This is a genomic window from Rhodomicrobium sp. Az07 (assembly GCF_018619475.1).
In the GTDB taxonomy this organism is placed as follows: Bacteria; Pseudomonadota; Alphaproteobacteria; order Rhizobiales; family Rhodomicrobiaceae; genus Rhodomicrobium.
In genome coordinates, this window is record NZ_JAHFZG010000001.1 from 287,412 (window position 1) to 344,244 (window position 56,833).

Genomic DNA, 56,833 nt, shown 5'->3' on the forward strand with positions numbered 1-56,833 from the left:
TCCGCTGTACGGCGCGGTGACGATGGAGGAAGGCGGCGACCTCGATGCCGTCCGTCGCGGCGGTGTGGCCGTGGATCGCACCATTCTGGACCAACTGGGCCTCAAGCTCGGCGAGGAAATCACACTCGGCAAGGCATCGTTCCCGGTCGTCGCCGTGCTCGGACAGGAGCCGGACCGTTTCGCGGCGGGGCCCGCCTTCGGCGCGCGCATCCTGATGTCGGCCGACGCGCTGAAAAAGACAGGGATCGCCGAACCGGGCGCGCTCGTGCGCTGGGCCTATCGCATCAAGGTCGATGGCGGCGCGCCACCGACGTTCAAGGCCGCTCTGTCCACGACATTTCCCGAGGCGGGCTTTCTCGTGCGCGACACGTCTGACCCGACGCCCGGCATCCGCAACACGCTCGACCGGCTCGCCGAGTTCCTGACGCTCGTCGGGCTGACGGCGATGCTGACCGGCGGCATCGGCGTGGCGAACGCGGTGTCGGCCTTCGTCGAGCGGCGGCGGCGAACCATCGCCACATTCAAGGCGCTCGGCGCACCGCAGCGCACGATCTTTCAGGTGTTCTTCATCGAGATGGCGCTGTTCGCCGCGCTTGGCATCCTGATCGGCTTCGGGATCGCACTCGCGGTGCCGTGGCTCGTCGCGGGGCTGGCGAGCGGCCTTCTGCCGGTGAGCCTTGAGCCGGGGTTCCAGCCGGGGGCGCTGGCGCTCGCGGCGCTGTTCGGCGCGCTGACGGCGCTGCCCTTCATCCTTTGGCCGCTCGGCCGCGCGCAACAGGTGCGGGCCGCCGAATTGTTCCGCAATGGCAGCGAAGATGCGGGCTGGCTTCCGCCGCGCGCCTATCGCTATGCCTCGCTCGGCGCGGTGGCGCTGCTTGTCGCATCGGCCATCGCGCTTTCGCAGAACCAGAAGATCGCCGCCGTTACGGCCGCCGCCCTGTTCGCGGTCTTCGTGCTGTTCTGGGCGATCGGCGCGGGCATCCGCCGGTTTGCCGCGCGGCTTCCGAGACCGAAGCGCCCTGAAGTGGCGCTTGCGCTCGCGAACATCGCCGGACCGGCGAGCCTCGCGCGCACCATCGCGCTGTCGCTCGGCGCGGGTCTGACGCTGCTGACGACGGTGTCGCTCGTCGACGCCTCATTGACGAACGAACTCAAGACGCGGCTGCCGGAGAGCGCCCCGAGCTATTTCTTTATCGGCATACCGAAGCCGAGCCTCTATGCGTTCGCGGACATGCTCGAAGAGAAGGCGCCCGAGGCGCGCATCGTCACCGCCCCCATGCTGCGCGGACGGCTCGTCGCGCTCAAGGGCGTGCCGGTGGAACAGATCAAGGCTCCGTCGTCGGCGGAATGGGTGCTGAACGGCGACCGCGGCATCACCTATTCGGATGTCGTACCGTCCGGCTCGCAGATCACGGAGGGCGAGTGGTGGCCCGCCGACCATTCGGGAGAGGCGCTCGTCTCCTTCGAGGCGGAAATAGGCAAGGCGCTCGGCCTCACGCTCGGCGACACGGTGACGGTCAATGTCCTCGGCCGCAACATGCAGGCGAAGATCGCCAACTTCCGCACGGTGAAGTGGGGTTCGATCGACATCAACTTCGTGATGATCTTCTCGCCGAACGCACTCAAGGCCGCGCCGTTCACCTGGCTGGCGACGCTTTCCTGGCCCGAAGGTCAGCCCCCTGACGTGAAGGCGGAAGCCGAGGTCATGAAGGCCGTCGCGGGCGCCTATCCCGCCGTCTCCGCCGTGCGCGTGCGCGATGCGCTTGCCGCGTTCAATGGCGTATTCGAGAAGATCATGACGGCGGTGCGCGCGGCAGGAAGCGTCACGCTGATTATGGGCGCGCTGGTTGTCGCGGGCGCACTGCTCACGGCGCAGCGGCGGCGGATCTACGAAGCGGTTGTGCTGCGCACGCTGGGCGCGAGCAAGCGACGCGTCATAACGGCGCACCTCCTTGAATACCTCATCCTCGCCGTGTGCCTTTCGGCCGTCGCCGCCGCGCTTGGGCTTTTGGCAGCGTGGGTTATCGTGAAATATGTCATGGGATTAACTTTTGTTGTCTCGCTATCGGCGCTATTGCAGCCATCGATAATTGAAACCATATTCGTCATTGCGCTGGGTGCGTTGGGGACGTTCAAGGTTCTTTCAGCGAAACCCGCGCAATATCTGCGTTCCGAGTGAACGTCTGGATGGCGACGACAGGGCAGGCCGCCTGACGAAGAGGCCGTGTTCCAGGCCGTCCGGGGTTAAACCTGGAAGACCTTCTGCGCAGACCTTTTGAGAAAAATGTCAGGGACCAAAGAGGACAATGGCAGACTACGACACGTCTCGAGCATATAACGTTAATGCTCGTGCGCGCACGGACGCCTTCGCGATTGACGAAGGTCTGCGCGCGTACATGATCCGCGTTTTCAACTACATGGGTATCGGTCTGGTCGTGACGGGCATCATGGCCTACACGATCTACAGCCTGTCCGTGGTGACCAACGATGCCGGCCAGATCACCGCTCTGACGCCGCTCGGTCAGGTCATTTTCAAGAGCTGGGTGAAGTGGCTGGTGATGTTCGCGCCGCTGCTCGTGGTGTTTGCTTTCGCGGCATCGATCAACAGGATGAGTTCCACAACCGCGCAGGGCGTATTCTGGCTGTTCGCGGCGTTGATGGGCCTGTCTCTTTCGAGCATCTTCATCGCCTACACCGGTAACTCGATCGCGCGCATCTTCTTCATTACCGCCGCGACCTTCGGAGCCGTGAGCTTCTGGGGCTACACGACGAAGAGGGATCTCACAAAGTTCGGCTCGTTCCTCATCATGGGCGTGATCGGACTCGTGATCGCGAGCGTGGTGAACGTGTTCCTCGGCTCGTCGGGGATGCAGTTCGCGATCTCCGTGCTTGCCGTGCTGATCTTCACGGGCCTTACGGCTTATGACACGCAGCAGCTCAAGGACAACTACTACGCCCAGGCGCAGGGTGGAGAAGAGACGCTGGGCCGTGCCGCCATTCTTGGCGCGTTGAGCCTCTATCTCAACTTCATCAACATCTTCGTCGCGCTGTTGTCGCTCTTCGGCGACCGTCGCGAATAGCGTTTCTCCGCAAGTGCAGCCAAAGGCCCCGCAAGGGGCCTTTTTTTTGCCCGCGATCACCGGATCAGCTTTTAACGAGGCGAAGCTTGCGGTCGAGAACACGGAGCACCTTGGCAAGGTCGTGGCCGCGCTTCAGAATGAGCCCTGTCGTCGCAACGACGCTGTAAGCGCCCTGCCGCTTGGTGAGCCGGGGGTTTTTTTCGATGCGGTACAACGGCATTTCAGCCGACCGCCTGAACACGGAAAACACCGCGCGGTCCTTGAGAAAATCGATGGAATAATCGCGCCATTCGCCTTCAGCCACCTTCGCGCCGTAGACGGAAAAAATCGCGCCAAGTTCGTGGCGATTGAATGCTGTGACGGAGGGGAGGCCGGGCTGCGGTTTCGTGAAGGGATGCACACCGCTCGCCGGGCCGTATGCACTGGGCAGAGTATCGTCCATGGACGCTCCTTGGACTTGCGTTCAGGCGTCTGATCCCGCCTTGGGGGAGTCGGAAATGCCAGCCGGATCGGCGCGCCGTCAAGCCGCCGCGACCAGGAAGGATTATTGTTGTCCTCTCCTTCCGGCGGCGCAAGCTCAAATGGCGCCGGAGTGCCTCCCGCGCGCTGCTTCGATGACGCATCGCCTCTGCCCCTCGGACCGCAAGGCGAGCGCGAAGCGGCGGCAACGCAGTTCAATAAAAGCACTTATTTCCATGCGGCCGCCACACGGCTGCCGCATCCCGGCCACATCGGCAGGCATGCTTTTCGGAAAAAATTGGCTCATTTCGCCGGTCTCCGCATGCGGCGAAATGTTCATGACGGCGCCTTATTTCAGCGCTCAAGACAATATCCTGTTCGTGAAGCGCGTCGGAAGCGTTACGGCGGGCCGCTGGTGCTTGCGCGGCTCCAAGCGCTCCCCTATATGATCACCAATTCGAGATAAGCATTCTCGGCGCGGGACGAAGACAATAAATATCTACGGGGTGGTTGGCTTTAAGCGGCCTGGCGTCTCGCGACAAGAATGAGCAGCACGAGGTTCTAAACCATGTCGAAAGTGATTGGCATTGACTTGGGCACGACCAATTCTTGCGTGGCCGTCATGGAGGGAAGCCATCCCAAGGTCATAGAGAATTCCGAAGGCATGCGGACGACCCCGTCGATGGTGGCTTTCACCAACGACGGCGAGCGTCTCATCGGCCTGCCCGCCAAGCGTCAGGCGGTGACGAATCCGGAAAGCACCTTTTTCGCGATCAAGCGCCTGATTGGCCGCCGCTTTGACGACGAAATCGTCAAGAAGGACATGAACCTCGTTCCCTACAAGATCGTTCGCGGCGACAATGGCGACGCGTGGGTCGAGTCGAACGGCAAGAAGTACTCTCCTTCACAGATTTCGGCCTTCATTCTGCAGAAGATGAAGGAAACGGCGGAAGCATATCTCGGTGAAAAGGTCGAGAAAGCCGTCATTACGGTTCCCGCCTACTTCAACGACGCCCAGCGTCAGGCCACCAAGGACGCAGGCCGTATCGCGGGCCTCGAAGTGCTTCGCATCATCAACGAGCCGACGGCGGCTGCGCTGTCCTACGGCCTCGACAAGAAGAAAGAATCGAAAACCATCGCCGTGTACGACCTTGGCGGCGGTACGTTCGATATTTCCGTGCTCGAAATCGGCGATGGCGTGTTCGAGGTGAAGTCCACCAATGGCGACACGTTTCTCGGCGGTGAAGACTTCGACATGCGCCTTGTCGATTACCTCGCGAGCGAATTCAAGCGCGAGAACGGCATCGACCTGCGCAGCGACAAGCTGGCGCTCCAGCGCCTAAAGGAAGCCGCCGAAAAGGCGAAGATCGAGCTTTCCAGCGCCCAGCAGACCGAAATCAACCTGCCTTTCATCACGGCAGACGCGAGCGGTCCGAAGCATCTCACCATGAAGCTGACGCGCGCCAAGCTCGAAAGCCTCGTGGATGATCTCGTGCAGCGGACCATCGGCCCGTGCGAAGCGGCTCTCCGTGATGCCGGCCTGAAGGCGGCCGAAATCGACGAAGTTGTTCTCGTCGGCGGCATGACGCGCATGCCCAAGATCGTGCAGGTCGTGAAAACCTTCTTCGGCAAGGAACCCCACAAGGGCGTCAACCCGGACGAAGTTGTGGCCATGGGCGCCGCCATCCAGGCGGGTGTGCTTCAGGGTGACGTGAAGGACGTGCTGCTTCTCGACGTCACGCCGCTTTCGCTCGGCATCGAGACGCTGGGCGGCGTGTTCACGCGTCTCATCGATCGCAACACGACCATCCCGACGAAGAAGAGCCAGGTCTTCTCGACAGCCGAGGACAATCAGAACGCGGTGACGATCCGCGTGTTCCAGGGTGAGCGCGAGATGGCGGCGGACAACAAGATGCTCGGACAATTCGACCTCGTGGGCATTCCGCCCGCGCCTCGGGGCGTGCCGCAGATCGAAGTGACGTTCGACATCGACGCCAACGGCATCGTGAACGTGTCGGCGCTCGACAAGGCTACCAGCAAGGCGCAGTCGATCCGCATCCAGGCGTCGGGTGGCTTGTCCGATAACGAGATCGACCGGATGGTCAAGGAAGCCGAGAGCCACGCCGCGGAAGACAAGAAACGCCGCGAGCTGGTCGAGGCGAAGAACCAGGCCGAAGCGCTCATTCACTCGACCGAGAAGACGCTTGTTGAACTTGGCGACAAGGTTTCCGACAGCGACAAGAAGGCGGTCGAAGCCGCCGTTGCAGAGCTGAAAACGGCTTCGGCGGGCGAAGATGCCGCGCATATCAGCGCAAAGGCGGACGAGCTTGCCAAGGCGGCTATGAAGCTCGGCGAAGCGCTTTACCGTCAGGCGGGCGGTGACGCCGGTGCGGCGCCCGGAGAGGGCGGTCCGCAAGGTGGCGGGACAGCGGGCGGCTCGACGGCGTCCGACGGTGTCGTCGATGCCGAGTTCGAGGAAGTCAAGGACGACAAGAAGAAGTCGGCGTAAGATTACGGCGGGGAGGCGAAAGCCTTCCCGCGATTTCGCGTTCGGCGTCGCCGGGGCGGAGCGCGAAGTGCGTCCGCGAAGCTTAAGCTGATCTTTTTCGCGGCGAGGGTTCGATGATCAAGGATCTCAACAATACACCATGAAGCGCGATTATTACGAGGTGCTCGGGCTGAAAAAGGGCGCAGCCGATCACGAAATCAAAAGCGCTTTTCGGAAGCTCGCGAAGGAATGCCATCCGGACCGCAACCCCGGTAACGCAACGGCCGAAATCCAGTTCAAGGAAGTCAACGAGGCCTACGAGGCGCTGAAAGACCCGCAGAAGCGCGCGGCCTACGATCAATTCGGACACGCCGCCTTCGAAGGCGCGGGGGCCAATGGCGGGTATGGCTTCGGCACGGACTTCTCGGCCTCGATGTCGGAGATCTTCGACGACCTGTTCGGCGAGTTCATGGGCGGCCGCCGCACGCGCGGGCGCAGCGCCAAGGAGCGCGGCTCCGACCTCAAATACAACATGGAGATATCGCTCGCGGAAGCCTTCTACGGCAAGGCGGCGCAGATTCGCGTGCCTGCGTCGGTTACGTGCGAGGCGTGCAGCGGAACTGGCGCGGAATCCGGCTCAAGCCCCGTGACCTGCCCGACCTGCCAGGGCTTCGGCAAGGTTCGCGCGAGCCAGGGCTTCTTCACCATCGAGCGCACCTGCATGACCTGCCAGGGGCGCGGCGAAATCATTCAGAAGCCCTGCAACGTGTGCTCCGGCAGTGGGCGGGTGACACGCGAGCGGACGCTTTCGGTCAACATCCCGGCGGGCGTCGAGGATTCGACGCGCATCCGGCTTGCGGGCGAGGGCGAGGCCGGCGTTCGCGGCGGCCCCGCAGGCGATCTTTACATCTTCCTGTCGATCATGCCCGACGACATCTTCCAGCGCGACGGAGCGGATCTCTTCTGCCGCGTGCCGATCACCATGGTGACGGCGGCGCTCGGCGGGCAGGTCGAGGTGCCTACGATTGACGGCGGCCGCGCACGGGTGAAAATCCCCGAGGGCACGGAGACGGGCAAGCAGTTTCGCCTTCGGGGCAAGGGCATGCCTGTGCTTCGCTCGAAGCTGACCGGCGATCTTTACGTACAGGTCGAGGTGGAGACGCCGCAGAACCTGTCGCGAAAGCAGAAGGAGTTGCTGAAGGAGTTCGAGAAGGCGTCGACCGATACGACGCACCCCGACACCATCGGTTTCCTTAGCAAGATCAAGGCGTTCTGGGATCGGGCCGGCAAAGCCTGAGGCCGTTCCTACGGGTAGGGCCAATCTGATCGGCAAACGGTTCGACCGATTCGCCGAACTGGCTGGATGATGATCCGGCCCAGGCGTCCGGGCCGGAATGCGGTCCGAGCCTCGGAACCGTTAATCCTGCGCCTCGCGGATCGCGACCCTGACGGCGGCGCTCTCCGACCCGGCTACCATGATCGTGACAGGCGCTTCCGAAAGTTCGAAGCGCACGCTCTTGCGCCAGATCTTGCACTCGGGAGCCCCCGTAAACGAAGCCGTCTCGACAGGCTTGCCGCCCTGAACGACATCGATCCAGGAGTGGTTCGAAAGCGTGATCTGATAGACGGCCTTCTGCGGCAGCGCCTTGATCGTGAAGAAGCCGGAAAAAGTGTCAGGCGCGAGAGCGTCTTCCTTGCTTGGCTTCACGGGGAGGCTGGCCACCTTGCTCGGCGTCAGCGCGAGCGCGACGGCCTTCGCGGGGAGCGCCGCAATCTCGCCCCCCGACTTGAGAGCCTCGGCGTCCGCCGCCTGCATCCAGGCCAGTTCGGTCGCCATCGGCCAGGAGAGGCCCTCGCACGGCCCCTCCTCGGCGGCGGCGGCGTTGCACAGCAGAACAGCCGCAAGCGCGAAAGCGGCAGCCTTCGCCGGTGTCTTTATCGAGAATTCCATGATGCTTTCCTCATGTTTTGCGACGCGGCGTGAAAACGCTCGCGGAAAAAGGATCGGAGGGCCGCGCGGGGTGCCGCCCTCCGAACTCGGATGCGCGTCAGAACTTGATGCGCATGCCAGCCGTGAAGCTGCGGCCCGGCTCCGGGAAGCCGTCCGTGAGCGCGTAATCCTCGTCAGTCAGGTTGCGCGCGGTGAACTGGAGCGTCGCGCCGGGCCGGAACTCGTACTCGGCCGAGATGTTCGCGATGGTGTACGCGCCGATCTGGTAGTAAAGACTTCCAGCGGAGTTCGATGTCCAGCGGGTGCTCGCCATCTCGACGTTGGGCGTGAGCGTAATTCCGTCGAAAGGGGTCCACTTCACATAGGCGATGCCCTTCGCGTCGGGCACGCCGGTGAGATGAAAGGTTGCGATATTGGTGGTGTTCGATATGTCGCGGCTGATAAGGGTCACGTTGCCGCCAACCGAAAGGCTTTTCATCAGACTTACGTCCGCGGAGCCTTCCCAGCCGTAGAACTCGCCGTCGCCAACATTCTGGAACTGGGTCTTTCCGTTATTTGTACCGCCGACGATCGTCACGTTCTGAATAAAATTCGAAACGTCGCTATAAAAGACCGCCGTCGAAACATTGGCGCGGCCGAACAACGTGCCCGCCCAGCCGATTTCGTAGTTCGTCGTCTCTTCGGGAGAAAGGCCTGGGTTTGAGACGGCCGAGTTGAAACGCGAACTAAATCGCTCGAACAGCGTCGGGAAGCGCGTGCGGTGCGAGACGCTGGCATACAGCTTGGCGTCGTCCGAGTAACGCCAGATTGTCGCTGCCTGCCAGTTCCACGCGTCGCTGTCCGCGAGTTCGTAGTTGATGATTCCGGTCGCCTGAGACCAGTCCTGTGCCTTCGAAAGCTCACGCCAGTCGTAGCTGCCGCCCGTCACAACGTCGATGCGGGAGGTGGCGTGAAAGGTGTTTTCGAGCGCAGCGGAGTATGTATCTTCGACGGAGGTCTGCTTTGGTTCCAGGCAGGGCGCGGGTTGGCCGATCGGACAACCGCTGTTCACATAGTTGCGGTTGCGCTCATTATGCTCGTCCTGCCGGTAATGGAAGGCCGCCTTCAATGTGTCCCAATTGGTGATGTCGGTGCCGGCGTCCACCGAACCGCCATAAGCGATGTCGCGATAGTAGCTGCGGAACGCATAACCCTTCGACTGCGTGGTCATCGTCGCGTCGTCGTAGGAGAAAAGGTCGTTGTCGAAGGTATTGTAGTACAGCTTCGTGTTTACATACGACGCCTTCCCGATGCGTGTCGTGGTATGCGAGTAGATGCTGTCGATGTTCCATGCGGGCCAGTCCCAGTAACGCTGGCTTCCGATCGCGTTGACGGTGTGGAACGGCGCGCCCTTAGAGCCTTCCTGCTTGATATAGCTGATCGCGTATTCATCGGTCGCATTCGGCGTGATGCCCGCCTTCACATTGATGCGCCAGTCGTTCACCTCGGAATTGTTGCGCCAGCCGCCATCTTCGCTTGCGGTGTTCTGGGGCTTGAAGTCGTCGGAGAGCTTCCAGCCTTTCGAATCGAGGATCGAGCCGGACGCCGAGAGATAATAATATTTCTGCTTCGTGCCGACATAACCCGAGGTGCGGAAGCCGCTGTAGGCGCCGTCGCCCGCGAAGGTGAAGGTCTGCGCAATCTCGCCTTCGAATTCCTTCGTCGGCCGCCGCGTCACGAGGTTGATCGCGCCGCCGAGCGCGCCGGGGCCGTCCAGCACCGAAGCGTAACCCTTCGCGATCTGAATTTCAGCGATCTCCGCGCCCGTAAGGAAGCGGCCAAAGTCGAGGCGGTTATCGGCGGGAAGATAGACGCGCACGCCGTCGATGGTCAGCGGCACCTGATAGCGGTCGAAGCCGCGCACGAAAAGAAGCCGTTCGTTGCGCGTGCCGCCCGAGTTCGAATCCGACACGCCCGGCGCGAGGGCCGCCGCCTGATCGAGCGTCGGTTTCTGGAAGGTCCAGGTCTGCTCGCTGGAGACGACGGTTCCGCCCATGAGGTTGATGCCTCCGAGGCTGAAAATGCCGGCCGCCGATGAACCGCCCCCGCCCGTGCCGCCCGTTCCCTGAGCGACGTCGGTGCCCGAAGCCTCATTCGATGGTGTCGTCTGCGTGGTTTGCGCCTCACGACGCGCTCGCGGCGCCGAGGCGGGCGTTACCGTCTTCGGCTGGTAGACGACCACCGGCGGCAGCGTCGGCGTCTGATCCGCCGCCTGCGCTTCCTGCGCCTGCAAGGCGTTCGGCAGCATCACGCCGAACGCGAGTCCGAGCGACGCCAGAACGAGCGCTCTGTGTGAAGCCGAGTTGCCAAGCCTGCCAGAGATTATGCCACGCGCGCACCCGTTGTGTTCGCGCGCAGCAGATCCCGTTGCGGGAGCGCCGGCAAGCCTGCCGGGCGCCCGCTCTTCGCGGGAAATGTTCATGTTTTTGCCCCTTACCCAGAATAACGATCTGGCCCCTCAGCGCGAACGCCGTGCCCAGGGCCAGTAAGCTATATTACCGACTATACAGAGCAAGGGAATGGCGGGTTACGTATCTTGTATATGCAAGAATATAGCTATGGCGATTTTGCATCAGATGGGCCGGGCATGCACGCCAAACAGGCGAGGCTGCCTGTTCGGCGTGCCGCACTGTGCGCCGCTTCGGGTGGCTCGGTCGCGCGGGCGTGTGACGAACGGCGACCGCGATGACAGACGGTTGCCGCGAGCATCAGCGCCATCGACATGTTGAAGTAAGTATGCGTGTGTCGCGGATCGCCCTGGAGACTCACGCTGGCGTAAAAGAAGTCCGGCTCGCGGATCGCATCTCCAAGCCTTCCGATCCCTTCGGACCAGTCGCATTATCCCGGCGATCTTCACCGCTCACAGTACGGGCAGCCCAGTCCTGACCGCGCGCACGCAGAGCATTATTCACGACGCCCTTCAATGAGATCGGTTACGCGTCAGGCGACACCGACGCGCAGCAGGTCGTGGATATGCACGATCCCGACCGGCACGCCGTCATCCACCACGAACAGCGCGGTGATCTTCTTCTCGTTCACGATCTGAAGCGCGGCGCTGGCAAGCATCGACGGCGTGATCGTCTGCGGATTGCATGTCATGATATCGGCGGCGCGGCGCCCCAGGAGATCGCCCGCCATATGACGGCGCAAATCGCCATCGGTGACGATGCCCGCGAGCTTGCCGTCGGCGCCCACCACGCCAAGGCAGCCGAAAGCCTTCTCCGTCATGGTGACGAGCGCGGCGCTCATCGGCGTGTCCGCCCCGGCAAGCGGCATGCGCTCGCCCTTGTGCATGATGTCGGCCACGTGCTTGAGGTTCGCGCCGAGTTGCCCGCCGGGATGAAACACCTTGAAATCGGATGCCGTGAAGCCGCGCCCTTCGAGCAGCGCGATGGCGAGGCAATCGCCGAGTGCAAGCTGCGTCAGCGTCGAGGTGGTCGGCGCGAGGCCGTGCGGGCATGCCTCCTTCACGGGCGGAAGCTGAAGCACGACATCCGCCGCCTTGCCGAGCGCGCTTTCGCGCCGCGAGGTCAGCGCGATGAGCGGTACACGGAAGCGGCGCGAATAGGTGAGGATGCTGGCCAGTTCCACCGTTTCGCCGGACCATGACAGCGCGAGGATGGTGTCGGCCGCAGTGATCATGCCGAGATCGCCGTGGCTCGCCTCGGCGGGATGAACGAACTGCGCGGGGGTGCCGGTGGAAGCGAGCGTGGCCGCGATCTTCTGCCCGACATGGCCGCTCTTGCCCATGCCGGTCACGATCACGCGGCCCCGGCAGGCGTGAATCAGCGCGACGGCGCGCTCGAAATCGTCGGCCAAGCCGTTGGCGAGCGAAGCCCGCAGCGCGAGAAGCCCGTCGAGGGCGCAATCGAGCGAGCGACGCGCCACCGCAGCAGCCGTGTCCGGCTCGGGCAAACTCGCGTCCTCGTTTTTGTCCGCGCCGATGCCGATCCGCGCCGTCGAATGCACCATTCGCCGCCCCTCTTGTGTGCCGCCCGTTTACCCGTTTTATGGAGTAAATGCGGTCGCATCAAGAAAAGCGGGCGGCGCTTCGCGAGGAAAAAAGGTTACGCTGGCGCTTACTCGGCAGCCTTTTTCGCCTGAAGCTCGGCGGCGAGCTTTTTCAGTTCCTCGCCGAACTTGGGACCGAGGTCGGAACGCGCCAGCGCGAACGCGACGTTCGCCGTGAGGAAGCCGAGCTTCGAGCCGCAATCGTAGCTCTTGCCACGATATTTGTAGGCGAAGAACAACTGATCGCGCATGAGCGTGCGCATCGCGTCGGTGAGCTGGATTTCATTGCCCGCGCCGCGTTCCTGATACTTCAGGATATCGAAGATTTCGGGCTGAAGGATGTAGCGGCCCATGATGATGAGGTTCGAGGGCGACGAGCCTTTCGAGGGCTTTTCAACCATCGAATCGATTCGCCAAAGCCGGTCGCTCTCCACCCCCGCGAGGCCGACAACGCCGTAAGAACTCGTTTCCTCGGGCGCGACCTCTTCGACGGCGACGATGTTGATCTTCGCGTCGGGATATTTCTCCGCGAGGTCGCCATAGACCCGGATCATCTGGCCGAGACAGCTCTCGCCATCGGGCAGGACGATCACGTCGGGCAGCAGCAGCGCGAACGGGTCGCTGCCCACGATGTCATGCGCGCACCAGACCGCATGGCCGAGGCCGAGCGGCTCTTGCTGACGCGTGAAGCTCGTCGCGCCGGGTTTCGGCAGATGGGTTTCGAGGTTGAGCAGCTCGTCCTGCTTGTTGCGCCGCCTGAGCACTTCTTCCAGCTCGAACTGACGGTCGAAATGATCCTCGATGACGCCTTTATTGCGCCCAGTTACGAAGATGAAATGTTCGATGCCGCCGGTGCGCGCCTCGTCGGCCACGTGCTGGATGATGGGGCGGTCGACAACGGTCAACATCTCTTTCGGCATCGCCTTCGTGGCGGGAAGAAAGCGCGTGCCGAGACCGGCGACGGGGAAAATGGCCTTGCGGATAGGCTTGCTCATGGGACTTCTCGGTGAGGGTTGAGCTTATCGACGAGTTTCTCGGGCGCTTCAGCGGTGAGACGTTCACGGGAAAGATATAGCGAACGCCCGCCGAGATAGAAGCGTTAATTGCGGCTCCCGCGAGGCGCTTTGAGGGAGAATCGACGTGCGAATGGTCGCCGCGCGCGTGGCAGCCGTGCTCATCGCGATGATGACGCTTGCTGGCTTCTGGAGCGCTCGCGCCGAAGAGGCGCAGGAAACGGCATTTGCCGCGCTGAAGTCGGAAATCTGGCCCGTGGCCGAGCGCGAGGGCGTTTCCCGCGAGACGTTCGACGCGGCATTCGCGGGCCTCGAACCCGACCCCGAAGTGCTTCGCCTCGCCAATCGCCAGCCGGAATTCACACTCACAGCGACGCAATATATCGACCGCATCATCACGCCCGCGCGCATCGCCGACGGCAAGGCCGCCTACCTCCGATATGAGGCAAAGCTCAAGGTTCTGGAGCGGCGCTACGGCGTCAGCCGCTACGTCCTCGTCGCGATATGGGGCGCCGAATCCGATTTCGGCAACAAGCAGGGATCGTGGGCCGTCTTCCGCTCTCTCGCCACGCTCGCGACCGCCGGTCGCCGCGCCGACTTCTGGAAGACGCAGTTCGTGGAAGCGCTAAAGATCGTGGAAAACCAGCGCATCTCGCCCGACAAGCTGTCGGGCTCGTGGGCTGGCGCGATGGGTCACACGCAGTTCATTCCGTCCACATACAACAAATTCGGCGTCAGCTTCTCCGGCAAGCCGCGCGGCGACATATGGGACAACCCGGCCGACGCCCTGGCCTCGACGGCGAACTATCTTGCGCAGTCGGGCTGGCAGCGTGGCCGCACCTGGGGATATGCGGTGCGGTTGCCGGAGAGCTTTGGGGCTGCGGATGAGATGAAAGCCTCCGCGCTTCCGCTCAAGAGCTGGCGCAAGCTGGGCGTGGAACGCGACACGGGCGGTCGCTTCCCGAAGCCGAATGAACCCGCGCGTCTTTTCTTACCCGGCAAGACAAATCCGTTCACCGCCAACAAATCGAATGTGTCGGCCTTTCTCACCATCGCAAACTTCGATGTCATTAAGAAATACAACAATTCGGACCTGTATGCTCTCGCGGTCGGGCTGCTCGCCGACCGGCTCGCCGCCGAGCTTTCATGGCGATAGGCGGAAGGCTGAAGCTTCCCGTGGCATTGGGTGGAAAAAAATGAGCAGTCACTGTACAGGCTTGATCCTGACACATTCCCGCATAAAAAAAGGCCGTGTGGCAATGGCGTGGAGTTCGGTCTTGGGCGGGTCGGCGAGGATTTTCATATGACCTCGATCTCCCGCGTCCCAGCGGCTTGCTTTCTGACGGTCACCGTTGCCTTGGCGCTGCTGGCAGCGGGCAATGTCGGCGCTCTCGCGCAGAACCCGAACCCGCTCTCATCCAGTTACGTAACGCCCTTCCCGCAAACGGATCGCTATCAGGTTCGCGTTATCGGCGACTGGCTCGGGCCGGGCCTCGCAAGCGGCCTTCAGGACGCGTTCAAGCAGGATGCGTCGGTGCAGATTCAGGACGCGTCGAAATCGAATTACGGCCTTGCCCGAACCGAGCAGATCAGCCTTTTCAGCGATATCGACAAGCTCGTCGCATCCGGGGCGCCCGTCCACATCGCTGTCGTCATGCTCGGGGTGAACGACGTCATATCCATGAAGGCGCCGACCGGCACGGGGCGACTTCAGCCCGGCACCGCCGAATGGAAAGATGCCTACGGGCGCGAAGCCGAAAAGCTCATCCGCAGGCTGAAGGCCGCCAACATCGCCGTTTACTGGCTCGGCCTTCCCGTCATGGCCAACAGCCGGAGGAACGACGCGGTCGCGGCCATGAACGACGCCGTGCGCCAGGCAGCCTATGTCAACGGCGCGAAATTCATCGAAACGAGCACGGGCTTCACCGATCAGTCAGGCGGCTACGCGGCTTACGGACCCGACCTTACCGGCCGGACGAAACGGCTGCGCGAGGGGGACGGCGTGGGCTTCACCGCCGCGGGCAGCCGGAAACTTGCGAATTACGTGGAAATCGTTCTGAGGCGCGATCTCGCCCAGGCGAAGGCGCAGCGAAACATTCCGCTCGCCGGCGACGAGGAAGAACAGGCGCGTGTGGTGCCGGGGACGAATCGCGCGGCCAAGGGCGCTGCGGGCAGCAAGTCCGGCTGGACGGCGGAGACCGGCATCCAGCCCGAGGTCAAGCCAGCACCAGCGACGCCGCAGGCGACAACAGCCGCAGAAGACAATGCTCCAGCCTCAAATGACCAGCGCCGCGAGCAGGCCGCGTTCGCCGGTCCTTCCGGATTTCAGGGCGGCGAATTGATCTTCGGCGATCTGGACGACGGCATGACCGCCATCGCCGTCATATCGCCCGTGGGCGAATTCTCGATGCGCGAAATCCAGCGGCAGACGCCGCTCGCCGACCGTCTCTATTTCAAAGTCTTGAGGCGAGGCGATGCCCTGCCCCCCAAGGAAGGGCGCGCCGACGATTTCAAGTGGCGCGAGGATGACGTCACCTCGCAGCAGTAATTTTCTCATGAGTGTCGATGTCGTCGAATAAGTGTGACGGGGTATCCATGCAGGGAAGTCAACGACCCGATCAGCGCCTGTGGCGGAAGCGGTTGCTTCCGGCAATAGGACTGGCGGCGCTCACACTCCTGGGGGGATGCCTGCCCGGAATGGGCTGGGGCGACGATTCCGATCGCGCCTCGCTTACCGACGACCGCGACGGCGCCCCGGCGCTCAACCGCTCCTACAAGACGAACTTCCTTTCGTTCCAGTCTCCGTCCACGGCCGGGCCCAGACCGGTGCCCACGCTCATGCCCGACAGCGGGCCTTCGCTGTTCGCGTTTTCCACCTTCGAGGCGCGGCGGCCCGCGCCATCCGACGCTTCTCTCGCGCTTGCTCTCAGCACCGCCGACGCTTATGAGCCTCGGCCCGTGGGCGCCGCCGAAGCCTTGCGAAACTTTTACGCCGCGCTCACTCAATTGAACTTCGGGAAACGGTCGGGCGCTGCGAAAATCGTCCATCTCGGCGGCGACGATATTGTGATCGATCGGTTCGCGGGGGCTTTGAGGGAACATCTCACAAGCCGCTTCGGCAACGCCGGGCGCGGCCTGATGCTGCCCGGCCTCTATCCCGTCCGGGGAGTGAAGATCGATCGCCGAGGCGCGTGGGCGCTTGCCGCCGCAGCGGGGACGGCGCCGGGTCCGTTCGGCATTTCGGGCGTGCGCGTGACATCGTCGTCGTCCGACGCCTGGCTTCGGTTCACCTCCGCCGAAGTCGCTTTCGACTGGGTGGAAGCCTCGTTCATGACCGGGCCGCGACAGGGCACCGTTTCCATCAGCGTCGACGGCGAGGCGAAACTCGTCCCGACGCGGGCGCCAAACATCGGCCAGACTTCCATCCGCATCATGGCGAAGGCGCGCGAAGTCACGATCCGCCCGCGCGGCGACGGTGACGTGACGATGCTGTCGCTGACGACGGGGACGCAGACGCCCGGCATCGTGTACTCGAACGTGGGCGTTCCCGGCGCAACCGCGATGACGCTCGGCAAATGGACGCGCGATTTCGTCACGAACGACCTCCGGAAGCTCGATCCGGATCTCGTGATCCTCAGCTTCGGGAAGAAAGAGGGCTTCGACGACGATCTCGACATGCGCGATTATGAAGCGCGCCTCAGGCTGACGGTTGATCGGATCAGGAGCGCCGTGCCGGGCGCGTCGCTCCTCCTGATCGGGCCACCCGATGCGGCGCGGCTGCCCGTGTTCGCCAGCTCCGGCGGCGCTCAAGTGTGCCGCGCGCTCAACCCGCAGGAAATCGCCGGTTATACGCGCCTTCTCGCTCGCAGCGACGAACGACTCGGCCGATGGCACGCCCCGCCGCGCCTCGAAGCCGTTCGCTCCGCGATCCGGCGCACCGCGGCGGCACACGGGGCCTTCTACTGGGACTGGGCGAAATATATGGGCGGCCACTGCTCCATCCATGCGTGGACCACGGTCAAGCCGCCGCTCGCCGCTCCCGATCATCTGACACTGACGGAAGCGGGGAATGCGCGTTCGGCACGGGCGCTGTTCGCGGAATTGATGGCTGGCTTCGACGTTTATCAGCGCGTCGCGGCGGCAAAACCCGTGGTTGTGCCAAAGGCCGCCGCCCTGAAGTCCGCCGCACCTCCCAAGAGGGCCGGCAGGAAGCGTCAGTAAGGCGCAAAAGGCGCGCCGGAGGCTTGGGCGCTGTGCCTGGCTAGTGGAGCGAATTTGACATTTGACTCCCGGTTGCTGAAAGCTCTCACTCAAATGTCAAATTCAGAAGCTCCGCTAGAATCAAGGGTTTGCTAGTGGTCCTTTGATCCCGGCATTTGCTTGCGAGGGTGCTGCAAACGGATGCAAATGTCGGAATCGGACCACTAGGATGTCGCCTCGACCGACCAGGCGGCGGACGACACCAGCGGCGACTGCTCCAGCGCCGCGACAACGGCATCGAGTTCCGCGCTCTCCGCATCCGTAGGCAGCAGGATGGCGTCGAGTTCGACGAGACCGCTCGCCTCCGGGCGCGCCTCCACCTCGCGAACCGGGTAGCTCGCCTTGGCCAGCACGGATGCGATCAATTCGCGGACGTCGGACACGTTTTTTGCCTCGCACACCACATGCAGCGCATATTCCGCCTCCGTCGCCTCGGCGGTGATGGGGCGGCGATTGACCCAGTTCACGAGCGGCCGGAGCAGCGTGTTTCCCGCGAGGACAAACAGCGTGAGCGTGCCCGCTTCGATGAGAAGCCCCGCCCCCGCAAGTGCGCCCACCGCCGCCGAACACCACAGCGTCGCCGCCGTGTTCAGGCCGCGAATGTTGGTTCCGTCCTTCAGGATCACGCCCGCGCCGAGGAAGCCGATACCGGAGACGATATAGGACACGATGCGCGTCACACCTTCCGGCCCCATCACGCGGAAACCGAGATCGGCGAACGCCGCCGCGCCGACAGCCACCAGCGCCACCGTGCGTAGCCCCGCCGAGCGCTGCCGCCATTGGCGTTCAAGCCCGATCAGCGTCGCAAGCACGAACGAGGTCGCATAGGCCGCGAACGTGTGCATATAGGCATTATCTGCGAGCAAGATGGCCCCCTTTGCCGCCGAGAGCCAGCTTAGCCGCAGAACGTTTCGGTTTTAAAAAGACGGACGCGTGTTGCCGATAAGGCGCGTCGAATGGAACGGCAACCTCTACGCGCCGCTCCCGTTCCGCGCAGCCCGCTCAGATGCGCGGCTGGGCGATGTGAAGGTCGAGATCGTGCTCGCGCTCGGGCGCAACGCGTACCTGAAACAACTGGCTGCCGTCCTCGCGCCCCTGCCGGTCGACAACCTCGGTGTTCTCATACAGCCAATGGATGAAGGCGCCGTCGGCCTCGCCCACCACCACGTCGCGCGTGCGCAGATGCGCTTGAAGTCGTGTGCGGATCGCCGCCGCAAGTTCGGGAACGCCGTCGCCCGCCCGCGCGGAGACGAGAACGGATGGATGCGCCGCGTTCGTGGCGCGCTTGCCGAGCGCCGCGCGCTCATCCTCCGAAAGAAGGTCGGCCTTGTTCCAGACCTCGATGACGCGCTGGCCTTGCGCCGCCGCGTCGATGCCGATCTCGGAGAGCACGCGCTCAACCTCGATCTTCTGCGCCTCAGACGAGGGGCTTGCGACGTCGCGAACGTGCAGGATCAGGTCGGCTTCGAGAATTTCCTCAAGCGTGGCGTGGAACGCGACAATGAGTTGCGTCGGCAGATCCGAGATGAAGCCGACCGTATCGGACAGGATAAAAGCGCCGCCATCCGCGAAGGTCACGCGGCGCAGCGTCGGATCGAGCGTCGCGAACAGCATGTCCTTCGCCAGCACGCCCGCACCGGAAAGCGCGTTGAACAGCGTCGATTTTCCGGCGTTCGTATAACCGACAAGCGAAACGATCTGCTGATCCGTCTCCTTGCGCCGCTTGCGATGCAGCCGCCGCGTGCGCTCCGATACGGCGAGTTCGTTTTTGATGACGTCGATACGCTCGCCGATGGCGCGCCGGTCCGCCTCAATCTGCGTCTCGCCGGGGCCGCCGAGAAAGCCGAAGCCGCCGCGCTGGCGCTCAAGGTGGGTCCACGAGCGGACGAGGCGGCTTTTCTGATAAGTCAGGCGCGCAAGCTCAACCTGAAGGCGCCCTTCCCTGGAGCGCGCGCGCTCGGCGAAGATTTCGAGGATCAGCCCGGTGCGGTCGAGCACCTTGGCGTTCCACGCCTTTTCGAGGTTGCGCTGCTGGATGGGCGTCAGCGGATGATCGACAATCGCCACGCTCACGCCTTCGGCCGCGACGATCGCGCCGATTTCCTCAACCTTGCCCGTACCGAGCAGCGCCGCAGGCTTGATCTGCGCGAGCGGCACCGTGCCCGAAAAGGCGACGTCGAGACCGATGGCGGTGGCGAGACCCACGGCCTCTTCCAGCCGCTCCTCGCTCGAAAGCGCAAGAGCGGACGCGCCTGGCGATCCGCTCTGGCCCTTCAGCACCGGTACGATCACGAGCGCGCGCGTCGCGCCATTGTCGCCTGCCGTCTTTTCGCCATCGTCGGCGCCTGCGCGCTGCGCGGCCCGTTCACTGCGGTCGAGCGTTTTCAAGGTCTGCTATCGATCCTGTACCTGATCTCCGTCCAAAAACGAAATGGGGCCGCCGGGCATGATTGTCGAGATGGCGTGCTTGTAGACGAGCTGCGAATGGCCGTCGCGGCGCAGCAGCACGCAGAAATTGTCGAACCATGTGACAATGCCTTGCAGCTTGACGCCGTTCACGAGGAAAATCGTAAGCGGGGTCTTGTTCTTGCGCACGTGATTGAGAAAGGCGTCCTGAAGGTTCTGTTGTTTCTCTGGAGGCATGACCTGTCCATTATTTTCTCGCGGCACTGATGGCCGCTTGCCCAAATACCCGCTATTTGCCTCTGTTAGCTCAGTTGTTGCTGGCGCAACCCTTCCGATGGCACCGCGATGCCGGCACCGCCACCTCCGATAGTCTGACGCTCTAAGTTAAAAGCTGGTGTGGCGAGGAGACTTCAGCCACGCCATGATATGCCGATCTCAAGCCGATCGCTATCTCGCCCGGCTTCCCGTTGCCGATCGCGGCCCCGTCTATTTTCACGACTGGCATCACGATCCCGGATGCGGAGGTCTGGAAGGCTTCCTTCGCCGATTTGGCTTCCTCCACCGTGAAAGGCCGCTCTTCATAGCGAAGACCGCGCGCGCGTGCGGTTTCCATCGCAACCTCTCTCGTGATGCCTCGGAGAATACCAGACTCGGCGGGGCGCGTCACGAGCTTGCCATCGCCGGTCACGATCCACGCATTGCAGGACGCGCCCTCGGTGACGTAGCCCTTTTCGTCGACCAGCCACGCCTCATAAGCGCCCGCTTCGCGCGCCGCCTGCCTCGCAAGCGACTGCGCGAGAAGGCCGGTCGTCTTGATGTCGACGCGCTTCCAGCGGATGTCCGGCAGAGTGATCACGGCAACCCCGACGGCCGCTTTCGCATCGCTCGCCTTGCGTGAGAGGGAACGCGCAAGGCACACCACGCCCGGCGCGTCGCCGGGCCTCGGAAAGGCGAAGTCTCGCCGCGCCACGCCGCGCGTAACCTGAAGGTACACGATGCCGTTCTTCACACGGTTGCGGCGAACGGTTTCGCGGAGGATCACACCGAGCGAGCGGAGGCTCATCGGCTCATCGATGCGCAGCTCCGACAGCGACCGACCGAGCCGCGCCATGTGGCGGCGCTCGTCGACGAGATTACCGTTCAGCACCTCGCACACTTCGTAAACGCCGTCCGCGAACTGGAATCCGCGGTCTTCCACATGCACGCTCGCTTGCGCGTAAGGAACATATTCGCCGTTGACGTACACAACCCGCGTCATGGTCTGCCTTTCTTGCGCGAAGGTCCGATCGGCTCCGCCACGGTCGCACCTCGCCAGATTTCCTGATCGCGCCGTCGTGTCAGGAACCAGCGCGCACTTTTCTCCGAAAGCGCCTTGCCGCGCAACCCTGATCGCGGACAAAGGAGCATGCAAATTTACTGCCAAGTTGTATCGAGGCTGTGAAGGGACAAGATGTTGCCGTCGCTCGATGCGTCGCAAAAAGATCGCTCGAACGCTGCTCGCCTTTAGTGACGGACCTCGCCGCTTCTTTCGTTGGAATTGACGCCGAGAGCGCGCAGCTTCCGGTGCAGCGCCGAGCGCTCCATGCCCACGAATTCCGCCGTGCGCGAGATGTTGCCGCCGAAGCGATTGATCTGCGCCATGAGATATTCGCGTTCGAAGATTTCGCGCGCGTCCCGCAGCGGCAACGACATGAGGTGTTCACCGCCCGATCCGTTCGACGACAAGGGGACGTTCGCGCCGATGTCGTCGGGGAGCATGTCGGCGGTGATGACCGCATCCGGCTCGCCGGTTGACATGATCATGACGCGTTCGACAATGTTGCGAAGCTGACGCACATTGCCCTGCCATTCGTGGCTTTGCAGCACGGCCATGGCGTCGTCGCCGATGACGCGCGGCGGAAGGCCGGACGAGGCGGCGATCTGCTTCACGAAATGGTCCACGAGTTCCGGGATGTCTTCGCGCCGTTCGACAAGGGCCGAAACCTTCAGCGGCACCACGTTGAGGCGGTGGAAGAGATCCTGCCGGAAGCGCCCGGCCGCCATCTCGCGCTCAAGGTCGCGGCTGGTCGATGACACGAGGCGCACATCGACCGACACTTTCGGGCCGCCGCCGATGCGCTGAAATTTCTGCTCGACGAGCACGCGCAGAAGCTTGCCCTGCGTCTCGACGGGCATGTCGGCTACTTCGTCGATATAGAGCGTGCCGTTGTGGGCCTCTTCGAGCGCGCCGACCTTGCGCACGGTCGACCCGGTTTCCTCGACGCCGAAGAACTCCATTTCCACGCGGTCGGCGGCCATGGAAGCGGCGTTCACGGCGACGAAAGGACCGTTCGAGCGGTTCGAGGTGGCGTGCAGGTAACGCGCGGCGAGTTCCTTGCCGGAGCCCTGCGGCCCGGTGATCATCACGCGGCTGTTCGTCGGCGCGACCTTCTGGATGGCCTGCCGCAAATGGTTCATGGCGGCGGATTTGCCGATCAGGTCGGAGCTGTAATAGCTCTTTTCCTTCAGTTCGCGATTCTCGCGGCGAAGCTTCGACGCTTCGAGCGCGCGGGCCGTGACGAGCACGAGGCGATCCGCCTTGAACGGCTTCTCGATATATTCGTAAGCGCCGCGCTTGATGGCGGTAACGGCCGTTTCGATGTTGCCGTGTCCCGAAATGATCACCACCGGAAGCTCGGGATGGTTCTTCTTCACCCGCGCCAGCACTTCGAGCCCGTCGAGCTTCGACCCTTGCAGCCATATGTCGAGGATGACCAGCGAAGGGCGGCGTTCCTCGATGGAGCGCAACGCTTCGTCGCTGTCCTTGGCAAGCCTCGTCTTGTGGCCCTCGTCTTCAAGGATGCCAGACACGAGTTCCCGGATATCGGCTTCGTCGTCCACGATCAGAATGTCTGACGCCATGGCTTGCTCCCTCTTTCCCCTCAGCTTGCCGGATGGCTGTTGGCGAGCATCAGCTCCGCCTTGCCGTTCGGTTTCGCCTCGTCCTTTTCGGTTCGTTCCGCGCCGTGCGACACGGGGATCGTCATGCTGATCCGCGCGCCGTGGTCGCAGTCTTCAGTTACCGGAGCATCGACGAGTTCCAGCACGCCGCCATGCTGCTCCGTAATTCTCTGCACGATGGCGAGACCGAGGCCCGTGCCCTTCTGCCGTGTCGTCACATAGGGCTCGACAAGCCTGTGACGGTTTTCCTTGGGCAGCCCCACACCTGTATCGACCACCTCGATGACGAAGCGGTGATCGATAAGCCTGAGCTTCGTCGTCACGCGCCCTTTCCCGCTTGCGGGATTGGCAGCGCGATGCGCGTCCACAGCCTCGCTCGCGTTCTTCACCAGATTTGTGACAGCCTGGGTAAGAAGCCGCCTGTCGCACAGCGCGATGAGCTTATCCTTGGGCATGTCGAGCTTGTATTCGATGTCGGATCGGCTCATCTGGAACAGAATCACCGCTTCGCGCACGACTTCGCGAATATCCTGCTCCTCGAAGACTGCCTGAGGCATGCGTGCGAACGACGAAAACTCATCCACCATGCGGCCGATGTCGCCCACGTGGCGGATGATGGTTTCCGTGCATTTGTCGAAGATTTCGCGATCGTGTGTGATCGACGCGCCATATTTGCGGCGGATGCGCTCGGCGGAAAGCTGGATCGGCGTCAGCGGATTCTTGATCTCGTGCGCGATGCGGCGAGCGACGTCGGCCCATGCGGAGGTTCGTTGCGCAACGGTCAGTTCGGTCACATCGTCGAAGGTGAGGACAACGCCGAAATCGGCCTGATCGTCCTTTTCGCGCGTGACCTGGACGGCGAAATTCCGTTCGCCCGTCTCGCGCACGATGGTGATCTGGCCATGAACCGGCTTCGTCCGAGACTGGCGGCGACCCTTTTCGATGACCTCGCCGAACTCGGGCACAGCTTCGACGAGAGGCTTCCCGATCACGCCGTCATCCTCGGACAGGCCCAGAAGTTCGAGACCGGAGCGGTTGATCAGCTTGATGCAACCCGCGGGATCGACGCCGATCACGCCCGCCGTCACGCCCGAAAGCACCGCCTCAATGAAGCGGCGGCGCTCGTCCAGCTCGGAATTCGCGTTCATGATGTCGTCGCGCTGCGTCTTCAGATCGACCGTCATCTGCTTGAAGGTCTGGCCGAGCCGGCCGATGTCGTCGCGCGCGAACCCGTCCTCGAACCGGACGTTCAGATTGCCCTGGCTCACCTCCTGTGCCGCGCCGATGAGTTTCCTGATCGGCATGACGAGACGGTTCGCGAAGACGAGGCCCGTCCAGATCGCCGAGGCGAGCAACGTGAGCGCGAGAAGCACGTACATCAGCGCGAACACGAACTGATATTGGCCGCGCGAATATTCGAGCCGCTGAAACTGGATAATGTTTTGCTGCGTGCGCTGGAGAAGGCGGAACACGTTCGGGTTCACCGGGCGTAAGGCATAGATGAACGCGTCGTCGAAGCCGTTCAGCTTCTTGATCGCCGCAACGCCGTTCGCCAGATCCCACGAAAGCGGCACGATGCGGCCTTCCGCTGCCCGCGCGATGTCGGCGGGCGGCGGAGCCTTGTAGCGCGGGCCATCGGTCGACGATGCCGCGAGCAACCGTCCGCGCGAGTCTATGATGAAGGCTGCCGGAAGCGCGCGAAGGGAGACCGCCGACGAAAAAAGCCGTTCGAAAGCCGCCTTGTTGTCCGTGAAGAGCGACGCCCCGATCTCGACCTCGCGAGCCACGTCCACGAGGTCGGAGCGGATCACCTGCCCGCTTTCCTGAACATAGGACTGCGCGACCTCCACCGTATTGCCGACGATGCTTTTGACGCGCGTGGAAAAGAAGGTGTCGAAGGTGCGGTCTATGGAGACGGTCGCGAAGACAGCGAGCAGCACCGCGGGAAACAGCGCAACGAAGCTGAACACGGCCGCGATGCGGAAATGAAGACCTGCGCCCGCCTGCCGCTTTCGCGCCTTCAGAAGCTGGACGATCTGATAGCCGATAATGCCGATGATGAAGGCGACGAAGGCGGCATTGATCCCGAGCGTCGTCAGCACCACATCGCTTGTCGGATAGATCGTGGTAAGGCCGTTGAGGATGAGGAACGTCGCAACCGACGACGTGATGGCCGCGACCACGACGCCGAGCGAAAGCCAGAAGCGCAATGCCTTGCCGAAAAGCCGGGCATTTGCCACGCTTGCGAGCAGCACTCGCGCCCGCGAAAATTCTGCACTCGAAAGCTTCGGAATGCCTGCCGCCACGTGCTTTTGCCGCCCCTGTTGCTGTCTCGCATCGGTGCAGTCCGAGTTTGGGGAAATTGTGGCATATGCATCACATTTTGATGTGACCTGGTGTGGCCTGTGGGTTTCGCAGTTGGAAACCGGTTCTCCCCTTGCGGGCGACGACGCGCCCTCTCACTTCACGGTCAAATGGGCTGAAAGGAAAGAGAAAGGCTGACATCGTGGCGTTGGACAAGGGCGTCCTGACAGGTTTCGCGCTGTTCGCGTCGATGACGGACGCGCAAGTGAGCCTGCTCGCCTCGCGCGCCACCGCGAGACGCGTCGCTGAGGGATCGGCAGTCTTCGAGCAGGGCGAACCTGCCACGTCTTTCTATTTCCTGCTCGACGGCCGCCTGAAGGTGCGGCAGATCACGACGGACGGCCAGCAGGTCATCGTCCGAATCGTCAATCCTGGCGATCTCCTCGGCTTCGCCTGCGCTCTTTCCCGCCCGGATTACCCCGGCACGGCAACGGCCGTCGTCGACAGCGTTGTCGCGGCGTGGCCCTCCACCAACTGGAATGCGTTCGTCGAGGCGAACCCGCATCTCGCGATGAGCGCGATCCGCACCATCGGCCAGCGTCTCGATGAGGCTCACACGCGCATCCGCGAGATGTCGACGCAGGAGGTGGAACGGCGCGTGGCGCACACCGTGCTGCGGCTCGTCGATCAGGCGGGCAAGGCCGAGGCGGGCGGCACGCGCGTGGATTTTCCGATAAGTCGGCGCGACATCGCCGAGATGACCGGCACGACGCTGCACACGGTTTCGCGCATCCTGAGTGCGTGGGAGGCGCAAGGGCTTGTCGAAGGCGGGCGCCGGAAGCTCGTGGTGCGCGACGCGGCAAAGCTCGCGAAACTCGCCGAAGCGCCGCGCGACTAGTGGAGCGAATTTGACATTTGAGTCCCGGTTGCCGAAAGCTCTCGCTCAAATGTCAAATTCAGAAGCTCCACTAGAAACAAGGGGTTGCTAGTGGTCCCTTGATTCCGGCATTTGCTTGCGAGGGTGCTGCAAACGGATGCAAATGTCGGAATCGGACCACTAGTGGAGCGCAAACGCATCTGAAGTTGCGCCGCGACAAACAGGCACGCGTCGCCGGTCGCTAAGGTGGGGCGAACAAAGGATTGCGCCCATGAACGCCACAGCAGCCTCATCCCGCCAGCCCGGAGCCGCCACCCGACGCGGCGGCATACCGCGCGGCCTCGCCCGCACCGGCCCCGTTCTCTTCTCCTACGGCTTCCGGCCCTTCTTCCTCGGCGCTGGCGTTTGGGCTTTCACATCAATGGCGCTCTGGATCGCCGCGCTTGCCGGACATCTCTCCATCGGCGGCAGCTATGGCGCAACGTACTGGCACGGACACGAGTTGCTGTTCGGCTTCTCCACCGCCGCGCTCGCGGGGTTCCTCCTGACGGCGGTGCCCAATTGGACCGGTCGGCTGCCGGTCTCCGGCTGGCCGCTCGCGGGCCTGTTCGCGATCTGGTGCGCGGGGCGCGCCGCCATGCTCGCGCCGGACGTCCTCGGCCTCACCGCCTCCGCCGCCATCGACGCGCTGTTTCTGCCTGCCCTCGCCTTTATCGTGGCGCGCGAACTCATCGCCGGGAAAAAATGGGGCGATCTGAAGATCCTCGCCGCCGTGCTTTTCCTGACGGGCGCGAATGTGTGGTTCCATGCGGCGGTGATCACGGGCGGCGACGAGACGATCCCGGCGCGGCTCGGCGTCTCGGCTTTCACCGTCATGGTCATGCTGATCGGCGGGCGGATCGTTCCGAGCTTCACGCATAACTGGCTCAATCGCGCGGGAAAGAAGCCGCTGCCGGTGCCGTTCGGCCGCTACGATATCGCCGCCATCGCGGTCGGCGCCGTCGCGCTCGGCTTCTACACCGCCGCGCCGTCGAATCCGTTGACCGCGATCCCGGCGACGCTCGCCTGCGCCATGCAGATCTATCGCCTCTATCGCTGGCGCGGCTGGCTCGTGGCGAGCGACCCGCTGCTTCTCATCCTGCATCTCGCCTATGCATTCGTGCCGTTGGCGTTCGCCGCCATCGCCGCCGCAGCGCTCGACCTCATGGCCACGTGGTCGGTGCTGCATATCCTCACCGTCGGCGTCATCTCCACCATGATCGTGGCCGTGATGACGCGGGCGAGCCTCGCGCATACGGGCCGGGCGCTCGCGGCCTCGCGCATTACGCAGGCGAGCTACGCCGCGCTTGTGCTGGCGGCTCTGTCGCGGCCGCTCGCCGGGTTGCTTCCCGAACATGCGCTATTTTTCTATTCGGCGTCGGGCGTGCTCTGGCTCGCGGCGTTCGGCCTGTTTCTGATCCAGTATGCGCCGATCCTTGTCGGCGAGCGGCGTTAGCCTCGCAGTGTGAAGGCCGAGGCGCGCTATTCCTTCCGCGTATCGACCCTATCCGCGTCGATGGTATAGCCCGTCTCGGCGAGACCCGTGAATTGCGAGGCAACCGAAATCCGCCCCGTCACCCATACGGGATCGAACGATCCGGCCACGTCGAACCCGTTCTCCACCTTCACATAAATGATCTGGTTCGGCGGCGGCGGCGGGACGTGGATGCAAGCGCCGATGAAGGGCACCAGCAGAAACTCCTTCACGTTCGTCGCGTCGAAATCGAGCGGGACGGCATAGCCGCCGATCTTCACGCGCTTGCCGTCCAGCTCTTTCACCACGGGAACCGGCGCGCCCGCCCCTGGCTGATTGCGCCGCTCGGAGAGCCAGGGTCGTTCCTCGTCGTCAGGTTGCGGCGCGAGTGGCGGCGGCTCGCTGCCGCCGAGCGCGGGCGATGGCGTCGCGCCCGAAAGGAAGCTCTTCGACCGCAAATTCGCAGCGGCGCCAGCGGGCGGAACGAGCCTGCTCCACCCGATTTCCATCGGCGGGGCGTCCTCGAAGGGCGCGAAGCCCGTCGTAAACAGAAGGGCAGCAAAGGCCGCCGCCAATCTCTTCATGCGTTCGTCTCCGTCAGGTGCGGACCGTCATCCCGTCGGCGAGCGAGAGGCGATAGGCGCGAAGCGCCGGCAACAGCCCCGCAAAAAAGCCCGCCGCCACGATACCGCCGAGGATCTTCAGTTGATCCACGCTCGGCGCATCGACCGCGATGTGAAGGCCGTAAGTGCGGTCAATATAGGGCTGAAGCCCGATTAACGCGCCGTAAAGCAGCAGCGTTCCCACAAGAACCCCCAGAAGAGTGAGCACGCCCGCTTCGACGACGAGCAGCGAAAGGATCGTGGAAGGCCGCGCCCCGACGGAACGCAGGATCGCCATTTCGCGGCGGCGTTCGTTGAGCGTCGTGAGGATCATCGTCACCATGCCGAGCAGCGCCGTGATCACGACCATGCCGGAAACGGCGGAGAGCGCGGTTTCAGCGGTGCCGACGAGGCCCCAAAGTTCCTGAAGTGTCGCGCCGGGCAGGATCGCGGACAGCGGCTCCTGCCGGTAATTGTTGATCTCGCGCTGGACGCGGAAGGCGGCAAGCCGCGACTTCAGCCCCACGAAAGCCGCCGTGATCGCCTTGGGCGTCAGATCCATCCGGCGCACGTCGTCGGCGGAAACGGCCTTCGTCGGGTCGCGCGCGCCGCTCTGCCAGTCGACGTGGATCGCCTCGATGGCTTCGAGGCTCACATGCACCGTGCGGTCGACGGGCGTGCCGGTCTTGGCGAGGATGCCCGACACGCGGAACGGCTTGTCGTCATGCTCAAGGAACGAGACCGCGCCCGCGCCATGGGCGACGACGATCCTGTCGCCCAGCCTGTATCCGAGTTGTGCGGCGACGTCGGCGCCGATCACCGCGTCGAACAGATCGCTGAAGGGCGCGCCCGCAGAAAAGGCGAGCGGTTGGCCGCGCCGGTAATGATAATGCGTGAAATACTCGGGCACCGTCCCCATCACGCGAAAGCCGCGATGGCTGTCGCCGAGCGAAATCGGAACGATCCACGCGATGTCCGGGTGCTGCTTGATGTCCTGATAGGTCTTCCAGGTGATGTTGTTGGTCGCGTTGCCGATGCGAAAGACGGAATAAAGCAGCAGGTTCAGATTGCCCGACCGGGCGCCGACGATGAGGTCGGTGCCGGAGATCGTGTTCGCAAAACTCTGGCGCGCGCCGGTGCGCACCTTCTCGACGCCGAGCAGAAGCATGACGCTGAGGGCGATGGACAGAATTGTAAGGCACGCCGTCAGCCAGCGATTGGCGAGCGATTGCAGCGCGAGGCGAACGATAATCATGAGCGGCCCCCGCGCGAGGCTTGCGCGATTTCGGCGAGGTCGGCGACGCGTGAGAAGCGGCCGGCGAGGCTCTCGTCGTGGCTCACCATGACAAGGGCCGCGCCCGCCGCGTCCACCTCGGCGAACAGGAGATCGAGGAAGGCTTGCTGGCGGTTGCGGTCGAGCGACGATGTCGGCTCGTCGGCGATGACGATTTCGGGCGAGCCGATCAGCGCGCGCGCAGCCGCCACGCGCTGCTGCTGGCCGACGCTTAGGATCGCGGCAGCGCCGCTTTCGATCAAGGAAGACTCGATGCCGAGATTGGCGAGGAGCCGTGACGCTTCCGCGCGACCGCCGCCACGTGCGTCGGCCCGCTTCTTGCGGGACGGCGAGAAGCTCAACGGCAGCAACACATTGTCAATCACCGACGCGTAAGGCAGGAGGTTGAACATCTGGAAGATGATCCCGTAATGCTCGGCGCGGAAGCGGTCGCGGGCCGCGCCGTCGAGGCGCGCGATGTCGGTGCCGAGCACCTCGATCTTGCCCGCGTCGGGCTTCGCGATCCCGGCGAGCAGGCTCAGGAACGTAGACTTGCCGCTACCGGACGGGCCGATCAGCAGGAGCCGCTCGCCTTGCCCGAGCGAAAAGCCGTCGATGGCGAGCGTGAAGGGATTGCGGCCGGGCCATGTGAACCGGACGCCGCCCATACGAACGATGTCCGCGCCACCTTCGTGGCGGCGCGGCTTGTCTTCTGTCGAAGGTAACGGATCGGAAGCGATCACATCACACCCTTGAGTTCGAGCTTCGGCTTGTCCTTCTTGACCTCGTAGCTCGATTGACCTTTCGGCGCGATGACGGAGACATCAAGCTCCTGCGCATTGGGGAACGCCTTGAAGTAGCCGAAGGTCAGGTTCGTGATCTTGTCCGGCGCGGCGCACTCGAACGCATACTCGACATGGAATTCCGAATGGTGATGTTCGCCTTCCTCGTGGTCGTGGTCGTCCTTCTGGTCCTTGGCCTTGGCGGCGTGCTCTTCCTTGCCTTTGCCTTCGGCTTCATCCTCATGTTCGGCTTCGAGCGCGACCTTCACGCTCGTCTGCTTGCAGCCTGCCGCCGAATCAGGGGTGAAAAGTTCGAGCCCCTTTTCGAGCGTCGCCTTCGCCTTTTCGAGCTTGGTCTTGTCTTCAGCCGTGGCGGCCTCATGCTCGAAGCCGACGATATCCGCGCCTGGCGCTTCGAGTTCGATCGCCAGAACATTCTTTTCGACAGCAATATTGAGCTTGCCGTGCCCATGCACATGCGCGCCAAGTTGACGGTGCTCATCTGCCTGAGACGCAGAGGCAGCGCAGGCCGACAGGAGCGCGGCCAGAGGGATCGTTCGCAGCATTTTCATTGGAAATTCTCGCGAAAGTTTTGCCGAATAGCATCGGGCTGGACTCGCGGTGTAGCCCCGCAGCCAACCTTGGGTGTTACGTTATAGTATTACATTTGTGGCGCGATCATGGATCAACAACGCATGCGGAGGAGTTGCATAACCTCAAAAAGCCGGAATCGAGTGTTCATCCACAGGCACTCGCATTTGAAAGCAAGACCATGATAAAGCGTCGCTTTTCCTTCTCCGGCCTGATCCTGTGCGCGCTTGCCGCCCAGACGGCGCCTGGCCTCGCGCATCCGCATGTGTGGGTCACGATGCACACCGACGTGCAACTCGGCCAGAACGGCGAGGCGGTCGGCTTACGGCACAAATGGACCTTCGACCAGTTCTACACGTCCTTCGCGGTCGAGGGCATGGATACGAACGGTGACGGCGTCTACAGCGAGGAGGAGTTGAGGCCGCTGGGACAGACGAATATCGAAGCGCTGAAGGAATTCGAATATTTCACTTACGCTTTCGTCGGCAAGACGAGGCTCGCGCTGAAGGAGCCGACATCCGATTACCGGCTCGAATACAAGGACGACCTGCTGACGCTCTATTTCACCATTCCGCTGGAAAAGCCTGTTCCGAAGGACGAGTTGAAGGACTTCAGCTTTTCGATCTACGATCCCGGGATCTATGTGTCGCTGACCTTCGCAAAGGAGGAGCCGGTAAGGCTTGCGGCGGCGAACGGTGGCACGCCGCCGCGCTGTGCGCCGCATGTGGGCGACCGCGCTGTGGGACAAGAGCAGACGCTCTCGCAGCTTGGCGAAGACATCGACCCGGCGAGCAATATCGGCGCGCAGTTCGCCGAGCGCGTCACTTTCATCTGCACTCGCTGAGAAGCACAGCCTATGGCGTCACGCGCCCTTGGCCGCCTTCTCGGCGAGCGCCGCGACGACCGTGAAGTCCAGTTCGCGATCCGGCGACAGTTCCGCGAGCTTGTCGAGGCAGGCTTGCGCGGCTAGGGTTTCGCCACGCCGCAAATGGATGAAAGCCAGCGCCTTCAGCGAATAGAGCGCGAAGCGATCCGGCGCGCCGCTAGAAACCGCCTCTCGCTGCCATGCGCCGAAGTCGTCGCTCCAGCCCGCCTGCCGCGCGGCCTCCTTCAAGCCCGCGTTCGCCAGCGCCAGCGCGTCTTCGAAAAGGCCGCGATAGGCATAGATCCTGTAGAGGCACGAGTAGACCGGCAAGCAGGCGGGATCGAGCGCGAGCGCTTCCTGAAAAAGCGCCTCGGCGGCCTTCGGGTCTTTCCGGTAGGCGAGAACGCCACGTTGCAGCAGCGCGTTCGTTGCGTGGGGAATATCGCCGAAGCTCACAAGGTCTTCACGCGCGATGGACAGGATCTTGGCGTCGGACATGGGCGTTGGGCTCCTGCTTGTCGTTTCCGGTCGCAGCAAGGGGCGTGCCACAAGCGAACGTCCCATTTTCCGGGGCTTGGCGCGCAGGAGTGGAAAGAAACCTGCCAAATTGTCGCACTGGCAACCGCAAAATGTCTCAAAGCCTGCGCGGGCCGGGCGAGGCGGCTTGCGGCTCCTGCCAGGGAATGTCCCGGTCGCCCGCGCGAAGGTTGTCATGCCACTTCACCACGGGCCTCGGAGCGCTCGCCGGGAGAGACTGGTCCATCGACGGGATTTTCGCCTCGCGAACCGACCGCTGAAGCTCCGGGTTCCGGCGCTTCTGTTCATCAAGCCAGGCTTGCGCGGTTTGCGCCCCGCTCTTGAGCTTTGCAAGAAGCAGCGTCATGGTCGCGCGCGCATCCTCACACACGGCCGGGTTGCGCTGACAGAAGCCCTTGACGTCCGCTGCCGTCTGCTCGACCGAAGAAATATGCCGTCCGGCATCGCCTCCGACGCCCGGCAGCAGCAGGCAGACAAGCGCCAGCCAGAAAACAAGGCGCAAGACAAAAAACATGATCGGTCACCCGCGATGCTCTTCCAAGTGAGACCATCGTAAAGTCTCGCCTACGAAAGAACGCGAAAGCGCAGATCCTGTAGTTTAATAAAAATTTATCGATTTGTATTTGCTTGCGATTGACGCCGTGTCGTTAACGTCTCGCAAATCGTTCATTCTTAGTTTCGATGGGCCTTCCGCTCACAAACAATCTTTCTTCAAATTGGTTTTTGTGCAATTATCGTGGCCATGATCAGGTTTCGAGCACGTCTGGCCCTTTTCGCCATGATGGCGATATTCCTTGCGACAGCGAGCAACGCGCTGTTCATGCAGGAGCGCGGGCGCCTGTTCGATACAAACGGGTTGCCCAGTACGTCCGTTTCGGTGACGCAATTCCCGCATGACAAGACGTCGCCGTTGGCTCCGGCCGCCTCTGGCGGAAGCGTTCAGCAGGTTTCGCTCCCCGTCGTGAAGGGTCCGCGCACGCATGTCGCGCTTTATCGCGAGCTTCTGCAACGGGGGTATTCAGAGCAGTTGCGGCAGGGCGATAACGGGCTTCGGCTCGCAGTGCTGGCTTACCAGTTCGACAACGCCATGCCACTGACCGGCGAACCGACCGACGAGCTTTTGAAGCGCGTGCTGTTCGATCCGAATCACGGCCCGCACGGCGCGTTCGCCGACCGCGCGGAGCTGAACGCGAGGCTCGTCATCGAGACGCAAAAGGCGCTGCTCGGCCTCGGCTTTTTCCGGGGAACGTTCTCTGGCCGTCTCGATGTCTGGACGTCGAACGCCATCAAGGATTTCGAACGCCATCGCGGCATTCCGGTGACGGGCCGCCTGACCGACGAGACGCTTCTCGAACTCATCGCCTTTTCGGGTCAGCCGATGCTACCGGCGGCGGGTTGATCTCGTCGGCTCGCCTTCCCGTTGCGTTGTGTTTTTCCTCCTGCCACGGCATGAGATGCGAAAAAGTCACGGTATTTCAGTAAGTTGTCTATGAAGCGTTTCGATACATAATTAATGTAGCCTTTCTCGCGTGACCTCGTAACAGTCTAAATCGAAAGTGTTTCGGGCTGGCGAATCTCTGGGGGCAGAGAGAGTCCGGGACAGGGCAACTTGTTGGGCACCATGCGACGCGACCACGCGCCGACAGGCGGAAAAACGCGGCTAATGCGAGGCGCGGCGGCAGCTATGCTTGTCGCTGCGCTATCGGCGGGAGGCTGCACCGGCCTCGATCCCGACGTGGCATCGCCGCAGCTTGTTGTCTCCGACGCCTACAAGGGCAAAAGCGCGCGGCCTTCGCAGCCCACGGCGGGCAGCCCCTACGACTTCGCGGCCTTCCGCTCAAAGAAACTCACCGACCTCATCGCGGCGGGACGCGGCTTCAACCTCGACATCGCCGCCGCCATCGCCCGCGTCGAACAGGCCGAAGCGCAGGTTCGCGTCGCCAGTCAGACGCTCATCCCCATCATTCAGGCCGATGGCAGCGGCACGCGCTCCTTCAGCCACCAAACGGGGCGCGCCGTGCGCGGCGACACAGTCGTGGGTCAACTCGGCGCAAGCTACGAACTCGACTTCTGGGGCAAGAACCGCGCGGGCGTCGCTTCGGCCATGGCTTCGCAGGCGGCCGCCGATTACACCGCCGCAACCGTGGCGATCACGACCGACGCGACCATCGCCACCACCTATTTCGACGCGGTCGCTACGCAAAAGCAGATCGACATCGCGAAGGCGAATTTGCGCATCGCACAGAAGACGCTCGACGCCATCGTCGCGCAAAACAAGGCGGGCACGACATCGGGCCTCGACGTGGCGCAGCAGGAAACGCTCGTCGCCAATGTCAAGGTCACGATCCCGCCGCTTCAGCGCCAGCTCGAACAATACAAGCACGCGCTTGCGGTGCTCGTCGGCCGCGCGCCGGAGTTCTTCTCGTGGCGCGCCGACGACCTTTACAGCATCGCTGTGCCGCAAATCCCGGCGGGGCTTCCGTCCGAGCTTCTGTGTCGCCGCCCGGATATCGCCGACGCCGAGGCGCAACTCGCCTCCCAGCGTTTCCTCGTATCGAAGGCGCGCGCGTCGATGTTCCCGTCGATCCAGCTTACCGGCGCGGGCGGCTTCCAGAGCGTGGCGTTGGCCTCGCTGTTCCAGCCGCAAAGCACCTTCTACAACGCGGCTGCGGGCCTGACCCAACCGATCACGAACATGGTCGAATTGCAGGCGACGCTCGACCAGAACCGCGCGGCCTATACCGAACTGCTCGCCACGTACAAGAAGACCATCATCGCCGCCTTTCAGGATGTGGAAGACGCGCTCGTGGGCTACCGCAAGACTGCGGAACAGGAGCGGCTTCAGCGCGAGGCGGTGCAGGCCGCGCGCCGCGCTTACGAGATTTCGCAGGCGCAGCTTCAGGGCGGTATCATCGACATCACGACGCTGCTTTCCATCCAGCAAACCCTCTTTTCGGCGGAAAACAACCTCGCGCTCGTGCGGCAGGCGCGTCTCGAAGCCGCCGTCTCCCTCTATCGCGCTCTTGGCGGCGGCTGGATCAAGCCCGAGGGCGTCACAGTCGCCGAAGTTCCATCCCTCATCGATATAAAAAGGGCCACGCCATGAAGAGGCTCCTGCCCTGGTTGATCTTTCTTCTGATCACCGCGTTTCTTGCGATTTTCGTCTATAGCGACCGCATTTTCGGCCCGTCGGAGCGTGACGGAGTCGGCACGGCGGGCGGAACTCCCGGCGGCCGTTTTCGTCGCGGCGATCAGGCCGTCTCGGCGGAGACCAAGCCCGCGCGCCTCGAAAACGTGCCGGTCTGGCTCTCCGGCGTCGGTACGGTGCAGGCCTTCAACACGGCGACGGTTCGCGCGCAGGTTTCCGGCCGTCTCATCGAGGTGGCCTACCATGAGGGGCAGGACGTGAAGGCAGGCGACGTGCTCGCCCGTATCGATCCCGTGCTCTATCAGGCCGCCTATGACGAAGCCGTCGCCAAGAAGGCGCAGGACGAGGCGCTGCTCGCGAACGCGCGTCGCGACGCGGCCCGTTATTCGAGCCTCGTCGGCCAGAACTACACCTCGCAGCAGCAGGCCGACACCGCGAAATCGCAGGTTCAGCAATATGAAGCGCAGGTGAAGCAGGATCAGGCGGCCATCGATACCGCGCGCGCGAATCTCGACTACGCCACCATCCGCGCGCCCATCGACGGCCGCACCGGCATCCGCCAGCTCGACACGGGCAACCTCGTTACGTCGGGCGATTCCACCGGCATCGTGGTGATCACCCAGCTCCGGCCGATTTCGGTTGTGTTCACGCTGCCCGAAAGCGTCGTTTCCGACATCATCGAAGCGCAGGCGAGAGCGCCGCTTTCACTTCAGGCACAGACCGGCGGCCGCGTCCTCGGCGAAGGCAAAGTTGCCGTGATCGATAACCAGATCGACCAGTCGACCGGCACCTTGAAAATCAAGGGCACCTTCCCGAACGACGAGAACCGGCTTTGGCCTGGCCAGTTCGTGAACGTCAAGCTCCGGCTCAAGACGCTCGAAAATGCCGTGGTCGTTCCATCCGCTGCTGTGCAGCAGGGCGCCAACGGGGCCTTCGTCTACCGCGTCACACCAGAGAAAACCGCAAGCATCGTCTCCGTAAAGGTGGTGCAGGAAGGCGAGAAGGATGCGGTGATCGGCGAAGGCATCGCGGCGGGCGACGTCGTGGTGACGAGCGGCTTCTCGAACCTTCGGGACGGCTCGAAGCTGAAGCTTGCCGAAGACGAAGCGATCGGGTCTCCGGCGCGGAACGGCGGTGAGCGCAAGAAGGGCGAGCGAGGCGGCAAGGGAGCCGACGCCGCGAAGCCAGAAGGCGCCGGGCGGCCATGAGCGGGCCGACGATGGAAGAACCCGGCGGGGGCGGCGCGCAAGGCCCGGACGCGGCGGGCGCAGATACGTATTCCAGCATTTCCGCGCCCTTCATCGCGCGCCCCATCGCAACGTCGCTGCTCGCGGTGGCGATCTTCCTCGCGAGCCTTCTCGCCTATTCGCTGCTGCCGATCTCGTCGCTGCCGCAGGTGGACTTCCCCGTCATCCAGGTGACGACGCGGCTCCCCGGCACGAACGCCGACACCATGGCGCGCCTCGTGACCGCGCCGCTCGAACGCCAGCTCGGGCAGATCCCGTCGCTCGAAAACATGAGTTCGACGAGTTCGGAGGGGCTGTCGCAGATCACGATGCGCTTCATGCTGAACCGCGACATCAACGCGGCGGGGCAAGACGTGCAGTCCGCGATCAGCGCGGCGGGCGGCTCGCTGCCGCAGAACCTCCCCTACCCGCCCGTCTACGCGAAGGTGAACCCTTCCGATCCGCCTATCGTGACCATTGCGCTCACCTCGCAAAGCGTCTCGCTCGAACGGCTCTCCGACTTCGCCGACACGCTGCTTGCGCCGAGGCTGTCGCAGGTGGCGGGCGTCGGCCGCGTGACGGTGCAGGGCAACATCCGGCCCGCAATCCGCATCCAGGCGAACCCGCTGCAACTCGCGTCCCTTGGCATCGCGCTCGAAACGGTGCGCTCGGCCATCGCGACAGCCAATGTGACAGGCTCGAAGGGCCTCATCAGCGGCCCGGAAAAGTCTTTCATCGTTGGTGCGAACGACCAGCTTGAGACCGCGGGCGCCTATGAAGAGGTTGTGGTCGCCTATCGCAACCAGGCGCCGGTGCTGCTGCGCGACGTTGCGACCGTCGTCGCCGGGCTCGAAAACGAACGCGTCGCCGCGCGCTACAACGGCACGCCCGCCGTCGTCATCGACGTGCAGCGCCAGCCGAGCGCCAACATCGTCGGCACCGTCGACGATTTGAAAACGGTGCTGCCGAAGCTCGTCGATGCTCTCCCGGCGGGTGTGAAGCTCGACATCGTCGCCGACCGCACGGGTACGATTCGCGCATCCGTCGAGGAGGTGCAGTTCACGCTCGTGCTCTCCGTCGCGCTCGTCATCATGGTGGTGCTCCTTTTCCTGCGCACCCTTTCGGCCACGATCGTCGCAGGGATCACGCTGCCGCTGTCGCTCATGGCGGCGTTTGCGGTGATGTATTACGCGGGCTTCTCGCTGAACAATCTCTCGCTCATGGCGCTGACCATCGCGACCGGCTTCGTGGTGGACGATGCCATCGTCATGATCGAAAACGTGATGCGCTATATCGAGAAGGGCGAGAAGCCGCTCGTCGCGGCGTACAAGGGCGCGGGCGAGATCGGCTTCACCATCGTTTCGCTGACGCTGTCGCTCATCGCGGTGTTCATTCCGCTTTTGTTCATGGAAGGCATCGTCGGCCGCCTGTTCCGCGAGTTCGCGCTGACGCTAACCGCCGCCGTTCTTACCTCGATGGTCGTGGCGCTGACGCTCACGCCGATGATGGCGGCCCGGCTCCTGCGGGCACCCCGCCATGGCGAGGCCGCGCCGTGGTATTCGCGCGCTTTCGAGGCGCCGTTCAACGCGCTGCTGGCGGTCTACCGCGTGACGCTCGACTGGGCGCTCAACGCGCGGCGCTTCATGCTCCTCGTTGCGGCCGCGACCTTCGTCCTGACCGTGGTTCTCTATATCGCGATCCCGAAAGGCTTCCTGCCCGATCAGGACACGGGCTTCCTCACCGCCGAGACCGTGGCCGCGCCGGGTGTCTCATTCGAACGCATCAACGCGCTTCAGGCCGAGGTGGAACGAATCATCGCCCGCGATCCCGACGTGCTGGGCGTGGTTTCGGTGATCGGCGTCGGCACCACGAACGCCACGCCGAATGCGGCGCACCTCGCGCTGACGCTGAAGCCCAAGACCGAGCGCACGGCGACCGCGACGGAAATTCTCCAGCGGCTGACTGAGGCGACCGCCGATTTTCCGGGGCTGCGCACCACATTTCAGATCGTGCAGGACATCCAGATCGGCACCACGCGAAGCCGCACGCAATATCAATATGTGATCGTGGGGCTGGACCGCGAGGGCTTCTCCGGCTGGGCGAAGAAACTCGAAACCGAGCTTCAGCGCGACCGCCGCCTGATCCATGTCGCCTCCGACCTTCAGGAAGACGGCAACGCGGTGCTGATCAAGACCGACCGCGTGATCGCCGGTCGCCTCGGCGTCACCATGCAGGCGCTGAACGACACGCTCTACGACGCTTTCGGTCAGAGGCAGATTTCCACGATCTACGGGCAGTCGAACCAGTATCGCGTGGTGCTCGAAGTCGACCCGGCGTTCCAGACAGACGCCGCGGCTCTTGGCGCGATCTATGTGCCGGGGACAGCGATTTCGAGTTCGACCTCGGGCAATGCCTCGACCGGCAACGCGACCGCGAGCGGCTCGACGAACTCCTCCATCACAGCCAAGGCCGCCAGCGGAACGGGCGTCGGCTCGCAAGTGCCGCTTTCGTCGTTCTCGGTCATCGAACGCGCCACGGCGCCGCTGTCGGTCAACCATGTGCAGCAGTATCCCGCCGCAACCATCAGCTTCGACGTCGCGCCGGGCTTCTCGCTCGACGCCGCGGTGCAGGCCGTGACGGACGCGCAGAGCCGCATCGCGCTGCCCTCGTCCATCGCCGGAAGCTATACGGGCGCGGCGGCCGAATTCAACGCCTCGCTCGCGAACCAGCCGCTGCTCATCCTGGCCGCCATTGTCACGATCTACATCATTCTCGGCGTGCTCTATGAGAGCTTCATTCACCCCTTCACGATCCTGACGACGCTCCCATCCGCAGGTATCGGCGCGCTGCTCGCGCTCGAAATCCTCGGCATGGAATTCTCGTTCATCGCGCTCATCGGCATCATCCTGCTGATGGGCATCGTGAAGAAGAACGCGATCATCATGATCGACTTTGCGCTCGACGCAGAGCGCACGCGCGGGCTTGCGCCGTTCGACGCGATCCGCGAGGCGTGCCTCCTTCGCTTCCGGCCGATCATGATGACGACGGTGGCGGCGCTGCTCGGCGCGCTGCCGCTGGTGATCGGAAGCGGCCCCGGCTCGGAACTTCGCATGCCGCTCGGCGTCACCATCATCGGCGGGCTGCTCCTGTCGCAGCTTCTCACGCTCTACACCACGCCCGTGATCTACCTCGCCATGGACGGGCTGAAGCGCAGGCTCGAACGCCGTCTCGGCTTCGACGAGCCGAACTATCCGCCGCCGGCGCTCAGACCGGAACCGGGCCTGCCGGATCCGGGACCTCGTGACCCGAAGCCGCGCGGAACGGGCGGAGGCGGAGCGGCTGGTCTGTTGCCCATCTTCGGCACACCGTCTCTTCCGATGCTGCCGCCGCGCGCCGACTGGCTTCTTCTGCCGTCGCCCGAAGGCAGCACGGCGCTCCCGTCGCCGGACGAACCGCTCGCCCTGCCGCCGCCGGACAAGCCCGCGTCATGAATATTTCCGCGCTCTTCATTCGGCGGCCGGTCGGCACGATCCTTCTTTCGATCGGACTGTTCCTTGCGGGCATCGTGGCCTATTCAGCGCTGCCGGTGGCGAGCCTGCCGAATGTCGACATGCCCGCCGTGCGCGTCAGTGCTTCGCTTCCGGGCGCGGACCCTGAAACCGTCGCCGCCACAATCGCGGCCCCGCTTGAGCGCCGGATCGGCGAAATCGCGGGCGTGAAGGAACTCACCTCGACGAGCGCGCTCGGCTCGACCAGCATCCAGGTGCAGTTCGACCTGTCCCGCAACGCCGACGACGCCGCGCGCGACGTGCAGGCAGCCATCAACGCCGCGCAATCCGACCTGCCGTCCACGCTGTCGCGGCGCCCGACGATCCGAAAGGCGAACGCATCCGCTGCTCCCATCATGATCATGGCGATGACTTCGCCCGTCAGGCGGCCGACCGACCTCTACGACCTCGGCGATCTCATCGCCTCCACCCGCATCAGTCAGGTGAGCGGGATCGCGGAGGTGATGATCGGCGGCGCACAGACGCCCGCCGTGCGCGTCGTGACCGATCCCGGCGCTCTGAAGTCGCGCGGGCTTTCCGCCGAGGACGTGCGCACCGCCATCACGCAGGCGAATTCGCTCGTGCCCATCGGCGTTCTCGACGGCGCGGAAAAATCGACCATCGTCACCGTGAACGGGCAACTTTCGAAGGCCGCCGACTACGAGCCCCTTGTCGTCAAGGTGCGAAACGGCGACGTGGTCCGCATCGGGGACGTTGCGCAGGTTTCGGACAGCACGAGCAACCGACTGTCGGCCGGGTTCTTCAACCGCGAGAACGCGGTGATCCTCATCATCTTCAAGACGTCCGATGCGAACGTCATCGAGACGATCGACAACGTCTATGCGCTCCTGCCGGAATTGCAGCGGCTGCTCCCCGCCGACGTGAAGCTGACCGTTCTGAACGACCGCACGAAGACCATCCGGGCGAGCATTGCCGACATCCAGCATACGCTGATCGTTTGCGTGGCGCTCGTGATGCTCGTCGTGCTGATCTTCCTGCGCCGCACCGTGCCGACGCTTGCGGCGGGCGCGGCTGTGCCGCTTTCGCTTGCCGGCACGCTCGCGCTCATGTGGGCTTCGGGCTACAGCCTCAACAACATCTCGCTTCTCGCCCTTACGATCTCGGTCGGCTTCGTGGTGGACGACGCCATCGTCGTGATCGAGAATTGCTACCGGAACATGGAAGCGGGCATGAAACCGATGCAGGCCGCCCTTGTCGGCTCGCGGCAGATCGGCTTCACCATCGTATCGATCTCGTTGTCGCTGATCGCCGCCTTCATTCCGCTCCTGTTCATAGGCGGCATGATCGGGCGGCTGTTCGGCGAATTCGCCTGGACGCTCACCTACGCCATTCTGATATCCGCCATCGTCTCGCTCACGCTCACGCCGATGGTCTGCGCGCGCTTCATCCGCCGCCTGCCGCGTCCGCGCGAGACGTGGCTCGACCGACGCGTGGAGCCGTTCTTCGAATGGCTTCTTGCCCGCTACGAGCGCACGCTGACATATGGGCTGCGCCATCGCTGGCTGATGCTCGTGGTGACGTTTGCCTCGCTCGCCTTCACGGTCCAGCTTTTCGTGGTGATCCCCAAGGGCCTTATCCCGCGCGGCGACACCGGGCTCATCATGGGCTTCGCGCGGGCGTCTCCCGAATCGTCGTTCGAAGCGGTGAGAGATATTCAGGAGCAGTTAACGGCCATCCTCACGCAAGACCCGGCCATCGAGGGCGTGGCGTCGTCCATCGGCACGGGCGGCGGCCCCGGATCAAGCCAGAGCAACGAAGCGCGGTTTTTCGTGTCGCTGAAACCGATCGGCGAGCGCAAGGACTCCGCGATGGCGGTGATCGCGCGGTTACGCCCGAAATTTGCCGCGATAAAAGGCGTCGACATCTTCATGTTCCCCGGACAGGAGATCATGTTCGGCGGCCGGCAGTCGCGCTCGCAATATCAGGTGACGCTCTGGGGGCCCGACCTCCGGGAAATCGCCGAGTGGCTGCCAAAGGCGCAAGCCGCGATGAAAGCGATCCCCGGCGTGATCGACGTCAATTCGGACCGCGAGAAAGGCGGCCCGCAGGTCACGGTGACCATCGACCGCGTGAAGGCGGCCAAGTTCGGCGTTTCGGTCGCCGACGTGAATTCGGCCTTGAACAACGCGTTCTCGCAGCGCGCCGTCTCCACGGTCTACAGCCTGCGTAATCAGTATAATGTCGTTCTCGAAGCCGATCCCGCGATCCAGACCAGCCTTCAGGGCCTCGACAGCATCTATGTCAAGGGAAGCGCGAGCCAGCAGGTGCCGCTTTCCGCCGTCGCGACCATAATGATGGGCCAAACGCCGCTTTCTGTGCGCCACACCGGTCAGTTTCCTTCGGCGACGATCAGCTTCAACCTTTCGCCGGGCGTGGCGCTCGGCCCCGTAATCCCGCAAATCCTTGAGGCCGGGCGCGATCTCGGCTTGCCGGAGCAGCTTCATTTCGAGCTTTCCGGCGAGACGCTCGCCCAGCAGCAGCAGAGTTCCTCGACGCTGCTGCTGATCCTGGCGGCGCTCGTCACGGTCTATATCGTGCTCGGCATCCTCTATGAAGACCTCGTGCATCCGCTGACGATCCTGTCGACGCTGCCGTCGGCGGGTTTCGGCGCCCTCCTCGTGATGCACGCTGCGGGCGAGACGCTGTCGGTCATCTCGCTGATCGGCATCATCCTGCTCATCGGCCTTGTGAAGAAGAACGGCATCATGCTGGTGGACTTCGCGCTCGACGCGGAGCGCAGGCTCGGCCTGTCGAGCGAGGACGCGATCCGCCGCGCTTGCATCGCGCGTTTCCGGCCGATCCTGATGACGACGCTCGCGGCGATGTTCGGCGCGCTGCCGCTCGTATTCGCGTCGGGGCCGGGCTCGGAGCTTCGCACGCCGCTCGGGCTGACCATCGTGGGCGGTCTCGCCGTCTCGCAGCTTCTCACGATCTACACGACGCCCGTGATCTACCTCTGGCTCGACAAGCTGCGCTGGCGGAAGCGGCGCGCGGCACGCGAGGCGAAGGAACGCGCTATCGCTTGATCGCTTTCTGCAACGCAATAACCAAAGCCATTTATTGCTCTTTGAGGCACCTATAGGCCAGGCGGCGGCAACTCCGCGCGAGCTATTCCGTCGCCGACTCCGGGTCATTCAGGAACTGCTTCAGCCGCTCCGAACGGGGCAGCGCGACGGTGGCGTTTTTCGGCGGGATCGGGCTTTCGAACCACTTCGCGTAAAGCGTTTCGTATGCGCCGGACCTGACCGCGTCGAGGATGGCGGCGTCGACAACCTGCTTCAGCGGCTCGTCCTTCGGCAGCACGAAGGCGTAAGCTGCGCCCGGTTGCCCGCTGTTCAGGAACAGGAAGCCGTCCGGCGATTTCGCCCCCGCCTTCAGGCCCGCGAGCACTGCGTCGTCGTCGAGATAGGCGGCCGCCGCGCCCGTCTCCACGAGCTTGAATGCCTCGGCTGGCGTCTTCGCGTACACGATGGAGATGCCGAGATAGCGCTCGACGCTCTGGCCGAGAATGTAGGGCAGGCCGGGCGAGCCTTGCGGAAGCACGACGGTCTTGCCTTTCAGGTCGTCGATGGCTGAGGGCGTCTTGTAATCCGCGCGGCGGCGGCGAAAGCCTTCCGGTTCGGGGCGCAGCTTCGACGGGACGAGAAAGCGAAGTTCGGACACGTACACGGGTTCGGAAAGCGCGCTCGCTTCGCCAAGGGCTACCGTGTCGGGCGTGGCGGCGCAATCGATGTCGATGTCGCCGTTCGCGGCGAGCGCGGCCTGATCGGCGTCGCTTGTCGCTCGCCAAACGATTGTCAACTCGGGAAGCGCCAGCCTTTGCTTCATCCGGTCGGCCACGAGGGCGCACAGGTCGACCGCGAACCCGGCGGCTTTCTCGTCCGCTGCGTATGAAAACGGCACGGCCGCCTCGCGGTAGCCGAGCGTGATCGCGCCGGTTGCCTTGATCTTGTCGAGACCGCGCCTTTCCGCGATCGTTGCATGCGTTTCGGCGTCCTCGTCCTTGGCCGTGGTCGCTTCGGGGTTTTCGACAGCGGCAGGTTCTGCCGGGGCCGGCGCATCCTCCGCCCTTGCGGCCGTTCCGGCGATACCCAGCAGACAAAGCGCGGCGAAAAGCTGGTGAGGTTTCGTCATGGCTTGCCCTCCCGGAGATCAAGGATCTTGTTCGAAGTCGGCGCGACTTTGACAGGAAAGGGGAAATTTTCTGTTTCCCGCACGCGGCGATTGAGGAAAGCGGGTGCGCTGCTCTTCCTCAAATCACGTAAGTAAACGCCTCGTAGGTGCCGAGTGCGAGATGCTGGTCCATGCTTTGGGCCGGGTTGGTCGATCCCGTACCTTCGATGATCCGCGCGGGAACGCCCACAGCCGTGCAACGCTCGGGCACGCTCTGCGTCACCAGGGAACCCGACGCGATCTTCGAATAGGCACCGATTTCGATGTCGCCAAGGACGATTGCGCCCGCGCCAATCAGTACGCCCGTGCGGACCGCGGGGTGGCGTTCGGTCTTCTCTATGCCGCTGCCGCCGAGCGTAACGCCGTGCAGGATCGACACATCGTCCTCGATCACCACCGTCTCGCCCGCAACGAAGCCCGTCGCATGGTCGAGGAAGAGGCCGCGCCCAAGCCGCGCGCCGGGGTGAATGTCCGTCTGGAAAACCTCCGAGGATCGGCTTTGCAGGTAGCGGGCGAAATCGGGTTTGCCGTTGTCCCACATCCAGTGGGCCAGGCGGTGAGTCTGGATTGCCGCGTAGCCCTTGAAGAAAAGGAACGGTTCCAGAAGTCGACCGGAGGCGGGGTCGCGTTCGATCACGGCCTTCAGATCCGCGCGTCCTGCCGCGCCTATGGTCGGGTCGGCGTCTGCGGCTGCCCGGAACTGCGCGCGTAGTGTTGGCGCCGCAATCGCGTTGTTGCCGATCCGGCCCACGAGCGTCTCGATGAGGGCGCTTTCGAATGTGGCCGCACCGAGGATGGCGTCGTAAAGGGGGGCAAGCGCCGCTTCGCCGCTGCGAGCCTGTTCGGCCTCGGACTGAAGTACGGTCCACACGGCATCGTCCGCCGGAACCGGAGCGCCAGTGCGAAGAATGGCCGAAGCTTTTTCGTTGAGCGGAGCGTTCAAGAAGCACCTATGCTTTTCCTTGCGGATGGCATTATAACCGGCACGATGCTATCAAGGGAATAATTGTTTATCACGAAGCGGAAATAGGCTAATGTTTAGGAACATATGCTGCATAATTCTGGAACAGAAGAAATATATGCTACATTTGCACGTCGATCAAAAATCGCTTTCGTTTGAAACAGGGTCGCAGCCAGAATTAGGAGATCCCGTCAATCGGGCCGTCGCAGCCGGGAAGGCGAGAGGAATACGATATGGAGAATGTTCGCGGGCGAACCGTACTTGTCACCGGCGCTTCTGCGGGCATCGGCAGGGCGTTCGCCAAGGTGTTCGCGGCGAAGGGGTGGAATGTGATCCTGACCGCGCGCCGTCTCGACCGGCTCGAAGCGCTCGCCGCCGAGATCGAGGCGAAATACAAGGTCGGCGCCATCGCCATCGAGCAGGATCTCGCCGCCCCCGACAGCGTGGAGAAACTCATCGCCGCGATCAGCGACCGGCGCGTGCTGACGGTGGACGGGCTCGTGAACAACGCCGGATTCAGCATTCCCGGCCATTACGCGAAGACGACATGGGCCGATCAGGACCGCTTTCTTCGCGTCATGGTCACGGTGCCGTGCGAACTCGCGCATGTTCTGCTTCCGCCGATGGTGCAACGGCGCTTCGGACGCATCGTCAACGTCGCGTCGGTGGCCGGGCTGATCCCCGGTTCGGCGGGGCACACGCTTTACGGCGCGTCGAAGGCGTTCCTCATTCGCTTCTCGGAATCGCTCCTCCTCGAAAACCGCGATGCCAATGTGCTCACGACCGCGCTTTGCCCCGGCTTCACCCACACCGAGTTTCACGACGTGATCGGCACGCGCGACAAGGTGTCGAAATATGGCAAGGCGTGGTGGTCGACGGCGGCGGAAGTGGCGGTCGCGGGCTATGACGGCGTGATGGAAGGCAACCCCGTTGTCGTCGTCGGACGCCGCGCGAAGCAGATTTCCGCGCTCATGAAAGTCTTGCCCGAAAGCGTCGCGCTTGGCATGGTTGGCCGTCAGTCGAAGACCTTCCGCTCGGAGGAACCGGGCGCTTCAGAGCAAGAGCCATCATGACCGCCGCCATCGTCATTCCGGCGCGATACGCGTCCACGCGTTTCCCCGGCAAACCGCTGTGCCTCCTTTCCGGCGTATCCATGCTTGAGCGCGTCTGGCGCATAGCGTCGAGCGTGAAACAGGCGTCGCGCGTGGTCATCGCCACCGACGACGAACGCATCCGCGATCATGCGCTGGCTTTCGGCGCGGAGGTCGCGCTCACCTCGCCCGACTGCGCGAACGGCACGGAGCGCGTGCATGAGGCAGTCGGCCGCGCGCATATCCGCGAGGACATCATCCTGAACCTTCAGGGTGATGCGCCGCTGACACCGCCTTGGGTGCTGGAAGCCATGATCGACGAGATGATCATAGACCCGGCGCCGGAAATCGTGACGCCAGCCGTGCGCCTCCAGGGTCCGGCGCTCGCGGAATTTCTCGCCCACAAGCAAGAGCGCCCTGCGAGCGGCACCACCGTCACATTCAACTTGCGCCGCAACGCGCTCTACTTCTCGAAAGCCGTGATACCGCATATCCGCAGCGAAGGGCATGCCTGGATCTACCGGCACATCGGTCTGTACGGGTACCGGAAGACCGCGCTCTCTCGCTATGTGGCGCTCGCGCCGACGCCGCTCGAACAGACCGAAGGGCTGGAGCAACTCCGCGCGCTCGAAAACGGCATGACGGTGCGCATCGCCGTGGTGAACTATCGCGGGCGCACGCACTCATCCATCGACGCGCCGGGCGATGTGCCTGTCGCAGAGGCGATCATCGCGCGCGAGGGTGAACTGATCGACGGGCTTCGCTGAGGCGGGGCGGCTGGCCGCAGCCGATTTTTCCGCTCCCGGCTTTTCCGAAAGCGCAGCTCCTGCTAAGTTTGCAACGCCGCACCGCTTCGGCGGCGAGGCGTTGCAGACATCCATAGGGCATGCGTGATGCTTCTTGTTCTCGCTCGGCATGGCAACACCTTCGAGGCGGGCGAAAAGCCCGTCTGGGTTGGCGCGCGCACCGATCTGCCGCTCACCGAAAAGGGCCGGGAGCAGGCGGCCGCGCTCGGCGAAGCTTTGAAGCCGTTCGCGTCGCGCATCCGCCGCATCGCAGCCGGTCCGCTCGCCCGCACGCGCGAGCACGCTGAAATCGCCGCCGCGACCGCTGGCTTGTCCGCTCCCGTGGACATCGACGACCGCCTGCGCGAGATCGATTACGGCGACTGGGAGGGCAAAAGCTCCGAAGAAATCGAGGCGGCAGGCGGCGCGGCGGCTCTTGCCGCGTGGAACGAGCGCGGGGTCTGGCCGATTTCCGCCGGCTGGCTCCCCTGCACCTACGCCATCGACGCGAGGGCGTCGGCGTTGGCGGGTGAAGCCGCGCGCGATGCGACGACAGAAGACGCCGCGCTGTTCGTCACCAGCAACGGCGTGCTGCGCTATTTCCTCAAACTCGTGCCGGGCGCGTTTGAAGCCGCCGCCGCAGACGGCACCCTCAAGGTCGGGACGGGCCATGTTTGCGCGCTGTGGCTCGATGGCGACGCGTGGCGCATCGTGCTTTGGAACGCGAAGCCGGGGGAGCTTGCTTCCGTTGCACATTGATGCTCTCCGGTAAAGAGCCGGAAGAGCATGTCGACTCCATCTTTCGCGGCGCTTGTATCAGAGCGAACGGTCCACCGTTTACGACAGCGTCGGCGCGTGCTCCGCTTCCGGCGCGAGCACCTCGTCGGGCGACGAGCCGTCGAGCTTCGCGCCGGGCGCGATGTTCACGAGCGGCGGGAAGTCGTCGGGCGTGATCGTCTCCTTTGCGAGAAGCAGCGCCGTGCCCTCGTCGAGATCCTTGCGGCGCGCGTTAAGCGTTTTCTTCGCAGTCGCATAGGCGTCGTCCACGAGCTTTTTCACGGCGAGGTCGATCTCGCGGTTCGTCTGGTCCGAATAATCCTTCGGCTTCCCGATCAGGCCCTCGCCGAGAAACGCCTGACGCTGCGACTCGTAGACCCGCTGGCCGAGCCCCTCGATCATGCCGAAGCGCGTCACCATCTGGCGCGCGATGTCGGTGGCGCGGTCGATGTCGTCGGCGGCGCCGGTCGAAATCTCGCCGAAGACGATTTCCTCCGCCGCGCGGCCGCCCATGAGCACGCTCATGCGGTTCAGAAGTTCGCCGCGCTGGATCACGAAGCGGTCTTCGGTCGGCCGCTGCATGGTGTAGCCGAGCGCGCCGATGCCGCGCGGGATGATCGAGACCTTGTGGACCGGATCGACTCCCGGCAGCGCGGACGCGACGAGCGCATGGCCCATCTCGTGATGGGCGACGACCTCCCGCTCCTTCTTCGACAGCACGCGCGAGCGCTTTTCGATGCCCGCCACGAGCCGCTCCACCGCGCGGGTGAAGTCGTCCATCGTGATGTGTTCTCCGCCGCGCCGCGTTGCGCCGAGCGCCGCCTCGTTCACGAGGTTCGCAAGGTCCGCGCCCGAAAAGCCGGGCGTGATGGCCGCGACCTGTTCAAGGTCGACGTCCTTACCGGCCTTTATGCGTTTGATATGCACGTTGAGGATTGCGACGCGCGCGTTCTTGTCGGGGCGGTCGAGCCCGATCTGCCGGTCGAAGCGCCCCGCGCGCGTCAACGCCGGGTCGAGGATTTCGGGCCTGTTCGTGGCGGCCAGCAGCACGATGCCTTCGCGCGGGTCGAAACCGTCGAGTTCGGCGAGAAGCTGGTTCAGCGTTTGCTCCTTCTCGTCGTTGCCGCCGCCCGCCATGCCCGCCGCGCGCGTGCGTCCGAGGCTGTCGAGTTCGTCGATGAAGATGATGCAGGGCTTCATCTTGCGCGCCTGCTCGAACAGGTCGCGTACGCGCGCGGCGCCGACGCCGACGAACATCTCCACGAATTCGGAACCGGAGATCGAGAAGAACGGCACGCCCGCCTCGCCCGCGACCGCGCGCGCGAGCAGCGTCTTGCCGATGCCGGGAGGTCCGACGAGCAGGATGCCCTTCGGCACCCGCGCGCCGAGTCGGCCGTAATGATCCGGGTCTTTCAGGAAGTTGACGATTTCCTTGAGTTCGCCCTTCGCCTCGTCCGCGCCCGCCACGTCGTCGAAGCTCACGCCTGTGACCTTCTCGACGTAGATTTTCGCGCGAGACTTGCCGACGCTCATCAGGCCGCCGACGCCCTGCTTGTCGGTCATACGGCGGATGAAGAAGGCCCAGATCGCGAAAAAGATAAAGATCGGCAGCACCCACGAAAGGATTTCGCGAAAGATGTTCTGCCCGGAGCTGCCGGAAAATTCGATGCCCTGCTTTTCGAGTTCTGTCGCAACCGCCGGGTCGACGCGGGTGGTCGAAAAGAATTTCTTGCCGTCCTGCGGCGTCTTGAACTCGCCGCGGATCTGGGACGGCCCGACCACGACGTTCGTCAACTGGTTCTCTTTCAGAAGCTGCTGGTAGCGGCTGTAGGGCACCGGCTCGATTTCGTTGTAATTCGCCCAATAGACCTGAAACAGGAGCAAAAGCCCGAGCGCAACCGCGAGGTAGGTGAGATTGAGTTTGTTCTTCTTGTCCATCGTCCCGTCCCAAAATTGCGCCACGCCGAAAAAACCGGTTTGCGCGGCCCACGCCTCGGCCTGTACTCCCGGCAATAAACCACCCCGATATGAAGGGATTCCTCAACGGAAGGGCCGAACCGCTGCCCCGTTATGCTAAAAGGTCAAGTAAGTACTGGAACCCGTTCCGTGAAGGCGGAATGCGAAAATCGCGGTACGAGAAGCGCGGCAACTTCACGCCAGGATGCGATGCTGCGCCCGCTCGCATATCGCAACGCCTACAGACTTTACAGCGTTAGGTGACGGGGCAGAATGCCGTCAGGACGCCAGCGCCTGCCCGTCGGGATGCCCCTCAAGCTGGAGCCCGGCGAGCCGCGCATAGACGCCGCCCGCCGCCAGAAGCTGCGAGTGCGTGCCTTCCTCGACGAGTTCGCCGCCGTCGATGACAAGGATGCGGTCGGCGTTGATCACCGTCGCCAGCCGGTGCGCGATGACGAGCGTCGTCCGCCCCCGCATGACGCGTTCGAGCGCCGTCTGCACGAGCTTTTCGCTTTCCTGATCGAGCGCGCTCGTGGCTTCGTCGAGAAGCAGGATCGGCGAATTCTTGAGGATGGCGCGCGCGATCGCGATGCGCTGGCGCTGGCCGCCCGACAGCATGACGCCGCGTTCGCCCAGCAGCGTATCGTAACCCTGCGGCAGTTGCTCGATGAAGGTGTTTGCCAGCGCCGCTTTCGCCGCCAAGCGAACGTCCTCGTCGGAGGCATTCGGCGAGCCGTAGCGGATGTTGTCGATAACAGACTCGGCGAAGATGATCGTATCTTGCGACACGAGCGAGATGCGCTTCCTGAGCCCGTCGAGATCGGCCCGCTCGACCGGCACGCGGTCGACGAGGACGCGCCCATGCTGCGCGTCGTAGAAGCGCAGGATCAGATTGAAGATCGTGCTCTTGCCCGACCCCGACGGCCCGACGATTGCCACGCGCTCGCCCGGCCGCGCGATGAAGGAAACATTGTGGAGCGCGGGATGGTCCGGCCGCAGCGGATAGGTGAAGGAGACGGCCTCGAACGTGACCTCGCCCCTCGCATGATCGGGAAAGGCGCGCGGGTCGGCGGGAGAGCGGATCTCTGCGGGAATTGCCATCAGTTCGGAAAGCCGCTCCGCCGCGCCGGCCGCCTGCTGCATCTCGCCGAATATCTCGGAAAACTCGCTGAGACAGGCGGCGGCTATCACTGCGTAAAGCACGAACTGCGCGAGGATACCGCCCGTGATCACCCCTTCCATGACGTCGTGCGCGCCATACCAGAGCACACCGACGATGGCGCCGAAGATGAGGAAGATCGCAGATGCAGTCATCATCGCGCGGCGCTTCGTGCGCGACACTGCCGCTTCGAAGGAGCGGCTGACGGCGGCGGCGTAGCGGTTGGCGACAAGCGTCTCGGAGGTGAATGCCTGCATGGTCCGAACCGCGGCGAGGTTCTCGCTCGCGAAAGACGAGGACGCGGCGACTTCATCCTGCGCAATGCGGCTGTAACGGCGCACCGTGCGGCCATAAAGCACCAGCGGCACGACGATCACCGGTATCACGACGAGCACGAGAAGGCTCAACTTCAGGCTTGTGAACACCATCAGCACCAGCGCGCCGATGAACATGACGGCATTGCGCAGCACCTGGCTGACGGATGTCGACACGGCGGCCTTGATCTGCGTCGTATCGGCGTTGAGGCGCGACATGATCTCGCCGGAATGCGTCTTCTCGTAGAAAGCGGCACTGAGCCGCGTCAGGTGGCGGAACACATCGGCCCGCACATCCGCGATGACTCGCTCGCCGAGCCAGGATACGCAGTAGAATCGTATCGCGCTCGATACGCCGAGCAGAGCGCCGACGGCGAACAGACTCGCGAAATAAATGTTGATCAGGCTCTGCTTTTCTGGTGAGAAGCCTCGGTCGATCATTTCCCTCACGGCAAACGGCAGCATCAGCGTTGCGGCGGAGGAGACGATCAGCGCGATGAGCGCGGCGATCGCGACGGCTTTATATTTCAGGACGTAGGGGCGCAGCAATTGAAGCGGTTTCAGGCTGGCACGGGTGCGCGCCTCGCGTGCGGCGATTTCTCCAGGCTTGCGGTTCTCGCTGGCGGGAGCGGGGAGGTTCGAGCGGCGGTCTGCGATGGTATGTAGGGTCACTTTGCACACTCTTCTGCGTAGCGCGCGCCTGAGTCACCGAATTTTCTCAATGAAACCAGCACAATGACGCTTGAACTTGTCACGATCTCACTTCGTCCTGTATAGCAACCCCAAACGCACAAATACAAGGCGCACATCGAAGCGCAAGAGGAAAGACCATGAAAAAGGATATTCACCCCGACTACCACAAGATAACGGTCGTCATGACGAACGGCGAGTCGTTCGAAACTTATTCCACCTACGGCCAGGAAGGCGGGAAGCTCAACCTCGACATCGACCCCTCTTCTCACCCCGCGTGGACGGGCGGCAACCAGCAGCTTCTGGATCGCGGCGGCCGCGTGTCGAAGTTCAAGAAGAAGTTCGAAGGCTTCCTGAAATAGGCCATTAGGCCGGTCGGTTGGTGACGCGGCGGAGCTTTCGCCGCCCGTCTCATAAATCGCAAAAAGCGAAAACTAGCGCTTGAGATGCGCGGCAACGCTTGTTATGTAGGGGGTCATCGGCGGCGCGCTGAAGCGCTTCGCCAATCCCATGCGGGGGTGTAGCTCAGTCGGTTAGAGTGCCGGCCTGTCACGCCGGAGGTCGCGGGTTCGAGCCCCGTCACTCCCGCCACTTCTTCCAAAAGTCAGATCAGAGAACCTCAAGGTCGTCCTCTGTCGGCCTTTCCTTGATCCGCTTCCATTGCCCGCGCCCACACCATTCGAAACAAGCGGCGTGCCCCTTATACTGCTTGCATTGCGGACAATCGGCCTGAAGCGCTTTGCGAACGTCGGACTCCCATTCCGAGCCCATATGTCCCCATCCCTCAATCAGCTTGTATATCTGATTGAGCGACATCACCCGATTGAGCGGCATTACATCGCAAAGGCGATGAAACATGTCCGGCATGGTCGGCTCCGCCGTTGCATAAACAGGCAAAGCCGATTCTTCTTTTCCGTGGCTTGCGTGCCCACGCCCAAACGTCCCACGCGAAGAGACCGCCCCCGGTCAAGCCTTGCGCACGAACTCCGATTTCAAATTCAGCGCGCCGATGCCTTCGATCTTGCACGCGATGTTGTGGCCGTCGGTCGCTTCGGGAACGAGGCGAATGCTCTTCACTTTCGTGCCGACCTTGATCGCACTTGAGGCGCCCTTCACCTTCAGTTCCTTGATCACTGTCACGGCGTCGCCATCCGCGAGCACGGTTCCGTTCGAATCGCGCACGCTCGCGGTCTCGTCGGGCTGCGCGGAATCGGCCGCAGCATCGCCGCTCCACTCATGGAAACAGTCCGGGCAGACCCAGAGATTTCCGTCGAAATAGACGTTTTCCGACTGGCACTTCGGGCAATGAGTGGTGGTCATGGATGGATGTCCTGATCTGCGGGCATTCGAGCGCCGCCCTTTCGCGGAACGGGTTCAAGTTCCGCCTTGCAACAAAAAAACAGATGACGCGCCGCTACGGTGCCTCGCCTATGCTTTCACCGGCAAGCAGCATGAGCGCGAACGACGCTTCCATGCAGCGAATGGCACATTTTATTCACACCGCTTTGACGCGGTCATCAAATGGTTTCTGCTTTGCCGGGCGATTGGGCGTACCGTTGTCAATTATGGCGAACCACTTTCGCACTGACCTAGCCTGTATTCAGCGATCTGATTGGGCGCCAATGGATAAAAACAAAGGCGATTTTGTCGGCAGTCTCGACAAAATCGCCTTGATGAGGAAACTCTGATTTGATCGTGCGTCGTCCGCCGCGACTACTTCTTCTCAGGCTGCTGCGCGGCTGATTCCTCTTCTTTTGGCGCGTCCTTCACCTGTACGTCGCCCTTGGCGTCGATCGTAACAAGCGCGCCGATATCGGCATTGGAGTTGCTGTCGTAGCTGGTCACGCGCCATGTGACTTCGTTCTCGGTGCCGTCTTCCTCCACCGCGAGGAAAGCGTTCGGCAACTTCTTGTCCTCGATCTGCTTCACGGGGACGGTTTTATGCACTTTCGATGTGTTACCGTCCGCGCTGACGGACATGAGTTGCAGCACGAGATGTGCCTGCGTCGTTTCGCCTGCCGGGACTGTAAGAACGGTGGCGCGGAACACGCCGGATAGGTCGGCGTCGGACCACGTGCCGGCCGTTGCAACCTCGGTTACTTCCGGCGGGATCGAAAGCGTAAGCTTTTCCGCGTCTTGTGCGCGGGCGGACGAAAATGCTAGACAGGCCACAATAATTGTAGCGGCGATTCTGGCGTGCATTGAACTCTCCTTAGGAACAGCCAGCCGACCCGACCGGAACCGCGGCGCTTTAACGTTTCTGATATGCGTCGGGTGTGACAATTGCGTGTCGGCGTGCCCAAGACCATCCTGATGACAGTTACATCATGTGACATCGAAATCAAGAACCGCGACAGCGGGTTAACACAACTTGCCGGGGGATTATAGTGGCTGGACCTAATGCACTCTCTCAGTTTCAGGCGATCTTTTCGCCTATCCATAAGGATGGTTACAAGTTCGTGGGGATCGCGGCGGCGGTAACGCTTCTTGCGTTCTTCATCTGGGATACTCTCGGCTTCATCTGCCTTCTGGCGACGCTTGCGCTCGTCTTCTTCTTCCGGGATCCGAAGCGCGTCGTTCCCGACCGCGAGGGCCTCGTGGTCGCTCCGTCCGACGGGACCGTGATCAGCGTCAACCCGATGCTGCCGCCCGCCGAACTCAACCTCGGCACGGAGCCCATGACGCGCGTCTCGGTGTTCCTCTCGCTGCTCGATGTGCATGTGGCGCGAGCGCCTGTCGCGGGCCGCATCCTGACCGATGTGCATACGGACGGCGTCTACAAGAACGCCGCCGCGCCGGAAGCTCCCTCCGAGAACGAGCGCCAATCCTTCACCATCGAGACAAAGACCGGTGTCAAGATCGGCGTCGTGCTCGTATCGGGCTACGTTGCGCGCCGCATCGTGACGAACGTCAAGGTAGGCGACGCGGTCACGGCCGGCGAGCGGATCGGTATCATCCGGTTCGGCAGCCGAACCGACCTGTACCTTCCGGCGGGGACGGTCTTCGTTTCGGAAGGACAGCGCATGATCGCGGGTGAAACCGTGGTGGCGGAACTCGGCGTGACAGAGCCGACGCCCCGCCGCTTCACACGCGTTTAGCACCGCGCGTGTTTCCGGCGGCCGGTCGAAGAATGACTGGCGCGCACAACGCCGCATCCCGTGCGCCGTATTATGAGTTGCGTTTTGCCGCCAAAAAAGCTCCCATGAAGGAATTATGACATGGGAGACGAAAGCGGTGCAGAAAGGTTGCGGCTTGCGCGCGCAGGGCCACGCGGTGTTTGAAACGCGGGGCAGATCATGAAGCACCAGCACGGGCGGCCTTTCGCGGTGATCGGCAGGAACGAGGCTCCTCTCGCAAGACCTTCTCTGAAGCGAAGGCTTGCCCTGCTCGTGCCGAACGCTTTCACGCTCGCGGCCGTCGTGTGCGGGCTGGCGGCGATCCGGCTTTCGCATGACGGAAATTATGCGCTGGCGATGGCCGCGATCCTCGGAGCGGTCGTGCTCGACGTGGCGGACGGCTATGCCGCGCGGCGTCTCAAGGCCGAATCCGCCATGGGGGCGGAACTCGATTCGCTCGCCGACTTTCTGAACTTCGGCGTCGCCCCCGCGATGCTGCTCTACGACCGACATCTTCATGAATTCGGCCTTGCGGGCTGGGCGATTGCGGCGGCCTATGTGCTCGCGACGGGCTTGAGGCTCGCGCGGTTCAACATCCAGGCGCGGGCGCAGAAGGCGTTTCTGACGGATGGCCACACGAACAAGCCGAAGTGGTTTTGCGGTCTGCCATCGACGGCGGCGGCGCTGACGATGATCGCGCTCGATACGACCGCCGTGGCGATTTTTCCTGCGGAGGCGAGTTCCGTCATGGCGGTTGCCATGCTGACGGCGGCGGCGCTCATGATCAGCACTCTGCCTGTGCCGTCGCTGGCTGCGATCTTCGGACAGCGGCGATAGCGCGGATTTGTTGAGAAAGGGGCGCTGCGGCTCACCGCGACGCCCCTCGAAAGCTGCTGGCGGATCAATACTGAACCGGGTAGTTCGCCTGCGTGTTCACCCGTTCCCAGAGCGTCGTATTGTTGTAGTAGGGGCCGGGATAATTATACAGGCCGGTATTGTACCACGCGAAGGGCCGCTGATACTGCCAGCGCGGAGCCGATGCGCCGAAAAAGCGCTCGATAAGAGTAGGCTCTTGCGGCGCTACATAGAGTTGGTAGGACCGGGGCTGCTGCCCGCGCCGGGGTGCCGCGTCGCTCTGAACAGTTGTTCCGACGACAGCAGCGGCCAAAAGGGCAGTAAAAAGAAGTCGCGACATCATGATCTCCCGCTTAACGCTTGCCTTCATGAAAGCCTAAGCGGGAGCGAAGTTCCGACGCTACCGCCCTTACTTTTCAGTATAGGCGCGAGAGGGCATCTTACCAGTGAGGTTTTGCCACTAAGTAAAAAATAGCGTCACGCGTAGGATTCGAGGCCCATGGCCGGGCCGAAATCGTCGCCGCGAAAGCGCTGACGCAGAATTTCGAGCTGGCCGCGCTGAGTCGAATGAAGAAGCATCACCTGACGCTTGATCAATCCGTAGTTCATCAGCTTTTCGGCGTGGTCCGCCGGAATGTCGGTGACGAGACAGGGGCGTTTGATGATCTTTTCGAGCGAAGACCGTTCGCTGCGGGACATCCGAATGGCTGGCATTGCACACTACCCCAAAACGCAGAGACCGAACCTTATGGTTGTCGGACCGTAGGTTCCTTGTGGACAAATCTATTAAACCTGAATGCGGCAAAAAAGGGTAACTCTGACAGTTCAAAGTGTATGGATCGCAAAATAAAGGAGCGAAAGGCGATGTCGCAAGCCATTGGCGAAGGACCGGTGCCGTCCGAATTGAGGCTCAGTGCGGACAAGACCACGCTCCGCGTTTCTTTCGAGGATGGACTGGAGGCGGAATTTCCGGCCGAACTTCTGCGGGTCGAAAGCCCGAGCGCCGAGGTGCAGGGCCATTC

49 protein-coding genes and 1 tRNA gene (2 of these 50 only partly in view) are annotated in these 56,833 nt (G+C 63.3%); 24 read left to right on the plus strand and 26 right to left on the minus strand.

Annotated elements, in window-relative coordinates:
* Together KKP04_RS01280 and KKP04_RS01285 are read left to right on the plus strand one after the other, a co-directional pair.
* Positions 1–2,179, plus strand: partial view of an ABC transporter permease gene (locus KKP04_RS01280; RefSeq protein ID WP_215025423.1) — the 3' portion only. Its footprint begins 383 nt before the window's first position; 2,179 of the gene's 2,562 nt are visible here — the last part of the coding sequence; its start codon lies off the left edge, out of view; it ends in the stop codon at positions 2,177–2,179.
* Positions 2,180–2,306: 127 nt separating this feature from the next.
* Entirely contained in the window at positions 2,307–3,080 is a 774-nt protein-coding gene (locus KKP04_RS01285) for a Bax inhibitor-1/YccA family protein (protein ID WP_215025425.1), read from the plus strand.
* Positions 3,081–3,144: 64 nt separating this feature from the next.
* Here the strand turns inward: KKP04_RS01285 and KKP04_RS01290 are convergent, their stop codons facing one another.
* Together KKP04_RS01290 and KKP04_RS01295 are read right to left on the minus strand one after the other, a co-directional pair.
* A complete protein-coding gene (locus KKP04_RS01290) occupies positions 3,145–3,522 on the minus strand; it encodes a DUF2794 domain-containing protein (RefSeq protein WP_215025428.1) in 378 nt (125 codons plus the stop codon).
* A gap of 135 nt (positions 3,523–3,657) precedes the next feature.
* Positions 3,658–3,879, minus strand: a complete 222-nt coding sequence (locus tag KKP04_RS01295) for a hypothetical protein (protein ID WP_215025431.1) — start codon at positions 3,877–3,879, stop codon at positions 3,658–3,660.
* Between the two features lie 228 nt (positions 3,880–4,107).
* Between KKP04_RS01295 and dnaK the strand changes: the two genes are divergently transcribed.
* Together dnaK and dnaJ are read left to right on the plus strand one after the other, a co-directional pair.
* Complete coding sequence (gene dnaK / locus KKP04_RS01300; protein ID WP_215025435.1) at positions 4,108–6,048, plus strand: molecular chaperone DnaK; 1,941 nt, start codon at positions 4,108–4,110, stop codon at positions 6,046–6,048.
* Positions 6,049–6,187: 139 nt separating this feature from the next.
* Positions 6,188–7,324 carry a molecular chaperone DnaJ gene (gene dnaJ, locus KKP04_RS01305; RefSeq protein WP_215025438.1) on the plus strand — a complete coding sequence of 379 codons (1,137 nt, stop codon included), beginning with the start codon at positions 6,188–6,190 and terminating at the stop codon, positions 7,322–7,324.
* Positions 7,325–7,444: 120 nt separating this feature from the next.
* On the opposite strand, the gene KKP04_RS01310 is transcribed toward dnaJ, so the two are convergent.
* The 4 genes from KKP04_RS01310 to KKP04_RS01325 all read right to left on the minus strand — a co-directional run bounded on the left by KKP04_RS01310 (position 7,445) and on the right by KKP04_RS01325 (position 13,023).
* Entirely contained in the window at positions 7,445–7,978 is a 534-nt protein-coding gene (locus KKP04_RS01310; protein ID WP_215025441.1) for a hypothetical protein, read from the minus strand.
* Between the two features lie 97 nt (positions 7,979–8,075).
* Positions 8,076–10,439, minus strand: coding sequence for a TonB-dependent receptor (locus tag KKP04_RS01315; RefSeq protein WP_215025444.1), 2,364 nt, complete (start codon positions 10,437–10,439; stop codon positions 8,076–8,078).
* A gap of 518 nt (positions 10,440–10,957) precedes the next feature.
* The gene (locus tag KKP04_RS01320; RefSeq protein WP_215025447.1) at positions 10,958–11,989 is read right to left on the minus strand and encodes an SIS domain-containing protein; all 1,032 of its coding nucleotides are present in this window, start codon (positions 11,987–11,989) and stop codon (positions 10,958–10,960) included.
* Between the two features lie 107 nt (positions 11,990–12,096).
* Positions 12,097–13,023, minus strand: coding sequence for a UTP--glucose-1-phosphate uridylyltransferase (locus tag KKP04_RS01325; RefSeq protein ID WP_215025451.1), 927 nt, complete (start codon positions 13,021–13,023; stop codon positions 12,097–12,099).
* A gap of 151 nt (positions 13,024–13,174) precedes the next feature.
* On the opposite strand from KKP04_RS01325, the gene KKP04_RS01330 reads away from it, so the two are divergent.
* The 3 genes from KKP04_RS01330 (at position 13,175) to KKP04_RS01340 (ending at position 17,262) form a co-directional block, all read left to right on the plus strand.
* Positions 13,175–14,197, plus strand: coding sequence for a lytic transglycosylase domain-containing protein (locus KKP04_RS01330; RefSeq protein ID WP_251133831.1), 1,023 nt, complete (start codon positions 13,175–13,177; stop codon positions 14,195–14,197).
* 147 nt (positions 14,198–14,344) lie between these two features.
* The gene (locus tag KKP04_RS01335; protein WP_215025457.1) at positions 14,345–15,589 is read left to right on the plus strand and encodes a GDSL-type esterase/lipase family protein; all 1,245 of its coding nucleotides are present in this window, start codon (positions 14,345–14,347) and stop codon (positions 15,587–15,589) included.
* Between the two features lie 47 nt (positions 15,590–15,636).
* Positions 15,637–17,262: a GDSL-type esterase/lipase family protein gene (locus KKP04_RS01340; protein ID WP_215025460.1), complete on the plus strand. Its 1,626-nt coding sequence runs from the start codon at positions 15,637–15,639 to the stop codon at positions 17,260–17,262.
* A gap of 203 nt (positions 17,263–17,465) precedes the next feature.
* Here KKP04_RS01340 and KKP04_RS01345 read toward each other — a convergent pair whose 3' ends face one another.
* From KKP04_RS01345 to KKP04_RS01370, 6 genes are all read right to left on the minus strand, one after another.
* Positions 17,466–18,146 (minus strand): MgtC/SapB family protein, encoded by a 681-nt coding sequence (locus tag KKP04_RS01345; RefSeq protein WP_215025645.1) that lies wholly within the window; start codon positions 18,144–18,146, stop codon positions 17,466–17,468.
* A gap of 157 nt (positions 18,147–18,303) precedes the next feature.
* Complete coding sequence (hflX, locus tag KKP04_RS01350; RefSeq protein WP_215025463.1) at positions 18,304–19,689, minus strand: GTPase HflX; 1,386 nt, start codon at positions 19,687–19,689, stop codon at positions 18,304–18,306.
* A gap of 6 nt (positions 19,690–19,695) precedes the next feature.
* Positions 19,696–19,944, minus strand: a complete 249-nt coding sequence (gene hfq / locus KKP04_RS01355; RefSeq protein ID WP_013418983.1) for an RNA chaperone Hfq — start codon at positions 19,942–19,944, stop codon at positions 19,696–19,698.
* Between the two features lie 142 nt (positions 19,945–20,086).
* On the minus strand, positions 20,087–20,965 hold the full coding sequence (locus tag KKP04_RS01360) for a D-amino-acid transaminase (protein WP_215025465.1): 879 nt from the start codon (positions 20,963–20,965) through the stop codon (positions 20,087–20,089).
* A gap of 245 nt (positions 20,966–21,210) precedes the next feature.
* Positions 21,211–22,608 (minus strand): sigma-54 dependent transcriptional regulator, encoded by a 1,398-nt coding sequence (locus tag KKP04_RS01365; RefSeq protein ID WP_215025468.1) that lies wholly within the window; start codon positions 22,606–22,608, stop codon positions 21,211–21,213.
* A 20-nt stretch (positions 22,609–22,628) separates the two neighbouring features.
* Complete coding sequence (locus KKP04_RS01370; protein ID WP_215025471.1) at positions 22,629–24,953, minus strand: PAS domain-containing sensor histidine kinase; 2,325 nt, start codon at positions 24,951–24,953, stop codon at positions 22,629–22,631.
* Between the two features lie 200 nt (positions 24,954–25,153).
* Here KKP04_RS01370 and KKP04_RS01375 point away from each other — a divergent pair, with 200 nt between their 5' ends.
* Together KKP04_RS01375 and KKP04_RS01380 are read left to right on the plus strand one after the other, a co-directional pair.
* On the plus strand, positions 25,154–25,849 hold the full coding sequence (locus KKP04_RS01375; RefSeq protein ID WP_215025473.1) for a Crp/Fnr family transcriptional regulator: 696 nt from the start codon (positions 25,154–25,156) through the stop codon (positions 25,847–25,849).
* Positions 25,850–26,099: 250 nt separating this feature from the next.
* Positions 26,100–27,323: an NnrS family protein gene (locus KKP04_RS01380; protein ID WP_215025476.1), complete on the plus strand. Its 1,224-nt coding sequence runs from the start codon at positions 26,100–26,102 to the stop codon at positions 27,321–27,323.
* Positions 27,324–27,349: 26 nt separating this feature from the next.
* Here KKP04_RS01380 and KKP04_RS01385 read toward each other — a convergent pair whose 3' ends face one another.
* The 4 genes from KKP04_RS01385 to KKP04_RS01400 are packed head-to-tail and all read right to left on the minus strand — an operon-like array spanning position 27,350 to position 30,570.
* Positions 27,350–27,925: a DUF3299 domain-containing protein gene (locus KKP04_RS01385; RefSeq protein WP_215025478.1), complete on the minus strand. Its 576-nt coding sequence runs from the start codon at positions 27,923–27,925 to the stop codon at positions 27,350–27,352.
* Between the two features lie 13 nt (positions 27,926–27,938).
* On the minus strand, positions 27,939–29,198 hold the full coding sequence (locus KKP04_RS01390; RefSeq protein WP_215025480.1) for an ABC transporter permease: 1,260 nt from the start codon (positions 29,196–29,198) through the stop codon (positions 27,939–27,941).
* Positions 29,195–29,959, minus strand: coding sequence for an ABC transporter ATP-binding protein (locus KKP04_RS01395; protein ID WP_215025483.1), 765 nt, complete (start codon positions 29,957–29,959; stop codon positions 29,195–29,197). The genes KKP04_RS01390 and KKP04_RS01395 overlap by 4 nt, the downstream gene beginning before the upstream one ends.
* A complete protein-coding gene (locus KKP04_RS01400) occupies positions 29,956–30,570 on the minus strand; it encodes a DUF2796 domain-containing protein (protein WP_215025486.1) in 615 nt (204 codons plus the stop codon). Before KKP04_RS01400 ends, KKP04_RS01395 begins: the two co-directional genes overlap by 4 nt.
* Positions 30,571–30,770: 200 nt before the next feature.
* On the opposite strand from KKP04_RS01400, the gene KKP04_RS01405 reads away from it, so the two are divergent.
* The gene (locus KKP04_RS01405; RefSeq protein WP_215025489.1) at positions 30,771–31,433 is read left to right on the plus strand and encodes a DUF1007 family protein; all 663 of its coding nucleotides are present in this window, start codon (positions 30,771–30,773) and stop codon (positions 31,431–31,433) included.
* Between the two features lie 18 nt (positions 31,434–31,451).
* On the opposite strand, the gene KKP04_RS01410 is transcribed toward KKP04_RS01405, so the two are convergent.
* Together KKP04_RS01410 and KKP04_RS01415 are read right to left on the minus strand one after the other, a co-directional pair.
* Positions 31,452–31,952: a hypothetical protein gene (locus KKP04_RS01410; RefSeq protein WP_215025492.1), complete on the minus strand. Its 501-nt coding sequence runs from the start codon at positions 31,950–31,952 to the stop codon at positions 31,452–31,454.
* A 136-nt stretch (positions 31,953–32,088) separates the two neighbouring features.
* A complete protein-coding gene (locus KKP04_RS01415) occupies positions 32,089–32,505 on the minus strand; it encodes a DUF5330 domain-containing protein (RefSeq protein ID WP_215025495.1) in 417 nt (138 codons plus the stop codon).
* A gap of 228 nt (positions 32,506–32,733) precedes the next feature.
* On the opposite strand from KKP04_RS01415, the gene KKP04_RS01420 reads away from it, so the two are divergent.
* The 5 genes from KKP04_RS01420 (at position 32,734) to KKP04_RS01440 (ending at position 42,960) form a co-directional block, all read left to right on the plus strand.
* Positions 32,734–33,390, plus strand: a complete 657-nt coding sequence (locus KKP04_RS01420; protein ID WP_215025498.1) for a peptidoglycan-binding domain-containing protein — start codon at positions 32,734–32,736, stop codon at positions 33,388–33,390.
* Positions 33,391–33,675: 285 nt separating this feature from the next.
* Positions 33,676–35,097, plus strand: a complete 1,422-nt coding sequence (locus KKP04_RS01425) for an efflux transporter outer membrane subunit (RefSeq protein WP_215025501.1) — start codon at positions 33,676–33,678, stop codon at positions 35,095–35,097.
* Positions 35,094–36,347 carry an efflux RND transporter periplasmic adaptor subunit gene (locus KKP04_RS01430; RefSeq protein WP_215025504.1) on the plus strand — a complete coding sequence of 418 codons (1,254 nt, stop codon included), beginning with the start codon at positions 35,094–35,096 and terminating at the stop codon, positions 36,345–36,347. The genes KKP04_RS01425 and KKP04_RS01430 overlap by 4 nt, the downstream gene beginning before the upstream one ends.
* Positions 36,344–39,856, plus strand: coding sequence for an efflux RND transporter permease subunit (locus KKP04_RS01435; RefSeq protein ID WP_215025507.1), 3,513 nt, complete (start codon positions 36,344–36,346; stop codon positions 39,854–39,856). The genes KKP04_RS01430 and KKP04_RS01435 overlap by 4 nt, the downstream gene beginning before the upstream one ends.
* Entirely contained in the window at positions 39,853–42,960 is a 3,108-nt protein-coding gene (locus tag KKP04_RS01440) for an efflux RND transporter permease subunit (protein ID WP_215025510.1), read from the plus strand. Before KKP04_RS01435 ends, KKP04_RS01440 begins: the two co-directional genes overlap by 4 nt.
* Positions 42,961–43,042: 82 nt before the next feature.
* Here the strand turns inward: KKP04_RS01440 and KKP04_RS01445 are convergent, their stop codons facing one another.
* Together KKP04_RS01445 and epsC are read right to left on the minus strand one after the other, a co-directional pair.
* Positions 43,043–44,068: an amino acid ABC transporter substrate-binding protein gene (locus KKP04_RS01445; protein WP_215025513.1), complete on the minus strand. Its 1,026-nt coding sequence runs from the start codon at positions 44,066–44,068 to the stop codon at positions 43,043–43,045.
* Between the two features lie 118 nt (positions 44,069–44,186).
* The gene (gene epsC, locus KKP04_RS01450) at positions 44,187–45,050 is read right to left on the minus strand and encodes a serine O-acetyltransferase EpsC (protein WP_251133815.1); all 864 of its coding nucleotides are present in this window, start codon (positions 45,048–45,050) and stop codon (positions 44,187–44,189) included.
* Between the two features lie 251 nt (positions 45,051–45,301).
* On the opposite strand from epsC, the gene KKP04_RS01455 reads away from it, so the two are divergent.
* The 3 genes from KKP04_RS01455 to KKP04_RS01465 all read left to right on the plus strand — a co-directional run bounded on the left by KKP04_RS01455 (position 45,302) and on the right by KKP04_RS01465 (position 47,703).
* Positions 45,302–46,141 (plus strand): SDR family oxidoreductase, encoded by an 840-nt coding sequence (locus tag KKP04_RS01455; RefSeq protein ID WP_215025516.1) that lies wholly within the window; start codon positions 45,302–45,304, stop codon positions 46,139–46,141.
* Positions 46,138–46,926, plus strand: a complete 789-nt coding sequence (gene kdsB / locus KKP04_RS01460) for a 3-deoxy-manno-octulosonate cytidylyltransferase (RefSeq protein ID WP_215025519.1) — start codon at positions 46,138–46,140, stop codon at positions 46,924–46,926. The genes KKP04_RS01455 and kdsB overlap by 4 nt, the downstream gene beginning before the upstream one ends.
* A 126-nt stretch (positions 46,927–47,052) precedes the next feature.
* A complete protein-coding gene (locus KKP04_RS01465) occupies positions 47,053–47,703 on the plus strand; it encodes a histidine phosphatase family protein (protein ID WP_215025522.1) in 651 nt (216 codons plus the stop codon).
* A 78-nt stretch (positions 47,704–47,781) separates the two neighbouring features.
* Here KKP04_RS01465 and ftsH read toward each other — a convergent pair whose 3' ends face one another.
* Both ftsH and KKP04_RS01475 read right to left on the minus strand, forming a co-directional pair.
* On the minus strand, positions 47,782–49,659 hold the full coding sequence (ftsH, locus tag KKP04_RS01470; protein ID WP_215025650.1) for an ATP-dependent zinc metalloprotease FtsH: 1,878 nt from the start codon (positions 49,657–49,659) through the stop codon (positions 47,782–47,784).
* A 297-nt stretch (positions 49,660–49,956) separates the two neighbouring features.
* Complete coding sequence (locus KKP04_RS01475; protein WP_215025525.1) at positions 49,957–51,822, minus strand: ABC transporter transmembrane domain-containing protein; 1,866 nt, start codon at positions 51,820–51,822, stop codon at positions 49,957–49,959.
* A 158-nt stretch (positions 51,823–51,980) separates the two neighbouring features.
* On the opposite strand from KKP04_RS01475, the gene rpmE reads away from it, so the two are divergent.
* Together rpmE and KKP04_RS01485 are read left to right on the plus strand one after the other, a co-directional pair.
* A complete protein-coding gene (rpmE, locus tag KKP04_RS01480; protein WP_215025528.1) occupies positions 51,981–52,202 on the plus strand; it encodes a 50S ribosomal protein L31 in 222 nt (73 codons plus the stop codon).
* A 152-nt stretch (positions 52,203–52,354) separates the two neighbouring features.
* Positions 52,355–52,431: transfer RNA gene (locus tag KKP04_RS01485), tRNA-Asp, on the plus strand.
* Positions 52,432–52,806: 375 nt separating this feature from the next.
* Here KKP04_RS01485 and KKP04_RS01490 read toward each other — a convergent pair.
* Complete coding sequence (locus KKP04_RS01490; protein WP_215025529.1) at positions 52,807–53,160, minus strand: zinc ribbon domain-containing protein YjdM; 354 nt, start codon at positions 53,158–53,160, stop codon at positions 52,807–52,809.
* 2 nt (positions 53,161–53,162) lie between these two features.
* Here KKP04_RS01490 and KKP04_RS01495 point away from each other — a divergent pair, with 2 nt between their 5' ends.
* Positions 53,163–53,528 carry a hypothetical protein gene (locus tag KKP04_RS01495; protein WP_215025530.1) on the plus strand — a complete coding sequence of 122 codons (366 nt, stop codon included), beginning with the start codon at positions 53,163–53,165 and terminating at the stop codon, positions 53,526–53,528.
* A gap of 25 nt (positions 53,529–53,553) precedes the next feature.
* On the opposite strand, the gene KKP04_RS01500 is transcribed toward KKP04_RS01495, so the two are convergent.
* Entirely contained in the window at positions 53,554–54,042 is a 489-nt protein-coding gene (locus tag KKP04_RS01500) for a hypothetical protein (protein ID WP_215025531.1), read from the minus strand.
* 185 nt (positions 54,043–54,227) lie between these two features.
* Here KKP04_RS01500 and KKP04_RS01505 point away from each other — a divergent pair, with 185 nt between their 5' ends.
* Positions 54,228–54,938, plus strand: coding sequence for a phosphatidylserine decarboxylase (locus KKP04_RS01505; RefSeq protein WP_215025532.1), 711 nt, complete (start codon positions 54,228–54,230; stop codon positions 54,936–54,938).
* Between the two features lie 198 nt (positions 54,939–55,136).
* Positions 55,137–55,793: a phosphatidylcholine/phosphatidylserine synthase gene (locus KKP04_RS01510; protein WP_215025533.1), complete on the plus strand. Its 657-nt coding sequence runs from the start codon at positions 55,137–55,139 to the stop codon at positions 55,791–55,793.
* 64 nt (positions 55,794–55,857) lie between these two features.
* On the opposite strand, the gene KKP04_RS01515 is transcribed toward KKP04_RS01510, so the two are convergent.
* Together KKP04_RS01515 and KKP04_RS01520 are read right to left on the minus strand one after the other, a co-directional pair.
* On the minus strand, positions 55,858–56,154 hold the full coding sequence (locus tag KKP04_RS01515; RefSeq protein ID WP_215025534.1) for a hypothetical protein: 297 nt from the start codon (positions 56,152–56,154) through the stop codon (positions 55,858–55,860).
* 134 nt (positions 56,155–56,288) lie between these two features.
* Positions 56,289–56,525, minus strand: a complete 237-nt coding sequence (locus tag KKP04_RS01520; protein WP_215025537.1) for a hypothetical protein — start codon at positions 56,523–56,525, stop codon at positions 56,289–56,291.
* A 150-nt stretch (positions 56,526–56,675) separates the two neighbouring features.
* On the opposite strand from KKP04_RS01520, the gene KKP04_RS01525 reads away from it, so the two are divergent.
* On the plus strand, positions 56,676–56,833 hold the 5' end (the start) of the coding sequence (locus tag KKP04_RS01525; RefSeq protein WP_215025540.1) for a gamma-butyrobetaine hydroxylase-like domain-containing protein. Its footprint extends 220 nt past the window's final position; the window shows 158 of its 378 coding nt (coding positions 1–158); its start codon is at positions 56,676–56,678; its stop codon lies off the right edge, out of view.

What these genes read in the sequence shown, in the direction of transcription:
- KKP04_RS01490 (WP_215025529.1), bottom strand. Translation starts at nt 53,160, where the DNA reads ATGACCACCACTCATTGCCCGAAGTGCCAGTCGGAAAACGTCTATTTC.
- KKP04_RS01335 (WP_215025457.1), top strand. Translation starts at nt 14,345, where the DNA reads ATGACCTCGATCTCCCGCGTCCCAGCGGCTTGCTTTCTGACGGTCACC.
- KKP04_RS01325 (WP_215025451.1), bottom strand. Translation starts at nt 13,023, where the DNA reads ATGAGCAAGCCTATCCGCAAGGCCATTTTCCCCGTCGCCGGTCTCGGC.
- KKP04_RS01510 (WP_215025533.1), top strand. Translation starts at nt 55,137, where the DNA reads ATGAAGCACCAGCACGGGCGGCCTTTCGCGGTGATCGGCAGGAACGAG.
- dnaJ (WP_215025438.1), top strand. Translation starts at nt 6,188, where the DNA reads ATGAAGCGCGATTATTACGAGGTGCTCGGGCTGAAAAAGGGCGCAGCC.
- dnaK (WP_215025435.1), top strand. Translation starts at nt 4,108, where the DNA reads ATGTCGAAAGTGATTGGCATTGACTTGGGCACGACCAATTCTTGCGTG.
- KKP04_RS01320 (WP_215025447.1), bottom strand. Translation starts at nt 11,989, where the DNA reads ATGGTGCATTCGACGGCGCGGATCGGCATCGGCGCGGACAAAAACGAG.
- KKP04_RS01445 (WP_215025513.1), bottom strand. Translation starts at nt 44,068, where the DNA reads ATGACGAAACCTCACCAGCTTTTCGCCGCGCTTTGTCTGCTGGGTATC.
- KKP04_RS01365 (WP_215025468.1), bottom strand. Translation starts at nt 22,608, where the DNA reads ATGGCGTCAGACATTCTGATCGTGGACGACGAAGCCGATATCCGGGAA.
- rpmE (WP_215025528.1), top strand. Translation starts at nt 51,981, where the DNA reads ATGAAAAAGGATATTCACCCCGACTACCACAAGATAACGGTCGTCATG.
- KKP04_RS01380 (WP_215025476.1), top strand. Translation starts at nt 26,100, where the DNA reads ATGAACGCCACAGCAGCCTCATCCCGCCAGCCCGGAGCCGCCACCCGA.
- KKP04_RS01520 (WP_215025537.1), bottom strand. Translation starts at nt 56,525, where the DNA reads ATGCCAGCCATTCGGATGTCCCGCAGCGAACGGTCTTCGCTCGAAAAG.
- KKP04_RS01405 (WP_215025489.1), top strand. Translation starts at nt 30,771, where the DNA reads ATGATAAAGCGTCGCTTTTCCTTCTCCGGCCTGATCCTGTGCGCGCTT.
- KKP04_RS01495 (WP_215025530.1), top strand. Translation starts at nt 53,163, where the DNA reads ATGGATGTCCTGATCTGCGGGCATTCGAGCGCCGCCCTTTCGCGGAAC.
- KKP04_RS01315 (WP_215025444.1), bottom strand. Translation starts at nt 10,439, where the DNA reads ATGAACATTTCCCGCGAAGAGCGGGCGCCCGGCAGGCTTGCCGGCGCT.
- KKP04_RS01285 (WP_215025425.1), top strand. Translation starts at nt 2,307, where the DNA reads ATGGCAGACTACGACACGTCTCGAGCATATAACGTTAATGCTCGTGCG.
- KKP04_RS01360 (WP_215025465.1), bottom strand. Translation starts at nt 20,965, where the DNA reads ATGACGCGGGTTGTGTACGTCAACGGCGAATATGTTCCTTACGCGCAA.
- KKP04_RS01345 (WP_215025645.1), bottom strand. Translation starts at nt 18,146, where the DNA reads ATGCACACGTTCGCGGCCTATGCGACCTCGTTCGTGCTTGCGACGCTG.
- KKP04_RS01310 (WP_215025441.1), bottom strand. Translation starts at nt 7,978, where the DNA reads ATGGAATTCTCGATAAAGACACCGGCGAAGGCTGCCGCTTTCGCGCTT.
- KKP04_RS01385 (WP_215025478.1), bottom strand. Translation starts at nt 27,925, where the DNA reads ATGAAGAGATTGGCGGCGGCCTTTGCTGCCCTTCTGTTTACGACGGGC.
- KKP04_RS01330 (WP_251133831.1), top strand. Translation starts at nt 13,175, where the DNA reads ATGGTCGCCGCGCGCGTGGCAGCCGTGCTCATCGCGATGATGACGCTT.
- hfq (WP_013418983.1), bottom strand. Translation starts at nt 19,944, where the DNA reads ATGCCTCCAGAGAAACAACAGAACCTTCAGGACGCCTTTCTCAATCAC.
- KKP04_RS01425 (WP_215025501.1), top strand. Translation starts at nt 33,676, where the DNA reads ATGCTTGTCGCTGCGCTATCGGCGGGAGGCTGCACCGGCCTCGATCCC.
- KKP04_RS01420 (WP_215025498.1), top strand. Translation starts at nt 32,734, where the DNA reads ATGATCAGGTTTCGAGCACGTCTGGCCCTTTTCGCCATGATGGCGATA.
- KKP04_RS01440 (WP_215025510.1), top strand. Translation starts at nt 39,853, where the DNA reads ATGAATATTTCCGCGCTCTTCATTCGGCGGCCGGTCGGCACGATCCTT.
- KKP04_RS01465 (WP_215025522.1), top strand. Translation starts at nt 47,053, where the DNA reads ATGCTTCTTGTTCTCGCTCGGCATGGCAACACCTTCGAGGCGGGCGAA.
- KKP04_RS01415 (WP_215025495.1), bottom strand. Translation starts at nt 32,505, where the DNA reads ATGTTTTTTGTCTTGCGCCTTGTTTTCTGGCTGGCGCTTGTCTGCCTG.
- KKP04_RS01290 (WP_215025428.1), bottom strand. Translation starts at nt 3,522, where the DNA reads ATGGACGATACTCTGCCCAGTGCATACGGCCCGGCGAGCGGTGTGCAT.
- KKP04_RS01295 (WP_215025431.1), bottom strand. Translation starts at nt 3,879, where the DNA reads ATGAACATTTCGCCGCATGCGGAGACCGGCGAAATGAGCCAATTTTTT.
- KKP04_RS01410 (WP_215025492.1), bottom strand. Translation starts at nt 31,952, where the DNA reads ATGTCCGACGCCAAGATCCTGTCCATCGCGCGTGAAGACCTTGTGAGC.
- KKP04_RS01435 (WP_215025507.1), top strand. Translation starts at nt 36,344, where the DNA reads ATGAGCGGGCCGACGATGGAAGAACCCGGCGGGGGCGGCGCGCAAGGC.
- kdsB (WP_215025519.1), top strand. Translation starts at nt 46,138, where the DNA reads ATGACCGCCGCCATCGTCATTCCGGCGCGATACGCGTCCACGCGTTTC.
- KKP04_RS01500 (WP_215025531.1), bottom strand. Translation starts at nt 54,042, where the DNA reads ATGCACGCCAGAATCGCCGCTACAATTATTGTGGCCTGTCTAGCATTT.
- KKP04_RS01390 (WP_215025480.1), bottom strand. Translation starts at nt 29,198, where the DNA reads ATGATTATCGTTCGCCTCGCGCTGCAATCGCTCGCCAATCGCTGGCTG.
- KKP04_RS01455 (WP_215025516.1), top strand. Translation starts at nt 45,302, where the DNA reads ATGGAGAATGTTCGCGGGCGAACCGTACTTGTCACCGGCGCTTCTGCG.
- KKP04_RS01515 (WP_215025534.1), bottom strand. Translation starts at nt 56,154, where the DNA reads ATGATGTCGCGACTTCTTTTTACTGCCCTTTTGGCCGCTGCTGTCGTC.
- KKP04_RS01430 (WP_215025504.1), top strand. Translation starts at nt 35,094, where the DNA reads ATGAAGAGGCTCCTGCCCTGGTTGATCTTTCTTCTGATCACCGCGTTT.
- ftsH (WP_215025650.1), bottom strand. Translation starts at nt 49,659, where the DNA reads ATGGACAAGAAGAACAAACTCAATCTCACCTACCTCGCGGTTGCGCTC.
- KKP04_RS01340 (WP_215025460.1), top strand. Translation starts at nt 15,637, where the DNA reads ATGCAGGGAAGTCAACGACCCGATCAGCGCCTGTGGCGGAAGCGGTTG.
- KKP04_RS01400 (WP_215025486.1), bottom strand. Translation starts at nt 30,570, where the DNA reads ATGAAAATGCTGCGAACGATCCCTCTGGCCGCGCTCCTGTCGGCCTGC.